The organism is Duganella sp. Root336D2 (assembly GCF_001425005.1).
In the GTDB taxonomy this organism is placed as follows: domain Bacteria; phylum Pseudomonadota; class Gammaproteobacteria; order Burkholderiales; family Burkholderiaceae_D; genus Rugamonas.
Genome location: NZ_LMDB01000033.1, coordinates 1 through 57,671, shown reverse-complemented (window position 1 = coordinate 57,671; position 57,671 = coordinate 1). Strand labels below are relative to the sequence as shown.

General features: G+C 61.5%; 45 protein-coding genes and 1 tRNA gene (1 of these 46 running past the window's edge). 29 read left to right on the top strand and 17 right to left on the bottom strand.

The window, feature by feature from the left end; translation table 11 throughout:
• Positions 1–181, top strand: the 3' end of a protein-coding gene (locus tag ASD07_RS18555) for a GtrA family protein (protein ID WP_055933760.1). 221 nt of this gene lie to the left of the window's left edge; only the last 181 of its 402 coding nucleotides appear in the window; its start codon lies off the left edge, out of view; its stop codon occupies positions 179–181.
• 63 nt (positions 182–244) lie between these two features.
• Positions 245–2,893: an AAA family ATPase gene (locus tag ASD07_RS18550; protein WP_055933758.1), complete on the top strand. Its 2,649-nt coding sequence runs from the start codon at positions 245–247 to the stop codon at positions 2,891–2,893.
• A gap of 64 nt (positions 2,894–2,957) precedes the next feature.
• Here the strand turns inward: ASD07_RS18550 and ASD07_RS18545 are convergent.
• Positions 2,958–3,042: transfer RNA gene (locus ASD07_RS18545), tRNA-Leu, on the bottom strand.
• Between the two features lie 431 nt (positions 3,043–3,473).
• On the opposite strand from ASD07_RS18545, the gene ASD07_RS18540 reads away from it, so the two are divergent.
• Positions 3,474–3,860 (top strand): hypothetical protein, encoded by a 387-nt coding sequence (locus ASD07_RS18540; protein WP_055933756.1) that lies wholly within the window; start codon positions 3,474–3,476, stop codon positions 3,858–3,860.
• 6 nt (positions 3,861–3,866) lie between these two features.
• Here ASD07_RS18540 and ASD07_RS18535 read toward each other — a convergent pair whose 3' ends face one another.
• The 9 genes from ASD07_RS18535 to hutC all read right to left on the bottom strand — a co-directional run bounded on the left by ASD07_RS18535 (position 3,867) and on the right by hutC (position 16,862).
• Entirely contained in the window at positions 3,867–5,780 is a 1,914-nt protein-coding gene (locus ASD07_RS18535; protein WP_055933754.1) for an AAA family ATPase, read from the bottom strand.
• 185 nt (positions 5,781–5,965) lie between these two features.
• Positions 5,966–6,703 (bottom strand): ABC transporter substrate-binding protein, encoded by a 738-nt coding sequence (locus tag ASD07_RS18530; RefSeq protein ID WP_229207206.1) that lies wholly within the window; start codon positions 6,701–6,703, stop codon positions 5,966–5,968.
• A 57-nt stretch (positions 6,704–6,760) separates the two neighbouring features.
• A complete protein-coding gene (locus ASD07_RS18525; protein WP_055933750.1) occupies positions 6,761–8,485 on the bottom strand; it encodes a glycosyltransferase family 39 protein in 1,725 nt (574 codons plus the stop codon).
• 90 nt (positions 8,486–8,575) lie between these two features.
• Positions 8,576–8,845: a type B 50S ribosomal protein L31 gene (locus ASD07_RS18520; protein WP_055933749.1), complete on the bottom strand. Its 270-nt coding sequence runs from the start codon at positions 8,843–8,845 to the stop codon at positions 8,576–8,578.
• A 190-nt stretch (positions 8,846–9,035) separates the two neighbouring features.
• Positions 9,036–10,298 (bottom strand): transcription termination factor Rho, encoded by a 1,263-nt coding sequence (rho, locus tag ASD07_RS18515; protein WP_028101995.1) that lies wholly within the window; start codon positions 10,296–10,298, stop codon positions 9,036–9,038.
• A 137-nt stretch (positions 10,299–10,435) separates the two neighbouring features.
• Positions 10,436–10,762, bottom strand: coding sequence for a thioredoxin TrxA (trxA, locus tag ASD07_RS18510; RefSeq protein WP_055933746.1), 327 nt, complete (start codon positions 10,760–10,762; stop codon positions 10,436–10,438).
• A 238-nt stretch (positions 10,763–11,000) separates the two neighbouring features.
• Positions 11,001–11,408 carry a response regulator gene (locus ASD07_RS18505; RefSeq protein WP_082507425.1) on the bottom strand — a complete coding sequence of 136 codons (408 nt, stop codon included), beginning with the start codon at positions 11,406–11,408 and terminating at the stop codon, positions 11,001–11,003.
• Positions 11,401–16,086, bottom strand: coding sequence for a PAS domain S-box protein (locus ASD07_RS18500; RefSeq protein ID WP_055933745.1), 4,686 nt, complete (start codon positions 16,084–16,086; stop codon positions 11,401–11,403). The genes ASD07_RS18505 and ASD07_RS18500 overlap by 8 nt, the downstream gene beginning before the upstream one ends.
• Positions 16,087–16,142: 56 nt before the next feature.
• The gene (gene hutC, locus ASD07_RS18495; protein ID WP_055933743.1) at positions 16,143–16,862 is read right to left on the bottom strand and encodes a histidine utilization repressor; all 720 of its coding nucleotides are present in this window, start codon (positions 16,860–16,862) and stop codon (positions 16,143–16,145) included.
• A 117-nt stretch (positions 16,863–16,979) separates the two neighbouring features.
• Between hutC and ada the strand changes: the two genes are divergently transcribed.
• The 3 genes from ada (at position 16,980) to ASD07_RS18480 (ending at position 19,517) form a co-directional block, all read left to right on the top strand.
• Entirely contained in the window at positions 16,980–18,059 is a 1,080-nt protein-coding gene (gene ada, locus ASD07_RS18490) for a bifunctional DNA-binding transcriptional regulator/O6-methylguanine-DNA methyltransferase Ada (RefSeq protein ID WP_055933741.1), read from the top strand.
• Entirely contained in the window at positions 18,056–18,793 is a 738-nt protein-coding gene (locus tag ASD07_RS18485; RefSeq protein ID WP_082507424.1) for a 2OG-Fe(II) oxygenase, read from the top strand. Before ada ends, ASD07_RS18485 begins: the two co-directional genes overlap by 4 nt.
• Positions 18,794–18,938: 145 nt before the next feature.
• Positions 18,939–19,517 carry a hypothetical protein gene (locus ASD07_RS18480; protein ID WP_055933738.1) on the top strand — a complete coding sequence of 193 codons (579 nt, stop codon included), beginning with the start codon at positions 18,939–18,941 and terminating at the stop codon, positions 19,515–19,517.
• Between the two features lie 98 nt (positions 19,518–19,615).
• On the opposite strand, the gene ASD07_RS18475 is transcribed toward ASD07_RS18480, so the two are convergent.
• The 3 genes from ASD07_RS18475 to ASD07_RS18465 all read right to left on the bottom strand — a co-directional run bounded on the left by ASD07_RS18475 (position 19,616) and on the right by ASD07_RS18465 (position 21,828).
• Entirely contained in the window at positions 19,616–20,254 is a 639-nt protein-coding gene (locus tag ASD07_RS18475; protein WP_055933736.1) for a glutathione S-transferase family protein, read from the bottom strand.
• A 70-nt stretch (positions 20,255–20,324) separates the two neighbouring features.
• On the bottom strand, positions 20,325–21,467 hold the full coding sequence (locus ASD07_RS18470; RefSeq protein WP_055933734.1) for a M56 family metallopeptidase: 1,143 nt from the start codon (positions 21,465–21,467) through the stop codon (positions 20,325–20,327).
• On the bottom strand, positions 21,457–21,828 hold the full coding sequence (locus ASD07_RS18465; protein ID WP_156398088.1) for a BlaI/MecI/CopY family transcriptional regulator: 372 nt from the start codon (positions 21,826–21,828) through the stop codon (positions 21,457–21,459). The genes ASD07_RS18470 and ASD07_RS18465 overlap by 11 nt, the downstream gene beginning before the upstream one ends.
• A gap of 113 nt (positions 21,829–21,941) precedes the next feature.
• Here ASD07_RS18465 and ASD07_RS18460 point away from each other — a divergent pair, with 113 nt between their 5' ends.
• From ASD07_RS18460 to ASD07_RS18425, 8 genes are all read left to right on the top strand, one after another.
• Positions 21,942–23,600: an amidohydrolase gene (locus tag ASD07_RS18460; RefSeq protein WP_055933732.1), complete on the top strand. Its 1,659-nt coding sequence runs from the start codon at positions 21,942–21,944 to the stop codon at positions 23,598–23,600.
• 126 nt (positions 23,601–23,726) lie between these two features.
• The gene (hutU, locus tag ASD07_RS18455) at positions 23,727–25,430 is read left to right on the top strand and encodes a urocanate hydratase (protein WP_055933731.1); all 1,704 of its coding nucleotides are present in this window, start codon (positions 23,727–23,729) and stop codon (positions 25,428–25,430) included.
• A 123-nt stretch (positions 25,431–25,553) separates the two neighbouring features.
• Positions 25,554–27,095 carry a histidine ammonia-lyase gene (gene hutH, locus ASD07_RS18450; protein WP_055933729.1) on the top strand — a complete coding sequence of 514 codons (1,542 nt, stop codon included), beginning with the start codon at positions 25,554–25,556 and terminating at the stop codon, positions 27,093–27,095.
• A gap of 9 nt (positions 27,096–27,104) precedes the next feature.
• Entirely contained in the window at positions 27,105–27,893 is a 789-nt protein-coding gene (hutG, locus tag ASD07_RS18445; RefSeq protein ID WP_055933728.1) for an N-formylglutamate deformylase, read from the top strand.
• Positions 27,890–29,257: a formimidoylglutamate deiminase gene (locus ASD07_RS18440; RefSeq protein WP_055933726.1), complete on the top strand. Its 1,368-nt coding sequence runs from the start codon at positions 27,890–27,892 to the stop codon at positions 29,255–29,257. The genes hutG and ASD07_RS18440 overlap by 4 nt, the downstream gene beginning before the upstream one ends.
• Positions 29,254–29,838, top strand: coding sequence for a HutD family protein (locus ASD07_RS18435; protein ID WP_055933724.1), 585 nt, complete (start codon positions 29,254–29,256; stop codon positions 29,836–29,838). The genes ASD07_RS18440 and ASD07_RS18435 overlap by 4 nt, the downstream gene beginning before the upstream one ends.
• Before the next feature lie 3 nt (positions 29,839–29,841).
• Positions 29,842–31,098, top strand: a complete 1,257-nt coding sequence (gene hutI, locus ASD07_RS18430; protein ID WP_055933722.1) for an imidazolonepropionase — start codon at positions 29,842–29,844, stop codon at positions 31,096–31,098.
• Positions 31,099–31,100: 2 nt separating this feature from the next.
• Entirely contained in the window at positions 31,101–32,660 is a 1,560-nt protein-coding gene (locus ASD07_RS18425; RefSeq protein ID WP_229207205.1) for a glycine betaine ABC transporter substrate-binding protein, read from the top strand.
• Here ASD07_RS18425 and ASD07_RS31460 read toward each other — a convergent pair.
• On the bottom strand, positions 32,614–32,772 hold the full coding sequence (locus tag ASD07_RS31460; RefSeq protein ID WP_200953821.1) for a hypothetical protein: 159 nt from the start codon (positions 32,770–32,772) through the stop codon (positions 32,614–32,616). The two genes, ASD07_RS18425 and ASD07_RS31460, sit on opposite strands and share 47 nt — an antisense overlap.
• Before the next feature lie 771 nt (positions 32,773–33,543).
• Between ASD07_RS31460 and ASD07_RS18420 the strand changes: the two genes are divergently transcribed.
• From ASD07_RS18420 to ASD07_RS18410, 4 genes are read left to right on the top strand one after another with little or no spacing between them, the layout of a single operon-like run.
• The gene (locus ASD07_RS18420; protein ID WP_055933720.1) at positions 33,544–35,571 is read left to right on the top strand and encodes a DUF6531 domain-containing protein; all 2,028 of its coding nucleotides are present in this window, start codon (positions 33,544–33,546) and stop codon (positions 35,569–35,571) included.
• Positions 35,568–36,953, top strand: a complete 1,386-nt coding sequence (locus ASD07_RS18415; protein ID WP_055933718.1) for an RHS repeat protein — start codon at positions 35,568–35,570, stop codon at positions 36,951–36,953. The genes ASD07_RS18420 and ASD07_RS18415 overlap by 4 nt, the downstream gene beginning before the upstream one ends.
• 15 nt (positions 36,954–36,968) lie before the next feature.
• Positions 36,969–38,039, top strand: a complete 1,071-nt coding sequence (locus ASD07_RS32170; protein ID WP_304439092.1) for an RHS repeat-associated core domain-containing protein — start codon at positions 36,969–36,971, stop codon at positions 38,037–38,039.
• A 9-nt stretch (positions 38,040–38,048) separates the two neighbouring features.
• Positions 38,049–38,258 (top strand): hypothetical protein, encoded by a 210-nt coding sequence (locus ASD07_RS18410; protein WP_156398087.1) that lies wholly within the window; start codon positions 38,049–38,051, stop codon positions 38,256–38,258.
• Between the two features lie 96 nt (positions 38,259–38,354).
• Here ASD07_RS18410 and ASD07_RS18405 read toward each other — a convergent pair.
• The 3 genes from ASD07_RS18405 to ASD07_RS18395 all read right to left on the bottom strand — a co-directional run bounded on the left by ASD07_RS18405 (position 38,355) and on the right by ASD07_RS18395 (position 41,265).
• Positions 38,355–39,604, bottom strand: a protein-coding gene (locus tag ASD07_RS18405; protein WP_229207204.1) for an IS3 family transposase whose coding sequence is annotated in 2 segments (ribosomal slippage) — positions 38,355–39,319 and positions 39,319–39,604 — 1,251 coding nt in all. Because the reading frame shifts where the segments join, the coding sequence is not laid out codon by codon here.
• A 204-nt stretch (positions 39,605–39,808) separates the two neighbouring features.
• Entirely contained in the window at positions 39,809–40,192 is a 384-nt protein-coding gene (locus tag ASD07_RS30995) for a hypothetical protein (protein WP_156398086.1), read from the bottom strand.
• Positions 40,193–40,305: 113 nt separating this feature from the next.
• Positions 40,306–41,265 carry an HNH endonuclease gene (locus ASD07_RS18395; RefSeq protein ID WP_082507422.1) on the bottom strand — a complete coding sequence of 320 codons (960 nt, stop codon included), beginning with the start codon at positions 41,263–41,265 and terminating at the stop codon, positions 40,306–40,308.
• Between the two features lie 208 nt (positions 41,266–41,473).
• Between ASD07_RS18395 and ASD07_RS18390 the strand changes: the two genes are divergently transcribed.
• From ASD07_RS18390 to ASD07_RS18345, 11 genes are all read left to right on the top strand, one after another.
• On the top strand, positions 41,474–42,136 hold the full coding sequence (locus ASD07_RS18390; protein WP_082507421.1) for a TetR/AcrR family transcriptional regulator: 663 nt from the start codon (positions 41,474–41,476) through the stop codon (positions 42,134–42,136).
• A gap of 597 nt (positions 42,137–42,733) precedes the next feature.
• Complete coding sequence (locus tag ASD07_RS30990) at positions 42,734–43,900, top strand: TonB C-terminal domain-containing protein (protein ID WP_162246585.1); 1,167 nt, start codon at positions 42,734–42,736, stop codon at positions 43,898–43,900.
• 96 nt (positions 43,901–43,996) lie between these two features.
• The gene (locus ASD07_RS18380) at positions 43,997–45,631 is read left to right on the top strand and encodes a hypothetical protein (RefSeq protein WP_055933706.1); all 1,635 of its coding nucleotides are present in this window, start codon (positions 43,997–43,999) and stop codon (positions 45,629–45,631) included.
• Between the two features lie 245 nt (positions 45,632–45,876).
• Positions 45,877–48,027: a type VI secretion system Vgr family protein gene (locus ASD07_RS18375; protein ID WP_055933703.1), complete on the top strand. Its 2,151-nt coding sequence runs from the start codon at positions 45,877–45,879 to the stop codon at positions 48,025–48,027.
• A 7-nt stretch (positions 48,028–48,034) separates the two neighbouring features.
• On the top strand, positions 48,035–49,492 hold the full coding sequence (locus ASD07_RS18370; protein WP_055933701.1) for a DUF2169 domain-containing protein: 1,458 nt from the start codon (positions 48,035–48,037) through the stop codon (positions 49,490–49,492).
• A gap of 30 nt (positions 49,493–49,522) precedes the next feature.
• Positions 49,523–54,598: an RHS repeat-associated core domain-containing protein gene (locus tag ASD07_RS18365; protein WP_055933698.1), complete on the top strand. Its 5,076-nt coding sequence runs from the start codon at positions 49,523–49,525 to the stop codon at positions 54,596–54,598.
• Positions 54,588–54,923: a hypothetical protein gene (locus tag ASD07_RS18360; RefSeq protein WP_156398084.1), complete on the top strand. Its 336-nt coding sequence runs from the start codon at positions 54,588–54,590 to the stop codon at positions 54,921–54,923. The genes ASD07_RS18365 and ASD07_RS18360 overlap by 11 nt, the downstream gene beginning before the upstream one ends.
• Before the next feature lie 52 nt (positions 54,924–54,975).
• Positions 54,976–55,284 (top strand): hypothetical protein, encoded by a 309-nt coding sequence (locus tag ASD07_RS18355; protein ID WP_055933694.1) that lies wholly within the window; start codon positions 54,976–54,978, stop codon positions 55,282–55,284.
• 137 nt (positions 55,285–55,421) lie between these two features.
• The gene (locus ASD07_RS30985) at positions 55,422–55,817 is read left to right on the top strand and encodes a hypothetical protein (RefSeq protein ID WP_156398083.1); all 396 of its coding nucleotides are present in this window, start codon (positions 55,422–55,424) and stop codon (positions 55,815–55,817) included.
• Between the two features lie 56 nt (positions 55,818–55,873).
• A complete protein-coding gene (locus tag ASD07_RS18350; protein WP_057246930.1) occupies positions 55,874–56,185 on the top strand; it encodes a hypothetical protein in 312 nt (103 codons plus the stop codon).
• Positions 56,186–56,500: 315 nt separating this feature from the next.
• Complete coding sequence (locus ASD07_RS18345) at positions 56,501–57,526, top strand: IS5 family transposase (RefSeq protein WP_055933691.1); 1,026 nt, start codon at positions 56,501–56,503, stop codon at positions 57,524–57,526.
• Positions 57,527–57,671: the final 145 nt, after the last annotated feature.

The following is a 57,671-nucleotide window of genomic DNA, read 5'->3' as shown; positions in this document are numbered from 1 at the left end:
CTGGCGCCATGAGTTCGCGGTCTTTGCGCTGGTCGGCGCCGCCGGGCTGGCCCTGAATGCACTGGTGATCGGCCTGCTGGTCGAGCAGGCCGGCCTGGGCTACCTGCCGGCCAAGATGGCGGCCGGCGCCAGCATCGTGCTGTTCAACTTCGGTGCCCGCAAGCTGCTGCTGTTCACCTGATACATCGGCCTTGTAATCACGCCTGCCTTTGCTTAAATGTTTAGGTGTGACCGAAAGTCGAGCATGTTGATCGAACGTGAACTGCCGTTGCAACGGTTGCGGGAAATGGCCAGGCAGGCTGCTGCGGGGCAGGGTGCGACTGCCCTGGTGATCGGCGAAGCGGGGATCGGTAAATCGTCCTTGCTGAAGGAGTTTGCGGCCGGCCTGGGCGCCGGCTACCAGGTTTTGCAAGGCGGCTGCGAAGACTTGTTCACGCCGCGCGCACTGGGGCCCTTGCGCGACATGGCGCCGCTGCTGGGCGATGGACTGGCTGCTTTGCTCGACGGTGAAGGCAGCGACCGCCTGTTCCCCAGGCTGCTGGCCTGGCTGGCCGGCGCGCGCGCCACCACGGTGCTGCTGGTGGAAGATGTGCACTGGGCCGACCAGGCCACCCTCGACCTGCTGAAATACCTGGCGCGGCGCGTGGCCGGCCTGCGCGTGCTGCTGCTGGCCAGCGTGCGCAGCGACGAGCTGGTGGCCGGCCATGCATTCTGGCGCTGGGTGGGCGACCTGCCGCCATCGAGCACGCAACGCATCGCGCTGTCGGCGCTGTCGCCGCAGGCCGTGGCGCGGCTCGCAACAGGCGCCGGACGCGACGCCGCTGAACTGTATCGCATCACCTCCGGCAATCCCTTCTTTGTCACCGAGCTGCTGGCCGCGGCCGATGCCGGCGGCAGCTTGCCGCTGTCGGTGCGCGACGCGGTCTGGACCCGGGTCGCGCGCCTCGACAGCGCCGAGCGCGGCCTGCTGGACGTGCTGAGTGTGAGCCCGGTGCCCTGCGAAGACTGGCTGCTGGCCGGCGTGCTGGGCGAAGGCGTAGTGGAAGTGTGCGACCGCTGCACGGCACGCGGCTTGCTGCAGGCCACAGCGGCCGGCCACTTCATGTTCCGCCACGAACTGGCGCGGCTGGCCGTGGCCAGCCAGCTTGCACCGGCCCGGCTGCGCGAATTGCACCAGCGCGTCTGTCAGGCGCTGAGCGAGCATGCCCCGGCGCAGCGCCCGGCCGAGCTGGCGCGCCTGGTACACCATGCCGCTGCCGCGCATGACCCGGTCCGTGTGCTGGGCCTGGCGCCGCGCGCGGCGCACGAGGCGGCGCGGCTGGGGGCGCACCGCCAGGCCGCGGCGCACCTGGCGGCAGCGCTGCGCTTTGTCGGCGCCGCGACGCCGGCGCCGGAGGCCGCCCAGCTCTACGAGGAATGGTCGTATGAAGCAGGCCTGGTGTGCATCGATGACGACGTGATCGCAGCGCGCCACAAGGCCATTGCATTGTGGCGCAGCCTGGGGCGCAGCGACAAGGTCGGCTTCAACCTGCGCTGGCTGTCGCGCCTGCACTGGTACCGCGGCGAAGCCGAGCTGGCAGGGCGCTATGGCATGCAAGCCATCGCCACGCTGGAGCAGCTGCCGCACAGCAGCGAACTGGCCATGGCCTACAGCCTGCGCTCGCAGCACGAGATGCTGCAGGACCGGCCGCAAGGCGCGATCGAATGGGGCCAGCGCGCGCTGGCGCTGGCGGCCGAACTGGGCGATGTGGAAACGCGCATCCATGCACTGAACAATGTGGGCACCGTGCGCCTGTTCGGCGGCGACCCGGCCGGCCAGGCCATGCTGGAGGAAAGCCTGGCGCTGGCGCTCAAGCACGGCTACCACGAGCATGCGGCACGCTGCTTCACCAACCTGGGCGAGTGCGCCGTGACCGCCAAGCGTTTCGCCCTGGCCGAGCGGGTGGTGAGCGACGGCATCGCGTTCGACACTGAACACGACCTGGACGCCTGGACCCACTACCTGGTCGGCTGGCAGGCGCAATTGCGCATGGCCCAGGGCCGGCTGGCGGAAGCGGAGACGATCGCGCGCGGCGTGCTGCAGCTGCCGCAGCTGACCCTGATCATGCGCCTGCCGGCCCTGACGGTGCTGGGCCGTACCTGCGCCCGGCTTGGCAAGCCCGAAGGCCTGCGCCACCTGGACCAGGCCTGGCAGGGCGCGCTGGCCACGGGCGAGCCGCAGCGCATCGTGGAAGCGAGCCTGGGCCGCATCGAGAGCGCATGGATCGCCGGCGAGCTGGAAGCCTGCCGCGCCGGCCTGGCCGCGCTGGCGCAATACGATATTGCCGGCGTCAACCTGTGGGACCGCGGCGAAATCGCGCTGTGGCAGCACCGTGCCGGCTTGCCGCCAGAGCTGGATGCGGCGGCGCTGCCGCCGCCGATTGGCGCCGAACTGCGCGGCGACGGCGCAGCTGCCAGCGACCAGTGGCGCGCGCTTGGGCTGCCGTTCGAAGCCGGCCTGGCCCTGCTGGGCGTGCAAGGCGAAGGCGCCGGGCCGGCCGCCCTGCGCGCGCTGGCGCTATTCGAGGAACTGGGGGCGCGGCCGGCTGCGGCGCTGGCGCGCAGCCTGGCCAGCCAGCTGGGCAAGGGCATCGACCTGCCCAAGCTGCGGCGCGGGCCTTACCAGGCGGCGCGCAGCCATCCCGACGGCCTGACGCGGCGCGAGGCGCAAATCCTCGACCTGTTGCTGGCCGGGCAAAGCAATGCCGACATTGCGCGCCGCCTGGTGCGCTCGCCGCGCACGGTGGAACACCATGTCTCGGCCCTGCTGGACAAACTGGGGGCGCACAACCGCTCCGAGCTCATGAGCCGGATCCAGCAAAAAATAGGTGGGGAACAGCGGGAATCTGGGTAGCCTGACGGATGCCGCGGCGCGCGCCGAAGCGTATATTGAAGGCTGGCGTTGGGGAAGAAGAGGGTGGTGCCCGAGGCCGGAATCGAACCGGCACGCCTTGCGGCGGCGGATTTTGAGTCCGCTGCGTCTACCAATTTCACCACTCGGGCCACTTAACGCGACACGCATTATTACCGATTTGCCACCGCGCGGCAACCCTGCAGCAAATATTTAAGCTATGGGGCGCGGTGTCCAAATTAAAAAAAATGAGCGCACGGGCAGCTTTCCAAGCATAACAGCCGGGCGTAGGATGACTGAGTCGAACAGACAAAGCGGCCACCACGGGGCCGCCGCAAGCGCAAGCTTGCTCCCACTGCGCCATGGCTGATGGCTGCGGCGCAGGGCACCAGGTTTGGACAGCCGGCGCAGGTGCACCCCACCCGCCCCGGCCCCGAGCGCTCCCCGGATACGGCCCAGGGCGCCTACGGACAGCGATGCCGCACTGACGGCCAAGCAAGCGAAGAAGACGACAGCAGACAATGCAGCGGCCGTGGCGCATCAAAGCGGTGCGCCACGACGCTTTATCTGAAGGAGCGACGCCATGAAAACCCTGGCAGCGAGTGCGGCAGCATTCGCCTTGTTGTTGAGTGCTTCCGCCCTGGCGGGAGACGAACTGACGGTGCGCGTACCTGCGCCCAGCAGCTATACCATGCAGCGCAGCGAATTCCGCGACTACGCCTACACCTATGACCTGGGCAACGGCAGGACCATCCGCTTCACCCAGTACCGCAAGCATTTCTTCGCCCAGCTGGGAGATGAACCGCAGACCGAGCTGTTCCCGGTCGCGCCCGGGGAGCTGGTGACGGCCGCCGGGACGCGCGTCGCCTTCAATAACGATGGCACGGAAGTCACCATCCGCAACTACGAGAAACTGTCGCTCGCCGACGCGGCCAGCGCGCGCCACATCACGGTGATCGCCTCGCGCTAGCGGGGCTTACGCGGCTTGCTGCAGGGGCGCCGCATCGAGGCGCTCCTCCAGCAGTGCGAAGATGGCATCCTTCGACAGCACATAGCGCTCCATCAGTTCCTCCTTGATGGATTCCATCACCGTGCGGTAGTCGCGCATGGCGGCCAGCGTGGTGCTGTACAACTCGTCCGCCTTGGCTTCCACCTGCAGCAGCGTATGCTCGTCGCCGGTCTCGCCGCGCAACTGGCTGTAATCGAGCTTGGAGCGCGAATACATCGACAGGCGGTTGACCATCATGTTCAGCATCTTGGTGGCTTTCTCGATATCGTTCTGGCTGCCCACCGAAATGCCGCGCGCACCGTAGAACAACTCTTCCGCCGCCACGCCGCCGTACAGCTGCATGACGTCGCGTTCCATTTCTTCCAGCGTGCGCAGCGACATGTCGTCGCCGGCCGACAGCACATAGCCCAGCGCGTTCATCTTCGACACCGCCTCGGTCGAGATCTTCAGCAGGTGCGACTTTTCCTTCACCTCGGCCAGCGGCAGGCCGGCGCGCAGGTAAGGGTCGATCTGCATGAAGAAGTGGCCCAGTTCGTGCAAGGCGATGCGCTCGCGCTGGCGCGTCTTCTCGGCCGTGGTGGCGCGGTCGGTCAGGCCGATGGTGGCGCGCTCGAAGGCGCGGAACATCAGGTCGGTATTGATCACGCACTTTTCCTGGATCGAAATCATGGAGGCGCGGTCGACCACGGTTTCCAGCAGGGCCGGGCTGAGGTTGGCGGTGATCTCGGCCACCTGGTCCAGGTCCATGGCGTTCCAGTCCACCAGGCCATCCTGCTTGCGCTTCAGGAAGGACTCGAGCAGCGCCCGGCGCTCGCCCTTGTTCGGCAGGCGGAAGTTGATCTTCACGCTGAAGCGGCGCAGCATGGCTTCATCCATCGCGCTCGAGGCATCGTCGAAATTGGAGGCGACGATCCAGATCACGCCCTGGCCTTGTTCGCTTTTCACGCCGTCCAGCAGGCCGAGCAGGGTATTCGCGGTATCGTCTTCCCATTTCTTTTCGCCGCGGCCGCGCGGCATGAACAGGGCCTGCGCCTCGTCCAGGAAGATGATGCAGTTGCCGCGTGCGCAAGCCTTCTTGTACAGCGCGTTCAGGGCTTTCGAGCCGCCGCCGACATAACCCGATTCCAGCGCCGAGCCGGAAGCCTGGATCAGCGGGTAGCCCAGGCGCTTGGCCAGGTAGCCGGCCAGCTTGGTCTTGCCGGTGCCGGCCGGGCCCGTCAGCATCACATTGAACGGCTTGTCGATATTGTGCTGCTTGTAGACTTCGCGGTTGCGGATCATGTCTTCCAGGTGCAGCACTTCCTGCTTGATGTCTTCCATGCCGATCAGGTCGTCCATCGAACCCTTGAGCTGGTCCGGCGTGATCACCGACGCGTTCATGCCCATGCCCGGCATGCCCCACTTCAGCACGAACAGCACCAGGCCCACCACGAAGATGTCGAAGGCGTGGCGTTTCAGGAAAGCTTGCACGCTGGCCCACTGGCCGCCGTCGTCCAGCAGCACGCCCTTGTGCGCGGCCAGGAAGTCTTCCTTGGCGATGGCATAAGGGATGTTATTGCGCAGCAGCACTTCACGTTCCAGGCTCTGGTGCGAGGTGCTGGGCACCACCACCACGTGCAGCGTAGCGTCGCCTTTGAACTTGTAGACATAGCGCGGCGAATCGGCCAGCGGGCGGGCGATCAGCAGGTAGTCCAGCTTGTCGCGCTGGGCCACCAGGGCGGTGATTTCACCGATATTCTGCGAACGCAGCACCGGTGCGGCATCCTGCGCCACATCGGCGCGCAGCAGCGCAAATGCCACGGCGGCAGTGGCCAGCAGCACCAGGGTGATGCGTACCAGAGGGTTCTTGAGGGCGAGCTGGAGCTTGTAGATATTGAACATAGGCCTGGAAATCGCTAGGGTTTCTAGTGGGCCTATGGCCGGTGGCATTCTGCCTCGGCTGGCCCCAGTGTTGTTGAAAATGCTGTGCGGCAACATTCCGCATATGGTGACTATAGCGCGTAAACCAAGCGCGCGTTCGCTGCGCTCCAAAAAAACTTTAGTTGCGCAACAGGAATAAATGGCATCTATTTGCTGGCTTGCCACTGTTCGTATTTCTTTTCCAACCTTGTGAACGTGCCGTCCTTGCGCATGCTGTCGAGGGCGCCATTCATGCGCTCGACCATCGCGTCCGGCACGCTCGGATTGCAGGCCAGGTAGACCTTGACGTGGTGGAAAGTCAGCACCGGCACCAGCTGCTCGGGGGCGGCATACAGGGCCAGCCCGCTGAGGTCGTTGTTGCGCACGCCGACCGCCCACAGGTCGATGCGGTCAAGCAGCAGCTTTTTCGGGTTGGAGGCATTGTCCGGCGCACCGTCCACGTCGAAGCCGCGGGCGCGCAGGAATTCGTCGCGCGCATCGCCGTTATAGGTGCCGATGCGCAGCTTGCGCGCATCGTCCAGGCTGCGCACATGGTAAGTGCGGCCGGCGCGGCCCATCAGTACCCACTGCGCTTCATCGGTCGGGCCGACCCATTTGAACTGTTTTTCCCGTTCCGGGGTGCGCGAGGTGGAGTAGACGCAGGTGTAGGGGTCGCGCTGCGCCATGGTGAAGGCGCGTTTCCAGGGCAGCACGTCAATGCTGTAGGCATAGCCGCTGCGCGCCAGCATCTCGCGGATCTTTTCGCCTTCGCGGCCGACCACCTGCGCGCCCACCTTCATGCTGGCCGGCGGCGAGTGCTCGGACGTGATGATGAGCGGCGGGGCTGCCAGCGCGGCGGCGCTGGTAGCCAGCAACATTGCCAGATACGCTACTGCTGATACCATGCCTACCTCTTTGCTATCGTCCAGTACAGGATAGCAGGGAGGCGGGCCGGCGGACAATCAGTTGGCGTGAACCGTGCGCCGCTTGAACAGGCGGAAACGCTCGCTGCGGTCGGAGGCGCGGCGCCCTTCCCATAGCGGCTCCCACTCGGCACCGGGTTGTTGCTGGTGGGCACGAGATTTGATGCTATCTTGCAACAACATGACGTCGCAGCGGCGCTGCTCGACGCCATTGAACGGCATCTTGCCAAAGTAGGCGAAGGAAGCGCGCTGGGCGGGCGTGACATTCGATTGCACGCAATCGGTGCCGGGCGGCAGCAGCGCGGCCGCTTCGCGCGCCACCGCGGCGTAGCTCTTGCTGTAGTTCACGTGCGGCAGGAACAGGGTCATCAGCAGGATCCAGATCAGGATCAGGCCGCCGGACGACAGCACCACGGCGCGCCACAGCACGGCCGGGCGGCGCGACAGGCGCCAGTGCACCAGCACGAACCAGCCGGCGGTGGCACACAGGCCGACCAGCAGCGACAGCCAGCTGACTTGCGGCGTGAAGCCCGGCAGCAGCTTGAGCACATTATGCGCCGGCTTGGCGGGCCAGCCGGTCAGCTGGGCGTAATAGAAAATCCACAGCACGGCCGCGCACAGGGTCAGCACCATCACGCTGAACCAGTCGATGGCATTGATGGCGCCGCGCTGCATGGTCAGCAGGCCGAACGCGGCCATGATGGCCAGCGGCGGCAGCAGCATCAGCAGGTGGCCCTGCTCGGGCGCCGGGTTGAGCAGCACCAGGATGGTGGCCACGGTGACGAAGGTGGTCGGCACCACGATGTGCAGCAGGTTGCTCTGGCGGCGCCAGGCCCACACGGCCCAGGCGGCAAACGGCCAGGCCGGCCAGAAGAACCAGACGCCGACGCGGAAGAAAGTACGCAAGCCATCGAAGCCGCCCACCGTCAGCTGGGCTTCGTTCCACGCCATCCAGGCGGCCAGCGGCGCCTGCCCGTAAGGGCGCGCCAGCAGGGCCGGCACCGCCCACAGCGCGCTCACGGCGGCGGCTACCGCCACGGCAAAGGCCAGGTCGCGCAGCGAACGGGCAGCCGGCATGGACAGGAAGCGGGTACAGGCAAACAGGGCGCTCACCAGGGCGGCCGGGACCACCCAGCCGCGCGTCAGGGTCAGCAGGCCCAGCGCCAGGCCGGCCAGGGCCGCATTGCGCAGCGACGCCAGCTCCATATAGCGCACGCTGCGATACAGCGTGAGCGCCAGCAGCGATACCTGCAGCGGCTCGGCCGTGGTTTCATGGCTGTGGACCAGCAAGCCCAGGCAGCCCAGGTAGATCAGCACGGCGGCATCGGCCAGGGTGCGGCCGAAATCGTTCGGTTCCGGCTGGCCGCCGAAGGCCAGGCGCAGCGGCTGCGCTTCCGGCCGGCGGCCCAGGTTGAAGGTGGCGTACCAGACCGCCATCACGCCCAGCAGGAACACGCCGAGGGTGGCCACGCGCGCACCCAGTACATCGCCGATGGCCCAGCCGAACAGCTTGATGGCCAGCGCGCCCAGCCAGAACGCCAGCGGACCCTCGCCGGTCACCGACAGGCCGGCGATGTTGGGCCACAGCCAATCCTGCCAGCTGCCGTGCGCCATGGTCCACATCACCCCGAAGCTGGCCGCATCATCGTTTTTCCACGGCTCGCGCCCAATCAGCCCCGGCAGGATGTACAGCAGGCCCAGGGCAAAAAACGCCCAGCGGGGCAGGGTACGGGTGGCGGCAGCGGGCAGACGGACTGGCTTCATCGGTCAGGGTTATTCTTTGGAAAGCTGGAGTATGACGGGTAAAAAGAAAAAAGGCAGCCGCGGCTGCCTTTTTTTTCGCTGCGACGGGGATCAGCCGTTTGCAACTGCGGTCTTGGAACCGACTTTGCCGAACTTCTGGCGGAATTTTTCCACGCGACCGGCGGTGTCGACGATCTTGTGCTGGCCGGTGAAGAACGGGTGCGATTCGGAGGAAACCTCGATCTTCACCAGTGGGTACTCTTTACCTTCGTGGGTCGCGGTGTCGCGGGTCTGGATGGTCGAGCGGGTGATGAACTTGAAGTCGCACGACAGGTCGTGGAACAGGACTTCGCGGTAATCTGGATGGATATCAGCTTTCATGCTTTTCTCTCAATGTTGGTAGCCAAACAGCACTTCGTCGGTCATTCCTGCCTCTCGACCCGATTGCCGCTCACTTGCCTGGGTTTAAATGAACCGCGGATTATAGCGCGGATTCGGGGTCAGGTCTAACAATCCAACATTTTCGCTGCGCGAAAATATCGGATTGTCGAGACCTGACCCCTCGGCAGACTTAGCCGCCGCGGCGCATCATCTCGAAGAACTCACCGTTGTTCTTGGTGGCGCGCATCTTGTCGAGGATGAACTCCATCGCTTCGATCTCGTCCATCGAGTACAGCAGCTTGCGCAGGATCCAGATCTTCTGCAACTGGTCGGCCTTGATCAGCAGTTCTTCGCGGCGGGTGCCGGACTTGTTCAGGTTGATCGACGGGTAGACGCGCTTCTCGGCCAGGCGGCGCTCCAGGTGCACCTCCATATTGCCGGTACCCTTGAATTCTTCGTAAATCACATCGTCCATGCGCGAACCGGTTTCGATCAGCGCGGTAGCGACGATGGTCAGCGAGCCGCCTTCTTCCACGTTACGCGCGGCGCCGAAGAAGCGCTTCGGACGCTGCAGCGCGTTGGCATCGACACCACCGGTCAGCACCTTGCCCGAGGCCGGGATCACGGTGTTGTAGGCGCGCGCCAGGCGGGTGATCGAGTCCAGCAGGATCACCACGTCTTTTTTCATCTCGACCAGGCGCTTGGCTTTTTCCAGCACCATCTCGGCAACCTGCACGTGGCGCGTGGCCGGTTCGTCGAAGGTCGAGGCCACCACTTCGCCGCGCACCGAACGCTGCATCTCGGTCACTTCCTCTGGACGTTCGTCGATCAGCAGCACGATCAGGGTCACGTCCGGGTGGTTGGTGGTGATGGCGTGCGCGATATGCTGCAGCATCACGGACTTGCCGGACTTCGGCGATGCCACCAGCAGGCCGCGCTGGCCTTTGCCGATCGGCGCCACCAGGTCGATGATGCGGCCGGTGATGTTCTCGGTGCCGGCCATGTCGCGCTCCAGGCGCAGCGGTACGGTCGGGTGCAGCGGCGTCAGGTTCTCAAACAGGATGCGGTGCTTGGACGCTTCCGGCGATTCGCCGTTGACCTTGTCCACCTTCACCAGGGCGAAATAACGCTCGCCATCCTTCGGGGTACGCACCTCGCCCTCGATCGAATCGCCGGTGTGCAGGTTGAAGCGGCGGATCTGCGACGGGGAAATATAAATATCGTCGGTCGACGCCATGTACGAGGCGTCTGGCGAGCGCAGGAAGCCAAAGCCGTCAGGCAGGACTTCCAGGGCGCCGTCGCCGAAAATCTGTTCGCCGGCCTTGGCGCGTTTTTTCAGGATCGCGAACATCAGTTCCTGCTTGCGCAGGCGGGCCGCATTATCGATATCGAGGCTGATGGCCATTTCCAGCAGAGCTGAAACGTGCATAGCCTTAAGTTCAGAAAGGTGCATAGCTGTTTGAGTGTCCCGTGACGGGAAAGTAAGGGTAGGGGAGGGAACTACGTGGTCTATAAGTATTAAGGGAAAGGTTTTTGGGCACTTTCCCCGCCAATCAGGCGGGCTGCGGGCGCAGCACCGCCTATATTACATCAAATATTGCTGTCGATGAAAGAGGTCAGTTGACCTTTTGCCATCGCGCCGACTTTTTGTGCGGCTGGCACGCCATTTTTGAACAGGATCAGGGTCGGGATGCCACGGATGCCGAACTTGCCTGGCACGGCCTGGTTGCTGTCCACGTCCAGCTTGGCGATGGTCAGCTTGCCGTCGTATTCCTTGGCCACTTCTTCCAGGATCGGGGCGATGCTCTTGCAAGGACCGCACCATTCGGCCCAGAAGTCCACCAGCACGGGGCGGTCGGACTTCAGCACGTCGGTGTCGAAGGATGCATCGGTAATGTGTTTGATCAGGTCGCTCATGTTTTTCCTTAATTGGTCGTTCGCCCGGGAAGATCCCTTGCTGTTATCGCCCATCTGGCGACGAACTGCGCTAATTCAATACTGGGAAGTCAAGCGGGAATCAGGGCGGGAATGGCCCAAATAATAACCGATTTTCCCGGCCCGTGTACGCTGCTTGAAAGGCGAAAGTCGGGGTCAGGTCCGGCAATCGGACATTCGCGCAACGCGAATGTCCGATTGCCGGACCTGACCCCGACTTTCATCCTGCACGGCGGGCGGCGGCTTGGGTCAGCAGCTCGCCGAGGGCGGATGGGGTGGCGGGTTTGGCCAGGGTGCCAAGCAGGGAGAGGCCGTGGGCGCGCGCCAGCGTTTCGGCGGCCTGGCGGATGCCGGCGTCCATGCCGGAGAGCAGGGCGACCGCGCCGCCGAAGTGGCTGTCGGCGGCCTTGCGCAGGAATTCGATGCCGTCCATCTCGGGCATCGAGAGGTCGCATACCAGGAGGTCGGGCCGGTATTGCGGCAACGCCAGCAGGGCCTGGCGGGCGTCGCTTTCGCTGCGGACATTGAGCTGGCCAAGGTCTTCCAGCATGTCGGCCAACATGCTCAGCATGAAGGGGTCGTCGTCGACCAGCAGGATGCGCAGCGGGGTGGTGGGGGTGTCAGTCATCGTCGGCGAAAGTTGTATTGGTCATGATGTGCTCGCTTACCGCGTGCAGCAGCGGCCACAGGCGCTCGAGCACGGCGCGCGCGGCTGCCGCATCGGCGTCCGGTGCCAGTTGTTCCATCTGCAGGCACAGCTCGGCCATGCCGAGCGCGCCGACCGCCCGCGCGCTGCTCTTGATGCGGTGGCCCAGCTCGCGCAGTTTCTGCAGCTCGCCGGCGGCCAGCGCAGCTTCCATTTCGGCCAGGCCGGCTTCGGTGGTCTGCAGGAACTTGAAGGCGAACTTGCGGATCTTTTGCGGCTGGTAGCCCAGCAGCTGGGCCAGCACCGACAGGTCGATGATGGCCGGGTCGCCGGCCAGCGTGGGGCGGAAGGCGGCGCGCCCGGCGCCGCGCGGCAGGGCGGCGTCGTTGGCGGCGGCGCCCGCTTCGCGCTCGGGCAGCCAGCTGGCGATCTTCTGGTACATCAGGGCCGGCTGGATCGGCTTGGCGATGAAATCGTCCATGCCGGCCTGCAGGCAGCGCTCGCGGTCGTCCTTGGTGGCGGTGGCGGTCATGGCCAGCACGCGGGTGGCGGCCAGCGCCGGGTCGGCGCGGATGCGGCGCGTCGCTTCCAGCCCGTCCATCAGCGGCATTTGCACGTCCATCAGCACGCAGTCGAATTCGGCCTGGTGCAGCAGGTCGAGCGCTTCGGCGCCGTTATTGGCCAGGCACACCGAGGAGCCGGCTTCCTCCAGCATTTCCAGCGCGATCTGCTGGTTGAAGGTGTTGTCTTCGACCAGCAGGATGCGCGCGTCTTTCAGGGCCTGCATGGCGGCCGTGCTGCGCGCGCTGTCGAGCAGGGCGGCGGCGGCGGCGTTGACCTCGTTGATCACGTCCGGCAGGCCGCGCGGCGAGACGCCGAGGCGGGCGGTGAACCAGAAGGTGGAGCCGGCGCCGGGCGCGCTTTGCACCCCCACTTCGCCGCCCATCAGCTGCGCCAGCTGTTTGCAGATCGCCAGGCCCAGGCCGGTGCCGCCGTATTCGCGCGTGATGGCGCTGTCGGCTTGCTGGAAGGCCTGGAACAATTTGCCCTGCTCGGCCTCGGACAGGCCGATGCCGTGGTCGCGCACTGCAAAGCGCAGCAGGCAGGCGATGTCGTCGGCCAGCAGCTGGCGCACGCTGACGTCGATGCTGCCCTGTTCGGAAAACTTGATCGCGTTGTTGACGTAGTTGATCAGGACCTGGCCCAGGCGCAGCGGGTCGCCGCGCAGCACCGGCGGCAGCGCCGGGTCGATGTCGAAGGTCAGGCGCAGGCCGCGGCTGGCCGCTTTCGGCGCCACCACCGTGGTCAGGGTCTGGATCACATGGTCGAGCGAGAAGTCGACGTCTTCGATCTCCAGCTTGCCCGCTTCGATCTTCGAGATGTCGAGGATGTCGTCGATGATGCGCAGCAGGTGCTCGCCGGCGAAACGGATCTTTTCCAGGTAGTCGCGCTGGCGCGGTGCCAGCTCGGTCTTCAGCGCCAGGTAGGCCATGCCGATCACGCCATTCATCGGGGTGCGGATTTCGTGGCTCATCTTGGCCAGGAACTGGCCCTTGGCGGCGCTGGCTTCCTCGGCCTGCTGGCGCGCCTCTTCCAGCTGCGCGGTGCGCTGCGCCACCCGTTCTTCCAGGTGTTCATTGAGTTCGCGCAGGGCGCGCTCGTTGGCCTTGCTGTCGGAGATGTCGATCGCCATGCCGATCAGGTAGGCCGGCGCGCCGTGGGCGTCGTACACCGGTTTCTTGAAGGTGCGCAGCTGGCGCGACTGGCCCAGCACCGGGTTCCAGATGGTTTCCTCGAAGTCGATCAGGGCGCGCCCGGCAAACGCTTCCAGGTCGCGCGCGCGGAAGGCGGCCGCTTCCTCCGGCGCGTGGAAGGCGTTGTAGTCGCCGTTGTTCAATTCGTCGAAGGTGTAGCCGAACTGCTGCTCGCAGGCGCGGTTCATCAGCAGCATGCGGCTGTCCTGGTCCTTGATGAACAGGCCGATCGGCATCATCTGGATGATTTCCTGCAGCCGCTGCTCGCCCTGGCGCAAGGCGTCTTCGCTGCGCTTCCTGTAGGTGATGTCGGTCAGGCTGGCCACCAGCATGCTGCCCGGGCCGTGCTCGTCGCGCAGCGGCTCGACGTTGACCGACAGCCAGCAGGTGTCGGCGCCGGCACTGGCGCCGGCGGCGACCGGCACCCCCATCACCACGTCGCGCACCGGCTGGCCGCTGGCCAGGGCCTGGGCCACCGGGTGCTCGGGCGCGGAAAAGCGGCGCCCGTCTTCGTGCACGCCGTCCCACTGGCCGGCGCCGCGCGCGGCGGCGCGCCCCAGCATGCGGCTGGCGGCGGCATTGCATTCGACGATATTGCCGGCCGCGTCGAATACCAGCAGGCCGTTGGTGACGGCGTTGAAGACGGACGCCAGGCGCTGGCTGGAGTGGCGCAGCGCCAGTTCGGCCAGGCGCCGGTCCGTGATATCGGTCACCATGGTCAGGGTGCCGGCATAGCTGCCGTTGTCGGCATTGACGGTGGTGGTGGAGAGCAGGGCCCACAGCGAAGAGCCGTCCTGGCGGTAGAAGCGCCCTTCGGCCGGCTCGGGCGGCATGGCCGGCGCGCCGCCTTGCCGGCGCTGGGCCTGCAGGGCCGGGCAGTCGGGGTCCATGAAATCGGCCATCGGGCGCCCCAGCATGTGTTCGACCTCGTAGCCGAGCATGCGCGCCATGGTGGGGTTGACGAAGCTGGTGCAGTCGGCGGCGTCGCACATCCAGATGCCTTCGGCCGCGGTCTGCACGATCAGGCGGTAGCGTTCGGACGAGGCTTGCAGCGCTTCTTCGGCCCTCTGGCGCTGGGTCATGTCGCGCAGTGACACCACCACCAGGCCCTGGCCGGCCAGCTGGATCGGCGCCAGGTGCACCATGGCCGGGAAGTGGCCGCCGTCCAGGCGGCGCGCGGTGAGCACCCGGCCCGGCATGCGCGGGCGGGCGAACAGTTCGCGCGGGCGGCCCGGGGTGTCGCGCATCACGTCCGGGATCAGCAGTTCCATCGAGGCGCCGGCCAGCTTGCCCGTTTCGGCGGCAAACACCACCTCGGCGGTGTCGTTGGCCTGGCGCACCCGCCCGCCGCGGTCGGCCACCAGCAGGGCGCCGGGCAGGGCGTCCAGCATGGCGGCCATGCGCGCCAGTTCGGCGGCGCTGCGGTCGGAGATATCGCCCAGGGTGCCCGACATGCGCAAGGGGCGGCCGGCGGCGTCGCGCGCCAGCACCATGCCGCGCGCCAGCACCCAGCTCCAGCTGCCGTCGCGGCAGGCCATGCGGAATTCCAGGGTGAACGGGGTGCGCCCCACTTCCGGCTGGTCCAGCGCGGCAATCTCGTCGGCGATGCGGGCGCGGTCGTTCGGGTGCACCAGCTGCAGCCACTGTTCGACGTTGGCCGGGCGCAGCTCGCCCGGCGCGTAGCCGAGGATTTCGCAGTAGCGCGGCGACAGGTGCAGGGCCGGGCGCTGCGGCTGCCAGTCCCAGGAGCCTTCGCCGGCGCCTTCCAGCGCGAAGCTGGCAATGCGCTCGGCGTCGCCGACCCGCACTTCGGCGCCGCGCAGGGCGCGCGACACGCGCAGCAGGCGCCACAGGGCGGCGCCGGCCAGCAGGGCCAGCACCACCCCCAGCACATAGTGCCAGGTCGGGGTGGCGGGGGCTTCGTGGTACAGGAAACCGTCCAGCTGGAAGTCGGCCGGCAGCAGGCCGGCGGCGGCATAGCTGTCGGCAATGCCCTGCCAGCGCAGCGGGTTGCTGTAGCCCAGTTCGATCAGGTGCTGCTCCAGCAGCGGCGCCACCTGGGCCGCTTCCCACAGCAGCTCTTCGCGCGGCTTGCGTTCGGGGTAGCGGGCACGGATCAGGTCGACGATCTCGTTGGGATGCTGCAGCGCGTAGCGCCAGCCTTTCAGCGTGGCTTCGCGCAGGGCGCGCGCGCGCGCCGGGTGTTCCCGCAGTTCGCTCTCGGTGGTATACAGGTTGTCGCCGTAAAAGTCGATGCCGGCACTGCGCGGCGCCAGGATCTCGTAGCGCAGGCCGGCCCGCTCCAGCGCGTAGGGGGTGGAACCGAGGTAGCCGGACATGGCGTCGATGCGGCCGGCCTGCATGTCTTCCGCGTCGCGCGCCGCGGGCACGATATTCAGTTGCGCCAGCGGCACCTTCTCATGCTGCAGGTAGACCCGCAGTTCCTCCGTGTTGGGGCCGAGCGCGACGCGCGCGCCGGGCCAGGACCGGCGTTTGCCCTGCTCGTCGAGCCGCACGGCCAGCAGCAGGGGCGAATGCTGGAACACCGAGGCCAGCACCACCACCGGGGCGCCGGCCGCACGGCGCAGCAGCAGCGCGGAATTGCCGACGCCGTACTGGGCGCTGCCGTCGAGCACGGCTTGCAGCGGCTCCTGTCCCGGCTGGGCTTCGCGCAGCGTCACCTCCAGCCCGGCGTCGCGGTAATAGCCCTTGGCCTGGGCCGCGTAATAGCCGGCAAACGCAAACTGGTGCTGCCATTTGAGCTGGACGGTGACGGCTTCGGCGGCGGCGCTGCCGGGCAGCATGGGCAGGGCGGCGATGGCCAGTACCAGCGCGCACAGGCGGCGCGCGCGGCGCTGCGCGCGGGCGGGAACAGGCGGGGCGGCTTTCTGGCTCAGTGGCGACAAGGCTTCCCTTTCTGGCCAGCGCGGGGGCGCTGGCGTGCGGTCAACTATAGCATTGCTCAGGCGGGGACGCTGCCGCCAAATTGGTAGCGATGGCCCGGATGCCACATGGTGGCCAGCGAGGCGACGCGCCCGGCCGACTGGGTCTGGCGCCGCAGCACCAGGCAGGGCTGGCGCGCATCCATCGCCAGCATCTCGGCAATCTCGCGCGGCGGCACCAGGGCTTCTATGCTGTAAGTGGCGGCCTGCAGCGGCGCCGCCCGCACCAGGTATTCGTTGGGCGTGGTATGGGTAAAGTCCTGCGCCATATAGTCCGGCGCGCAGAGCGGGTTGACCCAGCGGTCTTCCACCTGGATCGGTACCCCGTTTTCAAAGTGCACGATGACGGAATGATAAAGCTCGTGGCCGGGCGGCAAATCGAACGCTTTGCCCAGCAAGTCGCCGGCCTTGCCGCGCTCGAGCAGCTGCAGCGTGCTGCGGTGGGCGTGGCCGCGCGCCCGCACCTCGTCGGCAATGCTCTTGATTTCCAGCAGGGTGGCCTGGACTTTCTGCGGCGCGACATAGGTGCCTGCGCCCTGGCGGCGCGTCAGCACGCCCTCCGCGGTCAGCTCGCGCACGGCGCGGTTGACGGTCATGCGCGAGACGCCGAACTGCTTGACCAGCGCCTGCTCGGAAGGAATGACCTCGCCTTCCTTCCAGGCGCCGGCGGCAATCTGCGCCAGCAGGAAGTCCTTGATACGTTGAAAGATGGGGGTGTCGTGTTGTTGGTGTTCTTCCAAGCCGTCCTCCGGATGAGTGCGCCGATTGTAGCATCCGGGAATTCAATAGCAAGCGGCGGAGTGCCCCCGGCCGGCGCCCTGCCTACCATGGTGGCATACTAGCGACTGGAGCTTGCAATGAACCCGATGAAGCCTTACCTGACCGACAATGAACGCTGGGCCGCCGTGCGGGCGCGCGACAGCGCGGCCGACGGCCAGTTCTTTTATTCCGTGCGCACCACCGGCGTGTTCTGCCGCCCTTCCTGCGGCGCGCGGCCGGCCCTGCGCGAGAATGTGGCCTTCCACGCCTCCATCGCAGCGGCCGAGGCGGCCGGTTTTCGTCCCTGCAAGCGCTGCAAGCCGGACCAGCCGCCGCTGGCCGAGCGCCATGCGGCCATGGTGGCCGAGGTGTGCCGCCTGATCGATGCTGCCGAAGTGGCGCCCGACCTCGATGCGCTGGCCGCCGCCGGCGGCATGAGCCGCTTCCACTTCCATCGCGTGTTCAAGGCGCAAACCGGGCTGACGCCGAAAGCTTATGCGGCGGCGGCGCGCGCGCGGCGCATGCAGCAGGGCCTGGCCGACGAGGCCAGCGTGACCGATGCCATTTACGCCGCCGGCTTCAATTCCAGCGGACGCTTTTATGCCGCCACGCCGGGTGCGCTGGGTATGACGCCGTCGGCCTGGCGCGCCGGCGGACTGGGGGCGGTGATCCGCTTTGCTATTGCCCAATGCTCGCTGGGGGCGATCCTGGTGGCCAGCACCGAGCGCGGGATTTGCTGCATCCTGCTGGGTGACGACCCGCAGGCGCTGGCGCATGACTTGCAGGACCGCTTCCCGCAGGCCGAGTTGCGCGGGGCTGAAACCGATTACGAACAGGTGGTGGCGCGCGTGATCGCCTTCGTCGAGGCGCCGCAGATCGGACTTGAATTGCCCCTCGATGTGCGCGGCACGGCCTTCCAGCAGCGCGTCTGGCAAGCCCTGCGCGAGATTCCGGCGGGCCAGACGGTCAGCTATGCGGAACTGGCGGAGCGGGTGGGGGCGCCCAACGGCGCGCGGGCGGTGGCTGGCGCTTGCGCTGCCAATGCGATTGCGGTGGCGATTCCTTGCCACCGGGTGGTGCGCAACGACGGCTCTATCTCGGGCTATCGCTGGGGCGTGGAGCGCAAGGCGGCCTTGCTGGAACGGGAGGCGGAAGCGGCGACCGAGGCGGCGGCATGATGGGCGACCTGTTCGCGCCGCCGCTGGCTGCGGCGGCCGGCTCGCGCGCGGCGTTTGATTGGCCGCGCATTGCTTCCGACCTCGATGAATTCGGCTGTGCGCTGGTGCGCGGTGTTTTGTCGCCTGCGCAGTGCGCGGGGCTGGCAGCGGGCTATGGCCAGCCGGAACTCTATCGCAGCCGGGTCGTCATGCAGCGGCATGGTTTCGGCAAGGGCGAATACCAGTATTTTCGCTATCCCTTGCCGGATCTGGTCGCGGAATTGCGCTCGGCTATGTATCCGCCGCTGGCGTCGATCGCCAATCGCTGGTATGCGGCCATGGGGCTGGAGGCGCGCTTTCCGCCGCAGCATGCGGATTTTATCGCGCGCTGCCATGCGGCCGGGCAGGCGCGGCCGACGCCTTTGCTGCTGCAATATGGGGCGGGCGATTACAACTGCCTGCACCAGGACCTGTATGGCGAACATGTCTTCCCCCTGCAGGCGGCTTTCCTGTTGTCGCAGCCTGGACGGGATTTCCAGGGCGGCGAATTCGTGCTCACCGAGCAGCGCCCGCGCATGCAGTCGCGCGTGGAAGTCGTGCCTTTGCAGCAGGGCGATTGCGTGATCTTTCCCGTTTTCCATCGGCCGGTGGCGGGCACGCGCGGCATTTACCGCGTCACCATGCGCCATGGCGTCAGCCGCCTGCAAGGCGGCCATCGCCATACCCTTGGCGTCATTTTCCACGACGCTGATTAGGACCCGGTGGGCGAGGGGTTTTGCTTCAGGGGGCTTACAGAAACCCTCTGAAAGTTGCTCTGAAATCCTCTGAAACGCTCTGAAATCCTCTGAACTTTAAGTTCGCTGGTTTGTCCAATCTTTATGCGAACCAGAGGAGGTCATCATGAGCCGCAAACTTGTGTCGGTGCAGATTCCGAGTGCGCTATTCCTTGAGCTGGCGAGTTACCTGCAGGAATTCGGCGACGAGCGCGATCCAGCAGAGGTCGTCGAGGCAGCACTCGCCTCATGGCTGTGCGTCGCGCGGGGCCAGATGCCGGAGGCCGAAGTGCGACGCTATCAGTGGAAGCGCTTGTTCCTGCCAGAAAGCACGGAGCTCAAGATGAGCTATCGCGGCACTAATGCATTCGCCGAGGTTGTTGGCGACTCCCTTGTCTATCAGGGACAGCTAACGACGCCAAATCAATTTGTGGCCGAAGTTGCCGGTACCGCACGCAATGCGTGGGAAGTCTTGTGGTTGCGGCTGCCAGGCCAGCGCTACTGGAAGAACGCAAGGTTTATTCGGAATGAAATTCTGCGCGGGCCGTATCCAGCACCATTGCCGGAGTTCCGGGCACACGATACCACTGCTTCGCCAGCGGTCATGGCACACAGCCTGCGCAATGCATTGGTCCTGATTGAGAAGGCATCGACGCGCCGGCATGGCAAGATGGAGCGGCGCACCGATGTTCTCCCTGACGACTAAGCGTTTCAGAGCATTTCAGAGCGTTTCAGAGGATTTCAGAGCAACTTTCAGAGGGTTTGTGTGAGGCCCCCGGAGCGAACCCCCTTCCCGACTGCTGCTCAAGGCAGTTCCCCGGAGGAATATGGATCGATGGAATACGGATGATGCTCATCGAGGAAGCCCGGCTGCGCCCGCACGCGCTCGATCCAGGCGCTAACGTGAGGGAACTCGCGCAAGGGCAAGCCCGCCTCGTCTGCGCGATGCGTATAGGCAAACAGCGAAATATCGGCAATGGTGTAGGCATCGCCAGCGATAAATGGCCGCGCCGCCAGCTCCCGTTCCAGGATCTGCAGCGCGCGCAAGCCGCCCGCGCGCCGCATCTCGACCAGCGCCGCCGGCCGGCGCGCCAGCTTGCCCGTCAGGGTCCAATGCCGCAGCGAAGCGATGTTCATCACATAGTCCTGCTCAAACGACATCCACTGCTGCACTTTGGCCGCGCCAAACGCGTCGCCAGGCAAATACGGCGTGCCGGAAGCGAGATAGGTAAGGATGGCATTCGACTCCGCCAGCACGCGGCCATCATCGAGGCGCAAAGCCGGTACTGCGCCGCTGGGATTGAGCGCAAGGTAGGACGGATCCTGGCCGGCTCCTTCAAAGATGCTGATTATCTTGGTGCGGTAAGGCAGGCCGAGATGCGACAGCAGCAAGCGGACTTTGTAAGCGTTTTGGGAAGGCAGGTAATCGTAAAGCGTCAGCATGGCGGAACTCCAACAGGGAAAACCGTATTGGACCAGCAGCCGGTTCCCGCCACACCCCGGATCTTGCTCTTTAATGTACTTCGCTCACGCGCATCTTGACGATGAAATCCTTGCCCGCATCGGATACCTTGAATTTGCCGATGCCATTGTCCGCCACTTCCAGCGTGAAGTTGCTCAGGTCCTTGCCGCCGTGGCTGACATTGGCCTTGACCTGGATCGCGCTACCCGCTGGCACTACGACAAAGTTCGTGCGCCACTGGTCGGCGCCTTCGCCGATGGCCACGCCGCTCTTTTCACCTTCCTTCACCAGCAGCTGCGGGCTGCTGCCGTCCATCTCAAGAAAGACGTTGTAATGCCTGGGTGCCGCAGGTTCAGCGTGGGCCGCCAGGGTGGCCAGGCCGCAGCTCGCCGCGAGCATAGTTGCCAGCAGCTTGCCGCCCAGGCGGCGGGCGGGGGATACGGACGATTTCAATTGCATGATTCTCTCCTTCAGTGGGTGGACGGCCTGCCATTGGCAAGCCAGGGGAAGCGCCTGCGCCGCGAGCTGGGTTTTCAGCATGGCTTTGGCGTAGGTGCCCGCCTGCCCGTGCCGGCGCAGGACTGCTTCGTCGCAGGACAGCTCCTGGTCAAGCCGGAAGCGTGCTGCAGCAATATGGATCAGGGGATTGCACCAGGCCAGGCATTGCAGCAGGGCGCAGGCCGCGTTGGCGAGCAGGTCGCCGCGTTCGGCGTGGATGCGCTCATGGGACAGCACCAGGCGGCGCTCTGCGCGGTCGTAATCGCGCCGGAAGCTGTCCGGCAGCACCAGGCGGGCGCGCCAAACGCCCAGCAGCAGCGGGCCCCCTTGCCACGCGCTGGCCTGCAGCCTGCGCTGGAACGACCACTGGCGCCAGGCCAGCCAGCCGGCCATCGCGATTGCTCCCGCCAGCCAGGCAGCGAACAGCAGCGAGTCCCAGCCGCTATGCACCGCGCTGGCGGCGGCTTGAGTGACCTGCGTAGCGGCTGCCGCGACAGGCGCAGGCAGCGGCATCACGGCCAGGGTGCCGCTGGTACGCGGCGCCAGCGCTGCCAGCACACTGGCCGGCACGGCAGCCCACAACAGGTAGGCCGCACCGGCTCCGTACAGGCGGCGCATTGCCTGGCGCAGCAGCAGTACCAGCGTGCACGCGGCGCCGCTGGCCAGCAAAAGGCGCAGCAGCGCTTCACTTGCCATCTTCGAGCTCCTTGACCAGCTTTTTCAGTTCCGCGATATCGGCCTTGCTCAAGGCCTTGTGCTGGCTGAAATGCGCCACCAGCGGCGCCAGGCGGCCATTGAACATGCGGTCGAGGAAGCCCTGGCTCTCGGTGGCCAGCCAGTCCTCGCGCTCCAGCGCCGGCGCATACAGGTAGCGCCGGCCATCCTTCTGCGCGCTGACGGCGCCCTTGTTCAGCAGGCGGTTCAGCAGGGTCTTGATGGTGGCGTCCTGCCAGCCCTGGCCGGACAGCGCTTCGCAGACTTCTTCCGCTGTTTGCGGATGGCGCTCCCACAGCACTTGCATCACCTGCGCCTCGGCTTCACTGATCTGGATAGTCATGATTGATTACATGTGTAAATGATGGCGAATGATTACACGCGTAAATGAAGGTGTCAACGGGTACACTCTGCTACGTGAAAAATTCTTGCTTTCAAATTCGAAAGGACTTGCCCATGCACTTCCGCCGCACCCTGTTCGCCGCCGCCGCACTGGCGATCGCCGGCGCCGCCAACGCCGGCACCATGATCGACAACGCCAACGGCTACACGCTGAACGCCAGGGGCAGGCTGGTGCAGTTCCAGGCGCTGGCCTTCGACGACAGCGGCAAGCTGGTCGCTGTCGGCAGCGCGCGCGAGGTGGCAGCCAGGGCCAAAGGTTTCAAGCGCATCGACGTGCAGGGCAAGACCGTGCTGCCAGGCCTGATCGACGCCCACGGCCATGTGTTCGGCCTGGGCGAAGTGGCCACCAGTGCCGACTTGTACAGCCCCACCTCGCTGCAAGCCGCGCAAGCTGCGGTCGCCCAATTCGCGCAAGCCAACCTGCAGCGCAAATGGGTGATCGGCAAGGGCTGGAACCAGGAGACCTGGAAGCTGGGCCGCTTCCCGAATGTGGCCGAACTCGATGCCGTGGTGGGCGACCGTCCAGCAGCCATGGAGCGCATCGACGGCCACGCCATGTGGGTCAACAGCAAGGCGCTGGAAGCGGCCGGCATCGGCCGGGACACCAGGGATCCGGAAGGCGGCAAGATCGAACGCGACGCCAATGGCAACGCCACCGGCATCCTGGTCGATACGGCCATGGAATACGTCTACAAGGTGCTGCCGAAACCGACCGAGACCGAAGCGCGCGCCATGCTCGATGGCGCGCTCGGCATCCTGTCCAGCATGGGCCTGACCAGCGTGCACGATGCCGGCATCGACGCCGGCGCCGACCGCCTGTTCCGCGAATACGCCGACCGTGGCAAGCTGTCGACCCGCGTCTACGCCATGATCGGCGACGTCGGCGCCGACTTCGAGCAGCTGTCGAAGAATGGGCCGCTGCGGTCCTACGCCGGCGGCCATTACGCGCTGGCTGCGGTCAAGCTGTATTCCGACGGAGCGCTGGGCAGCCGCGGCGCCGCCCTGGTCCATCCCTACAGCGACGCGCCGCACACGCGCGGCCTGCTGTTCAACAGCGACGCGGCCATCCGCGCCAAGATGGAAAAGGCCATGCAGGCCGGCTACCAGGTCAATGTGCACGCGATCGGCGACGCCGGCAACAAGCAGATACTCGACAGTTTCGAGCAGCTCGGCAAGCAGTACCCGCTGGCTGCCAGGCGGCACCGCATCGAGCATGCGCAGGTGGTGCAGCTAAGCGATATCCCGCGCTTCAGGCAACTGGCCATCGTGCCGTCGATGCAGCCGACCCACGCCACTTCCGACCAGAACATGGCGGAGCAGCGTGTCGGCCTTGAGCGCATCAAAGGAGCTTACGCCTGGCATACTTTCCTGCAGCAGGGCAGCCGCATCGCCTGCGGTTCCGATTTCCCGATCGAGTCGCCCAATCCGCTGCAGGGCATCCATGCTGCCGTGACGCGGCAGGACATGCAGGATGCGCCGAGCGGCGGCTGGCACAAGGAACAGGCCATGACGCTGGTCGAAGCTTTCCGCTGCTTTACGCTGGACGCGGCCTGGGCGGCGCACCAGGAGCAGTCGGTCGGCTCGCTGGAGAAGGGCAAATGGGCCGACTTCATCATCACCGACCGCGACCTGTTCCAGGTCCCGGCCGGCGAGATTGGCAAGATCGGCGTGCTGGAAACCTGGGTCGGCGGCAGGCAGGTGTTCCGCAAATAAGGAGGCGGCGGCGCCCAGCGCCGAGCACCACGAAGCTGAACCCGATGTTCGGCAGGCTGCATAATTCAGTTGACTAACTTGTATAGACAACCTAGAGTGGCAGGATCAACCATTCAAGGAGCCGCCATGTCTTCCAGCCTTGCCAACGATCCCCGCTACGATGCCACCCGCGATATCCGCGCCCCGCGCGGCCCGGAAATGGTCTGCAAGACCTGGGGCGCCGAAGCGGCCTACCGCATGCTCCAGAACAACCTGGACAAGGAAGTAGCGGAAAATCCGAAACACCTGGTGGTGTACGGCGGCATCGGCCGCGCGGCCCGCAATTGGGAGTGCTTCGACCAGATCCTCGCCTCGCTGAAAAAACTGGAAGCCAATGAAACCCTCCTGATCCAGTCCGGCAAGCCGGTCGGCGTGTTCCAGACCCACGAAGACGCGCCGCGCGTCTTGCTGGCCAACTCCAACCTGGTGCCGAAATGGGCCAACTGGGAGCACTTCAATGAACTGGACCGCCAGGGCCTGTTCATGTACGGCCAGATGACGGCCGGTTCCTGGATCTATATCGGCACCCAGGGCATCGTGCAGGGCACCTACGAAACCTTCGCCGAGGCGGGCCGCCAGCATTTCGGCGGCGACCTGAAAGGGCGCTGGGTGCTGACCGCCGGCCTGGGCGGCATGGGCGGCGCGCAGCCGCTGGCGGCCACCTTTGCCGGCGCCGTCTCGCTGAACATCGAATGCCAGCAGTCGTCGATCGATTTCCGCCTGCGCACCCGCTACCTGGACAAGCAGGCCGCCAGCATCGATGAAGCGCTGGACATGATCAAGCTGCACACGGCCAATGGCGATGCCATTTCGATCGGCCTGCTGGGCAATGCGGCCGACGTGCTGCCGGAACTGGTGCGCCGCGCCAAGGCCGGCGGCCTGGTGCCAGACCTGGTGACCGACCAGACCTCGGCGCACGACCTGGTCAACGGCTACCTGCCGCAGGGCTGGAGCGTGGAGCAGTGGAAAACGGCCCAGGCCGACGCCGCGCAGCACGCGCGCCTGGTCGATGCCGCCGCCGCTTCCTGCGCCGTGCACGTGCAGGCCATGCTGGACTTCCAGGCCCTGGGCGCCAAGGTGGTCGATTACGGCAACAATATCCGCCAGGTGGCGCTGGACAAGGGCGTCAAGAACGCCTTCGACTTCCCGGGCTTCGTGCCGGCCTATATCCGCCCGCAGTTCTGCGAAGGGCGCGGTCCGTTCCGCTGGGTGGCCCTGTCCGGCGACCCGGAAGACATCTACAAGACCGACGCCAAGATCAAGGAACTATTCCCGCACCACGCCAACGTGCACCGCTGGCTGGACATGGCGCGCGAGCGCATCGCCTTCCAGGGCCTGCCGGCGCGCATCTGCTGGCTGGGCCTGGGCGAGCGCCACATCGCCGGCCTGGCCTTCAATGAAATGGTCAGGAACGGCGAGCTGAAGGCGCCGATCGTGATCGGCCGCGACCACCTGGATACCGGCTCGGTCGCATCGCCCAACCGCGAAACCGAAGGCATGCGCGACGGCACCGATGCGGTGTCCGACTGGCCGCTCCTGAACGCCATGCTGAACACCGCCGGCGGCGCGACCTGGGTCTCGCTGCACCATGGCGGCGGCGTGGGCATGGGTTACTCGCAGCACTCCGGCGTGGTGATTGTGGCCGACGGCACCGAAGCCGCCGCCAAGCGCCTGGGCCGCGTGCTGGTCAACGACTGCGGTTCGGGCGTGATGCGCCACGCCGACGCCGGCTACGAGGCCGCCATCGAATGCGCCAAGCGTAATAAACTGAATCTGCCAATGATCAAGTAAAACCGGTAAACCTGGGTCCGACCCAAGGGTCGGACCCGACCCGCGACCGCCGCCGACCGGGTCTGACCCTTGGGCCAGACCCTGCCTTACCGGTTTAAAAGCAAACGAACACGAGACACAAAAATGACCCAACTCACCCTCACCCCCGGCAAACTGACCCTGGCCGACCTGCGCGCCGTGTGGAGCACCCACACCCCGATCGCCCTGGCCAAGGAAGCCTACACCGCCATCGAGGCATCCTGCAAAGCCGTGCAGGACATCGTCGCCAAGGGCGACGCCGCCTACGGCATCAACACCGGTTTCGGCCTGCTGGCCAAGACCCGCATCCCGGACGACAAGCTGGAACAGCTGCAGCGCAACCTGATCCTGTCGCACTCGGTGGGCACCGGCGAGCTGATGTCCGACGAAGTCGTGCGCCTCCTGATGCTGACCAAGATCAGCAGCCTGTCGCGCGGCTTCTCCGGCATCCGCCCGATCGTGATCGATACCCTGGTCGCCCTGTACAACAAGGGCATCATGCCCGCCATCCCGGCCAAGGGTTCGGTTGGCGCCTCCGGCGACCTGGCCCCGCTGTCGCACATGACCCTGGCCATCCTGGGCGTGGGCGACGTGCGCGTGAAAGGCGAACTGGTACAGGCAGCCGACGCGCTGAAAGCCGCCGGCATCGCCCCGGTGGTGCTGGCCGCCAAGGAAGGCCTGGCCCTGATCAACGGCACCCAGGCTTCCACCGCCCTGTGCCTGCACGGCCTGTTCATGGCCGAACGCCTGCTGGAAGCCGGCATGGTGACCGGCTCCATGTCGCTGGACGCCGCCAAAGGCTCCGATTCCCCGTTCGACGCCCGCATCCACGAGGTGCGCGGCCAGCCAGGCCAGATCGCCGCCGCTGGCATCTACCGCGAACTGGTGAGCGGCAGCGCGATCCGCGCTTCGCACCTGGTAGGCGACGAGCGCGTGCAGGACCCGTACTGCCTGCGCTGCCAGCCGCAAGTGATGGGCGCCTGCTGGGACATCATCGCCAACGCCGGCCGCACCTTGCTGATCGAAGCCAATGCCGTCACCGACAACCCGCTGATTTTCCAGAACGACGACGGCCCGGTGGTGGTCTCGGGCGGCAACTTCCACGCCGAACCGGTGGCCTTCGCCGCCGACACGCTGGCGCTGGCCATTGCAGAAATCGGCTCGATTTCCGAGCGCCGCATCTCGCTGCTGATCGATGCCACCCTGTCCGGCCTGCCGCCATTCCTGGTGCGCGACCCGGGCGTGAATTCCGGCTTCATGATCGCCCACGTCACCGCCGCCGCACTGGCGTCGGAAAACAAATCGATCGCGCATCCGGCGTCCGTGGACACCATCCCGACTTCCGCCAACCAGGAAGACCACGTGTCGATGGCCACCTACGGCGCGCGCCGCCTGCACGACATGGCGCAAAATACGGCTGTTATCCTCGGCATCGAACTGCTGGCCGCGGCGCAGGGCATCGACTTCCACCGTCCGCTGAAAACCTCGGCGCAACTGGAACATGTACACGCCCTGCTGCGTTCCAAGGTACCATTCTTCGACGCCGACCGCTTCTTCGCGCCGGACATCGAGGCAGCCAGGCAGATGGTGGTGAACGGCGACCTGAGCGCCACTTGCAAGAGCCTGTTCAGCGCCCTGCATCCGTAAGGAGGTTTCATGGATTACCGCTTCCAAGCAGGCAGTATTCCCTTGCTGGTGTCGATGCCCCATGTGGGCACCGACATCCCCGGCGATATCGCTGCTGCGATGACGCCGGCGGCGACCGAAAAGGCCGATACCGACTGGCACCTGGTGCAGCTGTACGACTTCCTGGGCGCGCTGGGCGCGTCCACGCTGTCGGCACGCTGGTCGCGCTATGTGATCGACCTGAATCGTCCGCCTGAAAACACCAACCTGTATCCCGGCCAGGATACCACCGGCCTGTGTCCGGTCGATACCTTCCACCGCGAGCCGCTGTACCTGGAAGGCAAGCAGCCTTCGCAGGCCGAGGTCGAGCGCCGCCTGGCGGATTACTGGCAGCCTTACCATACCCAGTTGCGCGCGGAGCTTGACCGCCTGCTGTCGATCCACGGCAAAGTGGTGCTGTGGGATGCCCACTCCATCGCCTCTGTCGTGCCGCGCTTCTTCGAAGGCAAGCTGCCCGACCTGAACTTCGGCACCGCCGACGGCGCCAGCTGCGACCAGGCCATGACCGACGCTATCGCCGGCGTTGCGCGCAGCGACGAGCGCTTCACCGTGGCCGTCAACGGCCGCTTCAAAGGCGGCCATATCACGCGTTTCTACGGCAAGCCGGAGCAGGGCGTGCACGCGATCCAGCTGGAAATGTGCCAATCCACCTATATGGACGAAGCGGCGCCGTTCGGCTACCGCGCCGACCGGGCCGCCGAAGTCCAGCCGCTGCTGCGCCAGCTGGTGCAAACCGCCGCAGAATGGGTGCGCAAATGAAAGCCCTGTTCGCGCACCACGCACTGCTGGCCGACGGCTGGCGCAAGAACGTCCTGCTGCAATGGGATGATCGCGGCAACTTCACCGCCGTGCAGGCCGATGCCGTGGCGGCGCCGGGCATCCCGAGTGCACGCCTGGTCATGCCGGGCATGGTCAACCTGCACTCGCACGCCTTCCAGCGCGCGCTGGGCGGTCTGACCGAAATCGCCGGCGATTCGAAGGACAGCTTCTGGACCTGGCGCGACCTGATGTACCGCTTCGCGCGCAATATCACGCCGGAACAGATGGAGGCCATCGCGGCCCAGTTGTACTCCGAGTGCCTGCGCCACGGCTACACCTCGATGTGCGAATTCCACTACGTGCAGCGCGCGCCGGACGGCAGCATGTATCCGCATGCGTCGGAAACGGCGCAGCGCGTGATCTCCGCCGCGCGCCAGGCCGGCATCGGCATCACCATGCTGCCGGTGCTGTATTCCTACGCAGGCTTCGGCGAACAGCCTTTGAAGCCGGAGCAGGCGCGCTTCCGCACCGATGCGCGCGACGTGCTGAAGATCATTGGCGAGCTGGAACCGCTGCGCGACGCGCAGGTGGAAGTCGGCGTGGCGCCGCATTCGCTGCGCGCCGCCTCGGTGGCGCAGATCCGCGAAGTGCTGGACCATTTGCCGAAGGCCCGTCCGGTGCACATCCACATCGCCGAGCAGCAGGGCGAGGTGCAGCAATCACTGGACTTCTCCGGCAAGCGCCCGGTGCAATACCTTTACGAAAACCTGCCGGTCGATGCGCGCTGGTGCCTGGTGCATGCCACCCACCTGACGCCGGACGAAGTCACTGCCATCGCGCAAAGCGGCGCCGTGGCGGGCCTGTGCCCGACCACGGAAGCCAACCTGGGCGACGGCCTGTTCCCGCTTGAGAGCTTCGTGGAGCAGGGCGGACGTTTCGGCGTCGGCAGCGACAGCCATGTATCGCAAAGCGCGGTGGAAGAACTGCGCTGGCTCGAATACGGCCAGCGCCTGGTGCAGCAGCGCCGCAACATTGCGGTTTCCGGAAGCGAGCGCCGCGTCGGCGACTTCCTGTGGCAAGCTGCCCTGCAGGGCGGAGCGCAGGCGGCCGGACGCCCGGTCGGAGCTCTGGCAGCTGGCAAGCGTGCCGACCTGATAGTGTTGGACGACGACCACCCGAATCTCGACGGAATCGACGCCGCCGATGTATTGGGATGCTTCGTTTTCAGCGGAAATGATAATCTAGTCAGGGATGTGATGGTCGGCGGCCACTGGGTGGTGCGCGGCCAGGAGCACGTGGCGCAACCGGCCATCACCACGCGCTTCAAAAAGACGCTGGCCGAACTGCGCGAGCTACGAGCATGACTCAAATCATCCAGTATGCAAGCCTGCACTCCACGCCTTGGAAGAACGGCGGCGGCAGCACCACGGAACTGTGCGTGATGCCGCCTGGCGCCGGCTTCGACGAGTTCGAATGGCGCCTGTCGCTGGCCACCATCGCGCAAAGCGGCCCGTTCTCCGTCTTTCCCGGCATCGACCGCACCCTGACCCTGGTCGAGGGCGGCGGCGTGGTGCTGGACGTGGGCAACGAGCGGCGCGTAGCGCTGAGCGAACGCGAGCCGGTCATCGCCTTCCCGGGCGAGAATGCCGTCACTGCCACGGTGGAAGGCGCGCCGACCACCGATTTCAACGTCATGACGCGGCGCTCCATCTGCAATCACCAGCTGGAACGGCGCACAATCCGCGACTTTTCCACGCTGGAACGGCGCAGCCCGACCACGGTAGTGTTCCTGGCCGAAGGCGAGAGCCTGAACCTGGCCAGCGCCAGTGAGCGCATCTCGCTGGTGCGCTATGATGCGGTGGTGCTGGACAAGGATGACGTGTGGACGCTGGAAGCGGGCCACGCCACCGTGTTCATTGTCGATATTTTCCCGAACGAAGAGTAAAACATGGCAGTAGAGTGGGACCTGTTGATCACCAACGTGCACCTGGCCACCATGATGGGCGAGGGCTATGGCGAAATCCGCGACGCCGCCATCGCGGTCGATAACGGCCGCATCGCCTGGATCGGCCGCCGCGAAGATGCCGCAGCAGCGGGCAGCGCGGAGCTGGAGCACGACGCCGGCGGCTGCTGGCTGACCCCCGGCCTGATCGACTGCCACACCCACATCGTCCACGCCGGCAACCGCAGCGACGAATTCGAAGCGCGGCTGAATGGCGCCACCTACGAGGAAATTGCCCGTGCCGGCGGCGGCATCATGTCCACCGTGCGCGCCACCCGCGCTGCTTCCGACGAAGAGCTGCTGCGCCAGTCGCTGCCGCGTATCGCCGCGCTGCTGGCCGAAGGCGTGACCACGCTGGAAATCAAGTCCGGCTACGGCCTGGACCTCGCTTCGGAATCCAAGATGCTGCGCGTGGCGCGCCGCGTCGAGCAGGTTGTGCCGGTAACGGTGCGCACCACCTTCCTCGGCGCCCATGCGCTGCCGCCCGAATTCAAGGACCGCCCCGACGACTACGTCGACGCGGTGATCGGCATGATCCCCACGCTGGTTGCCGACGGTCTGGCCGACGCGGTGGATGCCTTCTGCGAGCGCATTGGCTTTACCGCCGCGCAAACTGAACGCATCTTCGCCGCCGCGCGCGAGCATGGCTTGCCGGTCAAACTGCACGCCGAACAATTGTCCGACCAGGGCGGTGCGGCACTGGTGGCGCGCTACGGTGGCCTGTCTGCCGACCATTTGGAACACCTGTCCGCCGAAGGCATCGCTGCCATGGATGCTGCCGGCACCGTGGCCGTACTCCTGCCTGGCGCCTACTACTTCCTGCGCGACACCACGCCGCCGCCGGTAGCAGCCCTGCGCGCTGCCGGCGTGCCGATGGCAGTCGCCACCGACAACAATCCCGGCACGTCGCCGATGACCTCCCTGCTGCTGGCGATGAATATGGTGTGCACGCTGTGGCGCCTGACGCCGCTGGAAGCGCTGGCCGGCTGCACCATCAATGCCGCACGCGCATTGGGGCTGGATGGCGAGGTAGGCACGCTGGAAGTCGGCAAGCGCGCCGACTTCGCGCTGTGGCAGATCGCCCGCCCGGCGGACTTGTCGTACGCCTTCGGATTCAATCCCTGCGTCGCCGTGGTCAATCGCGGCGTCTGGCGCGACCCTGTGGTCGGCATTCCCGCAGTCGCCCCCGCCGCAGGCGCCTGAACTTGCTGCGCCGCGCCGCCACTGTCTTCCTGGCCCTGGCGGCCACCTTGTTTGCCTCCGCTGCCAGCGCCGACGACACGCTGCGCATCGGCTCCAAGCGCTTCACCGAGTCCTATATCCTCGGTGAACTGCTGGCACAAACCGCCGCGCCGCACGCCCGGGTCGAGCACAAGCAAGGCCTTGGCAACACTGCCATCGTTCTGGCAGCGCTGAAGTCCGGCAGCATCGACGTTTATCCCGAATACACGGGCACCATCAGCCAGGAAATCCTCAAGCACACGCAACCCGCCACGCTGGAGCAGATGCAGCGCGAACTGGCCGCGCAAGGCTTGGGCATTGCCGTCCCGCTGGGCTTCAACAACACCTACGCGCTGGCAGTACGCGGCGCAGCCGGCGACCCGCGCAAACTGAGCGAGCTGGCCGCACAGCGCGAAATGCGCTACGGCTTGTCGCACGAATTCATCGGCCGCGCCGACGGCTGGCCAGGACTGGCAAAGCAATACGCCATCGGCGCTACACCGCGCGGCCTCGATCACGGAATCGCTTACGAAGCCTTGGCGCAGAAGCAGGTCGACGTCATCGACATCTACTCCACCGACGCCAAGATCAGCCAGTACGGCCTGCGCGTGCTGGAAGACGACCGCGCCTATTTTCCGCGCTACGACGCCGTCCTGTTATACCGACTCGACGCCGCGCAGCGCTTCCCGGCCGCCTGGCAAGCATTGCGCGCGCTTGAAGGCCGCATCATTGCCGCCGACATGATCGCCATGAATGCCGCCGCCGAACTGCGCGGCCAGCCTTTCAGCGCTATCGCCCGCGACTGGCTCGCGCGCCATTCCGCTTCAGCCATGGCGCCCGCCAGCCAATCCGCCGCTACCGAGCCCACCGCAGCCGTCCTCTCCCGTGCCTCGACGTTCTGGCAACGGCTTTTTGCGGATGACTTCTGGCCGCTAACCCGCCAGCACATCCTGCTGGTCGCGCTGTCCGTCGCAATGGCGAGCGCCCTCGGCATCCCACTCGGCATCCTCGCTGCCTACCGTCCGAAGCTGCGCGAACCAGTCATGGCCGCAGCAGGTATCCTGCAAACCATCCCTTCGCTAGCCCTGTTGGCCATGCTGATTCCGCTGCTTGGCACGATCGGCACCATGCCAGCCCTGTGTGCGCTGTTTGTCTACGCGCTGCTGCCGATTGTCCGCAATACCTGTACTGGCATCAGCGGCGTCCCACAAGGCCTGAAGCAGGCCGCGGAAGCACTGGGCCTGCGCACCACGCAACGCCTGAAAGAAATCGAACTCCCGCTGGCCGCCCCAGTCATCCTGGCCGGGGTGAAAACCGCAGCCGTGATGAGCGTCGGCACCGCCACTATCGCCGCCTTCATCGGCGCCGGCGGCTACGGCGAACGCATCACCACCGGCCTGGCCCTGAACGACAACACCCTGATGCTGGCTGGCGCACTGCCGGCAGCCGTCCTGGCCCTGCTCACGCAGGGCCTGTTCGAATGGATGGAAAGGGGATTTAAAGCATCAGCAGCCGCGCGCGCACCTGCTCGGCTTCGTGCGTAAGGACCTGTTCAGCCAACGCATCATTGGCCCGCTGCGCTGCCAACACTTGCAATTCCCGCGTATAGCGGTTCAGCAAAAAGCGCAGATAAGCCCGATAAACAGCTTTGAACATCTTCAGTCTCCACCGAGCGCGAGACTCTCCATTCTGCGAGTTTCCCCTGAGAATGTATTGAGCTAGATCAAATGTAAGCCAGGTAAGAATTTGTAAGGGACAGGGCAACGCCGGGGCAGGGCGACTATATTGAAACCGTCGATTCATCTCCCCTCCCAACTGACACCTGGGTTTCAGTATCCCTCGCCCGACCACACACGAGCCGCGAGGGATTTTTTTTGCTCGTCACCAAATGCTGGCTCGTCGGGATCGCTGCGCGCATACCATCTTTTGTTACACGTCTCGGTGAGTATTTGATAGAAATATTCACAACTGAACATGTTACCCTTCTGCATCTTTTGTTATTGCTTCTGGGGAAGTGTTCATGATTACTCGATGGATAATTGCTTCGCTTGCCGGCTTCCTGCTAAGTGCGAACGCCTATGCCGATTTCGCTCCCGTCACTCCTGACGGGGACACTGTAACGTGGTATGGCAATTATGTGACTGGCGAGGCGCTCTTCGCTGCATGTAACAGCCTTGCATCAGACTTGGCCAAGATCCAGTGAGAATTTGCGGCTCCACGCCACCCTCAGCCCCAACCACCTACGCTACTGGTTATCATTCCCGAGTGGGAAGCAAAGGAAGTCCAAGTTCCGTCTACTTCAATGCCTCAGCCTGCGGCACTGATGGACAGTTCACGTACATAGTGGAGCACCATTGGTGTGAGTACGTTAGGCCGGTCAGCGAACCAGTGCCATCTTCTCCAAAGGGGAATGGTCCGACATGTCCAATGTGTGGCAACCCGATTGCGCCGGGTACCGGTAATAAGGTGCAGATCGAGACAGACTTTGCTCCTGCAAACCCCGGGTTCAAGCTCGAACTGACCCGTACATACAACGGTGGGCAGCTCTCCGGTGACGTGAACGCAAAAGGTGTGTTTGGCAGTCGTTGGACTTCTGCACTCGATCGCAAAGTCTGGCTGCGCAACAGCACGAAGCCGATGGCGTGCTACACGCGCTCCGACGGCATCACTTTCTGCACCTTCCCGCAAGCTGACGCAAGTGGACAGTCGGCAGTGGTGACCCGCCCCGATGGAAAGCTCCACATCTTCAATCGCGCCGGCAGCCAATGGGTTGGAGATGCCGATGTCAACGAGCGCCTTAGCGCCCAGTACGCAACCGACGGTGTTACGCCGATTAGGTGGAATTACACCACAGTGAACCAGGATGTCGAGCTATACGATGCAAATGGCCGTTTGCTGTCCATCACGTCCGCCATTGGAGCATGGCAGCGCTACACCTACAGTACCGGCGGCAGCAACGACACCGCAATTTCGCGTGTGCCCGAAGATGCGCCTGTCTGCTCGAATGTGCAAACAGGGCCGGCAATTCCTGCAGGGCTCCCCGTCTGCGTCACCGACAACTGGGGACGCCAAATGCAATTCGAATACGACGAAAAACAGCGAGTCTCCAAAGTCATCGACCCTTCTGGCCAAGCGTACTTTTATGAGTACGACGGCGTCACCGGCGGCTGCCCTTCCAATACCAAACATCCCGAGACGTGCCGGGCAGGGAATTTGACAGCAGTCACATACCCGGGGAACCAGACAAGAAAATATCATTACAACGAGAAGAGCCTGATCAACGGCGGGAATAATTGCTATAACGCGACTGCCTTTGCCGAAGGTTACGGCCACCTGCCCAATGCCCTGACCGGCATCACGGATGAAAATGGCGCGCGCTATGCTACCTGGAACTGGAACTGCTACAACCAAGCCACCTCATCCGAACACGCGGGTGGCGTAGAAAAGGTAACTCTCGCGTACACCGGTTTTGCTGCAGACGGCACCAAGACCGTCACTGCGACATCGTATGTAGGCACCGCCGCGGCGCCGCAACCCATCACCCGGAAATACCGCTTCAAGCTCTCGCTTGGCGTAGCAATGAACGATGCCATCGACCAGCCATGCGAAGGCTGCCAAGACATGAAGGAGCGAACCTACGACGCCAACAACAACGTATCGACCAGCAAGGACTGGCAAGGGAACAATAAAACCTTCACCTACGACCTGACTCGCAACCTGGAAACCAGCCGGGTTGAAGGCCACGGAACCGCGCTTGCCCGCACCATCACCACCGAATGGCACCCGACCATGCGCTTGCGCGCCAAGGTCGCAGAGCCGCTGCGCATCACCAGCTACACCTATGACGCCAACGGCAACATGCTGTCAGAGTCGGTGCAGGCCACGAAGGATGCCAATGGAGCAAGTGGCTTCTCCGCTATTCCAGACGGTACGCGCAAAACCTGGAACTTCACCTATAACAATGCTGGCCAACTGCTCACCAAGACAGGGCCGGGAGTCAATACGACGCTCACCTACGACAACCAGGGCAACCTGGAAACAACGACCAATGCGGCCGGCCACGTCACGCGCTATGGCAATTACGATGTGAACGGACGCGTTGGCCAGATTACCGATCCAAACGGTATGGTGACCAGCTTCTCTTATGGCCCACGTGGCTGGCTGGACTCGGTATCAGCCGGCGGCGAACTCACAAGCTACACCTATGACGGTGTGGGCAACCTGAAAATCGCCACCATGCCGGATGGCACCACCACGACCTACAGTTACGACGACGCCCACCGATTGACCTCCATTGCTGACAGCCAGGGCAACAAGATCAGCTACACCCTCGACCTTTCCGGCAATCGAATTAGCGAAGACAGCAACGACGCGAACGGCCAACTGACCCGCAGGATCAGCCGCGTGTTTGATACGTTGAACCGTTTGAAGCAAGTAACCGGAGCAATGCAATGATCAGCGCCACAATTTTCTCCATTGCCGCCGCTTTGTGCTGCGCCGCCAGCGCCCAGGTCCAGAACACCACGACCAGTTACGACTACAACACCGCCGGCTTGCTCACCAAGGTCACGGACCCGCTGAACCGCATCACGACGCATGACTATGATGTGTTTGGCCGGCGTATCGCATCGACCGATCCGCGCGCGGGCATCACTGCATTTGGCTATGACGGGCTTGACCGCGTTGTCAAGGTGACCGATGCCCGCAATCTGGCCACGGTCTACACCATTGACGGCCTGGGCAATTTGATCCAGACCAGCAGTCCCGATACCGGCAACACCGTCAACACCTACGACGATGCCGGCAATATCAAAACGCGCACCGATGCAAAGAACCAGACTACAACGTACCAGTACGATGTGCTGAACCGCGTCACCTCCGCCAGCTTCAGCGACGGCACGGGCGTTAGCTATGTCTACGACCAGGGCGCCTATGCGCTGGGCAGACTAAGCCAAGTGACGGATGTCAGCGGAAGCATCCAATACGGCTATGACCAACATGGACGGACGGTTAGCGAGACCCGCACCATCGGCGGCCAGGCTTACAGCACCGCCTACCGCTACGACCAGTATGGCCGCCTTTCCGGTCTCACGTACCCGAGTGGCCGCAGCGTCGACTATGTGCGCGACGACATGGGCCGCATTAAGGAAATCCGCAGTACCAGGAATGGAGCGCCGCAGCTGCTGGTTGGCCAGGTAACTTATCAGGCCTTCGGCCCGCTGCAATCTCTCGTGTTCGGCAACGGCCAGACTTACTCACGCAGCTATGACATCAATGGCCGCATGACGAGCTACACGCTCAATGGCCAGGTGCAAACCTTGGCCTATGACGCGGCGAGCCGTATCACCGGAGTGGCTGACGGCGGCAACGCGGCCAACAATCGCACGTACGGCTACGATGAACTTGACCGTCTCACCAGCGAACAGCGTGCCCAGCGTAGCCTCGTCTACAGCTACGACGCCGTCGGCAACCACACACAATACGCGAATGGCGCTGCCTCAACCGCCTACACCTACGGCACCACCAGCAACCGCTTGACGCAGCTCACTGGCAGCCAGAACGCCAGCATCGCCACCGACGCCAACGGCAGCATCACCAACAACGGCAGCGCCACCTTCAACTATGACGCACGTGGCCGCATGGTGTCGGCTAACACCGCCATCGGTCTGGTGAGCTACAAGATCAACGCCCTCGGCCAACGCGTGCAGAAAGTTACGCCGATATCGACCACGGTTTACCACTACGACGGAAGCGGCAAGCTGATCGCCGAAAGCACCGATGGCGCGCTGACCGAATACGTCTACCTGGGCGACATGCCGGTTGCGGTACTGAAATAAGACATGGAGAAATACGTGTTCAAGAAAATCTTCTCGGCAGCATGGATGGCGCTGCTGCTCGTCTGCTGCCAACTGGCTGCCGCCGCACCCACCGTCAATGTCACGGCAAGCCCAAGCAACCCAACTGCGCCAGCAGCAGTAACACTCGCTGTCACCGCGACTTCGGATGGGAATCCGGTGATGGCCACGCAAGTGGAGTACTTCAACGGCGCCACTTCGCTGGGTGTGAGCCTTCAGTCGCCATTCTCGCTGACGCTAAACGAGCTCGCCGCAGGCACCTATCAGGTAATCGCAAAGGTCACCACAACCGATCCTGCCAACCCTGTTCTGCAATCGGCGCCGCTGGTAGTCACCGTCGGTAATGCGTCAGGCGCTGCGACAGCCTACTTCATCCACACAGACCAGCTAAATACGCCGCGTGCAATCACCAATGGCAGCGGCAACCTGGTGTGGCAGTGGGACAGCGATCCGTATGGTAAGGATGCAGCCAACGCTCAGCCAGCCGGGCAACTGAATTTCACATTCAATCAACGTTTCCCTGGGCAGCAATTTGACCGCGAAAGCAATCTGCATTACAACTATTTCAGGGACTATGACCCTGCACTGGGACGATACGTTGAAAGTGATCCGATTGGGTTGAAAGGCGGTGTCAACACATACGCCTATGTTGGCGGAAATCCAACAAGTAGAACCGACCCAAGCGGGCTCGCTTGGAACTGTATCTCAAACGGGTTTGTAACTACCTGCACGAATACGCCGCCGCCGGGGATGGTTGATCCAGAAATTCCGCCGCCTCAGCCAGCTGCACCTTCGACAAATGACGTTAGTCCATCGGCATGCCAATATTTCCCCACAGCGTGTGCAGTTGCTGGAATTAGCGAATTCGTGACGGATGCAATTGCCGGCGTATGCATGAAAGGTGACAGAGAACGAAAACGATGTGAAAAGGTGAAGGACACTTGCATTAAGCAGTGTAGTGTTGAGACGCTACCGACCAAAGACTATGGTATGGCCTTTGCGGTTTGTCTAAATAGGTGCATGGAAGCCAATGGTTGTAAAGCAGCCTCAGCAGGCGGGAAAAGGTAAAGGATGAATATGAAAACAGAAATCGCTCAGGAAATTAGTACGCAAATGACCGGCATCCTTGCCCAGCTAAATTCATCGATTGAATTCGCGATGGAAAACTGCACTGATAGTGAGTTTCACGCATTTCGTATGGGTGTAGGACGTGTGATGGGCGCCCTGGTTCTCGACGTATTGAATAAAGTGGACCCATCAGTCAAGACACTTTGCCGCTTAGTTTAAGCTGTGCCCATTTCCAATTCCACAGCTGCATGGCGCTGCCCCGTAATTCCTGCATTTTAAAGTGGACCCATCAGTCAAGACACTTTGCCGCTTAGTTTAAGCTGTGCCCATTTCCAATTCCACAGCTGCATGGCGCTGCCCCGTAATTCCTGCATTTTTCTGCTCGCCGTCATCGTCGCCAAATTTATCGACGATCAGTGCGCCGCCGCCGATCCCCGACCTGTAGACGCGATCCGGCGTTTCATAACGGAGTGCCTGATGCGGGCGCTCCGCGTTGTAGAACGCAAAATACTGCGCCAAGCCGACCATCAGCTCCGCCATGTTGGCATACCCTTTCAAGTACACGTCCTCATACTTCACGTTGCGCCACAGGCGCTCCACGAAGATGTTGTCCAGTGCCCGCCCGCGGCCGTCCATGCTGATCGCTACGCCTTCGCGTTTCAGCACACCAGTAAAGGCCGTGCTGGTAAATTGCGAGCCCTGGTCGCTGTTAAACACTTCCGGCCTGCCATGGTGGCGCAGTGCATCCTCCAGGCAGTCCACGCAGAACGACGCGTCCATGCTATTGCTGATGCGCCAGGACAGCACCTTGCGGCTGTACCAGTCAATCACGGCAACCAGGTAGGCGAAGCCCCGCGCCAGCCTGATATACGTCAGGTCTGTACTCCACACCTGGTTTGGCTGCGTGACCGCCACGCCGCGCAGCAGATACGGGTAGACCTTGTGCTCTGGGTGCGGCTTGCTCGTCGCCGGCCCCGGCGCCATGCCTGCCAAACCCATCCCGCGCATCAGGCGCTGTATCCGCTTGCGATTGACGCAGTAACCGCGCCCTCGTAGGAACACCACCATGCGCCGGCTGCCATAGAACGGCCGGTTCGTGTACTCCTCGTCGATCAAGCTGCGCAGCTGGCTATCCTCTTCGGTCAGACATTGCTCACGCGCTGCAGCTTCCATCCGTCGATAGACCGAAGAGCGCGCAATGCTTGCCAGCTCGCACTGCATCGTCAGCGGCATATCGTCGTCCCGCTCGATCCATCGTGCTCGTTCCGCCGGACTCATTCCCCTAGCTTTTTTTTAAGCCAATCCACCTGCATCTTCAGCTTGCCGATCTCGCTATACAGCTTGTCCTCGGGGCTGCTTTCATCGACCGGTTTGGGGCCGCGCTTAACGTCGAACAGGGCACCGGCATTCTCCAGGATCTCTTTCTTCCACTGACCGACAAGCACCGGATGCACACCGTACTCTTGCGCGATTTCCGTGACCGTCTTCACCCCGCGCACAGCCTCCAAAGCCACCTTGGCCTTGAATTCCGCCGTATGCACCCTGCGTTTTTTGCCTTCACTCATTTGCTATCATCCTTTCGCGGACGACAGCTTAAACCACCGTCTCAATTTCGGGGGCCACTATAGAATCCGTTATATGAGTCCAATCCAGAAGTCAGGCCGCCGAACTTTGAATAGCGGATTGTGACGCCGCCGTATGCACCCTGCGTTTTTTGCCTTCACTCATTTGCTATCATCCTTTCGCGGACGACAGCTTAAACCACCGTCTCAATTTCGGGGGCCACTATACTCTTTTCCATGCACACCATAGACCTGTTCAAAATTGAATCCACAGCACTTGCAGGCGTAGCCGTGATACGCCACGCAAAGCCTTCTTGCAGTTGCACTCCGCTCATACGCGTTGACGGCGATCTGTTTTACCGCGCCTTCGATTAGTCCTTCAGCTGCTTCAATCTCTCCGATCGCAAGACCATATTCAGTTGACGCATGACGGTATCGTCCGTGCGCTACCCGAATGAATTTTGACTCGCGCTTTGCCTCGGCGAACCCTTCTGCCTGCGGGCAAAAGTCTTCAATTTTTCGTTGAATAGTTTGGCGGAATGATCGTTCGTGCCGATAGTTTGGGGGAATCATGCCGTCGCAAAAACTCATAAGCACCTGCTCCTGAATCGCTTTCGCAGTTGCCTCGCCACCCAACTGAAGCAGGACAGTCTCGATGTCACAATATTGACTACGTATCCCATTTTTTCTCTGCTGAAGTTCAATTACACCAAAAAGACGTTCTTCCTGTGGTAGTCGAGATACGGTAGTTGTTCGTCCCTGAAAGCTGCATGCTCCTTGCTAACTGCTGTCTCGAGCCCAAGCCGAACGATATCGCTCGAATCAATATGAGCGGAGACAATTACTCTCCCATCATTCCAAAAACTGATGAGGCCTTTGTCAAATAGCAGGTCTACATTAGGGGATAGTAGGAGTCCATTATTACCGTCGAGGCGCTCAAAGCCATCTGCGCAAGACCGCCATGGCTTTATGTGGCTGGCTATCAATAGCCGCGGAGATGAGATCCCAGTGAGCCGACAACTCATCTCATGACGCATTACATTTTCTCGGAACGCACCTTGGCCACGACGTGCATTGATCTGCCGCAGCTTCTCAGTGCTCGAAAGAGCAATGTCCCTACTAATCTTCTCCTGCACTTCCTCGTCGGTAAGTTCCATTTGCAGTCCGCTATAGACAGCAAAACTACCTGGTCCGAACAATTCATCCAAGCTGACTTGACCGATACCTAACAGCGTCAAGAATAGCTGTTCATCAATTTCAGCAAGATAAACAGCCTGATTCCCATTTCCGGTGGTTAGACTCAACGGGGAATACTTGGCTGGAAGCAAATCCCGAATTCTATTGAAATGGGATTTAGGATGGAGTCCTTCGCCGAAAGGTCTCCAAAGAATGGGGAGCATCCAGCCCTCGTTATCCCAGGCATCGCCCGCAGGGCCAAACTCATCTGGCTTGATTCGAGAGAACGCGAAGTCGCAGACTTGACCAACATACTTAATGTAGGTGCCAGCATAGGACAGGACATAGTCCCCGGGCTCAGCACGGCGCATGTTGGAATAGAACAGATTCGATGAACCGTCGCGCTTCAATTTTGGCGACCATAGATATCCCCCACGGATTTCCTCCCGTGACGTCTGTTTATGGTTTACCCACCAGTAGCGTGCCATTATTCCCTAATGGTATCTTTCAGCACGATATTAATTTCCAAACCTTCAGTTGGTCAACATAAGATAATTCTTAGTAGTCGCAAGTCATTGCGGAATCCGACATTTCTAAATGCGCGAGCCTCGCAATGCAGCTCCGCATTGCCGTTGATCTGCGTGATCACTGCGTGGTAGTCTCAGCCGCGAACGCGCCCAATTAGAAATGAATCGAATGAACAAATCGAGCAGCGTAGAACAGCGAAAAATCCGCGAATCCGAACAGCGCCGCAAAGACATCATCAAAGCCGTCCGAGCTTTGATCAAGACTGGCGGTGCACGCGAGATCACTTTGCGCAAAGTCGCGGAGAAGGCGGGCTTTTCAACCACCGTCGTCTACAATCTGTTCCAGAACAAGGCCACGCTGATCACCCAGGCGATGGACGGCGACCTGCTCGACCTGGTCAAAGCCATGCGTAACGCCACTGAGGTGGGGCTATCGCCGCTGGAGAACATCCGGCGCACGGGCCAAGCCTACGTAACCTTCGGCATGCGCCACCCTGACCAATACGCGTTGGTCTTCATGGAGCGCCGGCCGCATGCACCGGTAGCTAGCTCGCGCGTTGAGCACGGCAACCAGGCGCAGGACCCCTATGCCTTTGCCTGCCAGCTCTTTGTCGACCTGGCCACCACTGGCCAGATTCCTGTGGAGCAGGCAGAGGCCATGGCCCAGATCTTCTGGGAAGGCTTGCACGGCATGGTGTCGCTGCGCCTGGTGTTCGGCGATGGGGAAGAATGGTTTGAGCATGACGAGTTCAATCGCCACCTCGAAGCCTTGATTGACGTGCTATTGAACGGAATGCTGCATCGCTTCAACAAACCGCCTGCACAGGCTTAAGCGCTGCAGGAGCCAACGGCGCTGTTGCAAATTCAGCGTTTCAGTTGCCGATTGGTCAATAGTCTGCTGCCTTTGTGATAGTCTGTTCCGATGTCCTCAGCAATCACTATCGGCCGGTCCTATAGTCTCCAGCGCGAGCCCTGGCGATTAAGCAGTGCCGTGGTGATTTCCGCCATCATCCACGCGGGACTGTTAAGCATTACCTTGGGGGGACAAACCTTCGGCCTCCCTGCCCTGAAATTTCCTTGGCAGGAACGACGCCTGGGTGCCAACGATTTGCAAGTACTGTTGCTGCCTCCACCGCCCTCTTCCCCTGCACCAGTGGCGCTAACGCCAGCACCACTCGCAGCTTTAAAAGAGAACGCTAACCCCGTCTTGGCACCAGTGGAGCGGCCTTCAGTCGCAAGTCCGGTGGCTTCAATGACCTCGCCCCCACCCGCTATCGGAAACAGCGAGGCACCTGCCGTCCTCATTCCGCCCCCAGCACCTGCGCACGCTCCAACCTCAATGCCGGTAACACCGGCTGGCAAGCTGCCGGATATACCGTCTCCACCCGCCCCTGCCGCCGCACCCACAAATGCTCCTGCCAACGCCACGGTGCGCAATATCCCCATTCAGGAACGCGAGGCACTCGTACCGGATAACGCTAGCGACCCTGCGCCAAAGGTTCTTGAGAAAGAGGCTCGTGAACGTACGCATGAATTGGCTAAGCTTGAACAAGAAAAGCAAGCGGCGGAACGCCTGCGTCAAGCCGAATTGATGGCAGACGCCCAGAGAGAAGCTGCGCGAAAAGAACAGCAACTGCAAGAGGCCGCGCGCCAGGAGCAGGAACGCGATGAAGCCGCACGCAAGGAAATCATCCGACAGGAACAAACCAGGCAAGCGCAGCTCGAAGCTGCCCGCCAGGAACAACTTCGCCAAGAGGCCATTCGCGTCGAGCAAGCAGCCAGGAACGAAGTTGCGCGACAAGAGGCTGAGCGCCAGGCGTTAGCCCGCCAGGAAGAAGTTCGCCGCGAACAGGCGAAACTGGAAGAGAAGGCACGCGAGGAGGCTGCCCGTCAGGCGCAGGAACGAGCCGAAGTCGCGCGCCTCGATGCCGCACGCAAGGCGGAAGCCCAGCGGGCAGAACAGGCAAAGCAAGCGCAGCTTGAGGAGGCACGCCAGGCACAACAACTGGAAGCGGCGCGCCAGGAGGCCATTAAACAAGAGGCTGGGCGACAAGAAGCCGCAAAGCAGGAGGCCGCGCGCCTTGAACAATCGAAACGCGAGCAGGCGCAACTGGAGAAAGCGAAGCAGGAAGCTGAACGGGAAGAGCGCCTGCGCGCAATCGGCAGGCAACTCAACGAAGAGGCGGCCCAGCGCGACGCGGCGTTGAAGAACCCTTCACGCTCACTGCTCCCTACGGTTAGCGGCATGCGCCGCGGCTGGCTTTTTGGTCGCGTCGATCCAAATGCAGACCTTGTTCAATATGCAGATGCGATAAGCAAGAAGTTCGAACTGAATATGGCATTCGACATGGTTCGCGAAGCAGCAAAACAGCGGCACGTTCCGCCCATGGTCACGTTGGCGATTCGCGCTGACGGGTCGGTAGAGAAAGTCACTTTCGTCGTTTCCAGCGGGGTGCCGGCGATCGACGAGGCAATTCGAAACGTGGTGGCCAGGCATGCTCCTTATGGTGCATTCCCTCCCAACCTGGCACGCCAGTATGACGTGATCGAGATTCGACGTACCTGGATATTTGATACCGCCATTCGCCTTCAGTGAAACCCCAACCCTCGGGGTCAGTTAAGATCTGGTGATCTTTTAGCCACGTAGCACTTTATTTTGAAGAACCCGCCCGCCGGGCCCCAGTGAGACACAATGATTCAAGAATGGATTCAAAAACTTTTGGCCCGGAAGCCGGCTTCTTCATCGCTTGCGGACGTATTCGTCAAACCGTGGGCAGCAGACCGGGTATCGATCTTCAGCTTCCTGGCAGCGTTTCCAACTAGTTCACAGGAAGGGCTACCTGAAGCCGCGTATGAGCTTCCGGACGACGATATCGTCAACAGCCGGTCCGGTAGCAAGCTGCGCTGGGCAGCCGGCGCACTGGACGGGGCGTTCGGGCACCATACGAGCGATAGTGCATCCGCCGATGTGGTGGCGATTCACGATGTCTTGTTGTCGGCGGCGAGAAGCCCGACCGCAGACAATCTGAAGACGCTCTACGACATGCTGGCGGCCGACAACGCCTTAAGAACTGTCGATCCGCTGCTGCAAAACATCCGCGGCACAGCGAACGTGCCGGTTGACCGACTGCGCGCCCTGGCTCGATGGCTGGCCACCGAAAGCCCGGATCGCGGCGCCGTGAAATTCGGCATTGCCTTACTGGGGCTGTTTGCACCTGCTGAAGATACAGACCTCCTGGTAACACTCGGTTTGCACGAAGAGTTCACGCTCTATAGCGTTGTGGCATTAGGCAGCACCTTGAGCGCGGATGAAGTTGAAACGGCATGGTGGCAGATCGCACAGCGTGTGCATGGCTGGGGCCGAATTCATATTGTCGAACGACTCGCCAATACCCAGCGTGCCGACATTCGTTCGTGGCTGCTCCGGGAAGGCTACAAAAATTCTGTGATGTACGAGTACCTTGCCTATAGCTGCGCTACAGGCGGGAATCTGCTCGGTGCACTTGAGTCAGAAAATATCGACGACGCGTTACTAACAGGAGCCGGCGAGATTATCGAGGCACTGATTAACGGCGGCCCTGCCGAGGACATCAGTTATTACGACGATGGCTACAAGGCGGTACCTTTGTACGTTCGTACAGCTGCAAAAGCAGAAACCGGGAACTTGAAGGTTCTTGTGGCCATCTCACGCATCCTCGACTTCGTAGACAACGAAGACACCGAATGGGCGCCTCTTGAATCAATGGGATGGTCTGCGGATGTGCGTACACAACTGGCTACTGCATGCCGGGCTTTTCTCGCCGCGAAATACTGGCCAAAAGCTGTTGAAGATGCATGGTCTACGAATGACGACCAGATATTCTGGACGGCGGCCAGGGCCGGCGAAATTCTCGGCCTCGATGTATGGGAAAAGCGATTTGAGCGACAGAATGCCAAACTTTCCGAACAATGGTACTACCTGATGCGTACAGATGATCCCGCCCGCATTCAAGCCGTGATCGACCTTCTCCTCACCCAGTTCGACCTGGCTACAATCGCAACCGGGCCAGCGGAAGAAATGGGGCTCGGTCCAGGCAACGAAAAGTACTCGGCAATCGGCGCAGTACTTCAGGATATCGGGCGTTTTCCTGGAACAGGATGGCCGCTGGTCCAAGCTGGTTTGCGTAGTCCGGTCATTCGAAACCGCAATATGGCAATACGTGCCCTGAAAGGATGGGGCGTGGCAAATTGGCCAGATGGCACGCGCCAGATCTTGCAGCGCGCTTTCGATGATGAGCCTTATCCGGACACGAAGGAAGCGTTGGCAGAAGTACTCGCGCTCAAATAATCTCGAGCCCAGCACATCAAATGGGCATGTTGGCCGGGATCCTCCTCTCGAGGACGCCTTTGACTATGTGCGTGTATGTCAGATAGCGCCCTCCCCGCCCGCCAATTCAGTTACTTGCATATTACAAGCAAGTCGCCACGAAACAATCTGTGAATTTTGCTGCAATGTTATTCAAGTAGTATGCGGGCTCGATTCAACCTTGAGTTTCACGCAGCACGATTGAAACATCATTTGCAGGTACCTGAATGAACATGATTTCCGACGCCTTCCAGGCGTTCAGTGACTCGCGCCAAACCAACCGCCTGCTGCGATTGCGTTTTCCTAACGAGGACGGCCCCCAAGCCAAATTACTAGCCAACAGCCTGGATGCTGAAGAATGCCTCTCGCGCGACTTCAGGTTCACCATTGAAGTCATTACCAACGATCCCGACATCGCGCTGAAAGACGTGCTGGGCAAGATGGTGACCGTGGAGCTGGTACGCGAAGATCGCAGCCTGCGCTACTTCAATGGCTATGTCTTTGAATTCCAGCGCCGCCGTGCCGATGGCGGCTATGTTTATTATGAGATGGTGCTGCGGCCTTGGCTGGCCTACCTGGGCCTGCGGCGCGATAACTATCTCTTTCATGGCAAATCGCTCTCGCAGCAAAGCGAAGACATTCTGGGCGACTATGCGCTGCGTGATGTCGAATTCCGAACTTCGGGCAAGGATCCGGAGTTCACGGATGCCTGCCAGTTCAACGAAAGCGATTACAACTACCTGCACAGGCGCTGGGAGCAGGCTGGCTGGTTCTATTGGTATGAGCATCGGGCGAACGGGCATACACTGGTAATCTCGGACGACTCCACAAAAGCATCGCCAATTGACGGTGCAAGTGCCGACATTCCATTCCAGAAGGAAGCTGGAGCCAAGGAAGACGACGCGCTGGGAAGCTGGACGCCGGTGCGCAACATGGCGCCGAGCAGTTTCGCTTTGGCCGGTTTTGATTTCAAAAAACCGCACCCGGTACTTGCCAGCCTGCCTAGCGTCAATCAACAAGGTAAAGTCCTCAAAACGGAAGTATATGAATACGCTGGCACCTATGGTTTCAAGGACCAGGGCGATGCCGATGACATCACGCGCCTGCGTCTTGAAGAGATCGAAGCCAAGGCCAAGTATTTTGAAGGTACCGGCAATGACCGTAGCGCACAGCCTGGCCGCTGCTTCGAGCTGACTGGCCACTTCGACGATGCTGGTGGCAGTGCAGACGACAGGACGTTCCTGATCCTGGAAGCCTGTCATAATGCCAGCAACAATTATCAAGCCGGCCGCGACTCCACATCGCGTTACAAAAATACCATCCGCTGCATCCGCAAGAAAATCCCTTGGCGACCGGGCAGGAATTTCAATAGCGAGCAAACCAAAGTCTATGGTTTGCAGACCGCGTTGGTAGTAGGCCCACCGGGCGAGGAGATCTACACGGACGAATATGGCCGCGTGCGAATCCAGTTCCATTGGGACCGCATCGGTGCTTATGACGAAAAGAGCTCGGCCTGGGTACGTGTCGCTACAGCTTGGGCGGGGCCGAACTTTGGCATGACCTCCATTCCTCGTATCGGTACGGAAGTGATCGTGCAATTCCTTGATGGGAATCCGGATCGTCCACTGATTACTGGCATGGTGCCCAATGCGAAATCGATGCCGCCATGGGAACTCCCCGCCAATAAAACGCAGAGCGGCATCCTGTCCCGGTCCACGCCGGGCGGCGTCTATGACAATGCGAATGCAATCCGATTCGAAGATAAGAAGGGCAATGAGCAGCTTTGGCTGCACGCCGAAAAGGACCAGCTCACCGAGGTCGAACACGATGAGGATAAATGGGTCGGCAACGACCGGCGCAAGACGGTTGACCGCGACGAAACCACCGAGGTAAAGCGCGACCGCAAGGAAACCGTTGGCCACGACGAAACCATCACCGTGCACAACAACCGCACAGAACGGGTGGACCATGACGAAACCATCAGCATTGGCGACAATCGTTCGGAAGACGTCGGCAAGGATGAAAACGTCAAGATTGGCGGCAGCCGCCACGTCACCGTCGGCAAGGTGAAAACTGAAACCGTAGCCTTGGCAAAGATGCTGACCATCGGCGGAGCCTATCAGACTACCGTTGGCGCAGCCATGAACACCACGGTAGCGCTGATGCAGGCGGAGCAGGTGGGCCTTTCCAAGTCTGTCACTGCCGGGCAAAAGATTACCTTCACTGCCGGGGAAGAATTCCGCATCGAAGTGGGCGAAAGCACGTTCTACATGAACAAGGATGGCCGCATCGAGATAACCGGCAAGGAAATCATCATCCGCGCGTCGAAAAAGATTGAGCTGCACGGTGACGACGTAGATACCAATCCGAAGGCATGAGAATACTTTGATCCCATCTATTCCCAGCCTGCGGTTCGATAACCGTACAGAGTTGGACGCGCTGCATTTCGATACCATTGACCAGAATGGCGTGGCTTTTCACGTCATCGTCGCCAAGACCGGCTATCGCATTGTGCCGGGCGAAACCAACGCCATGGCCAAACTGGTCCCGACAGAAGAGCCGTTGCCGCTGTACGACCAGGACCACCACCATGACGACGACCTGGAAAAGAGCGTACGAGTGGAAAGCGACCTGGCTCCGTACAAGCCAGCCTGCGATGTGGTGGTGATTGGCGAAGCCCATCCGCCGGCCAATGCGAAGGTATCGCATTTCAATGTCGGCCTGCGCGCAAACTATCCAGATGCACCGGCACCGATACCGGAACGGCCGCGCCCGCTCAATCCCATGCAAGCCCTGTCGACCGCTGCGTTCGAGGAATGGCAGCAGCAAGTGGCTATTGCGGAACGCACCCGCATCCCCGGCAAGGTACTCATCGATAAAACGCTGAACGTCACTGGAAAACGCTATTTGCGCCGCCGCGCCGCACCTTTGAGATGGCTGGGTGGCTTGGCCCGGGCTGTGTCATTGGGTGCGCTCCAGCCGACTCCGTGGTGCCTGACGTCTGCGGAACCGGCAACCGCCGTCCCACTGCGATATGAGTCGGCCTTGGGTGGGGAATGCCGCATTGAGCGTTCCAGCGGGTTGACGAACCGGATCCCGAAAAAGCACCGATTGAAGGATGAGCAGACCGCCAACTACCCAACGCCGCCGGGCGCCCCCGACGCGCACGACAGCAGCCAGCAAAACCCTGTGGGCTGTGGTTTCAGCAGGAACTGGTATCTGGACGCGACCCGGACGTTCGAAATGCTTGCTCCGCGCATCGAGCCCCCGTCAAAGCCGTTCAGCGCAGACATGTTCTGGAATATCGCCAAAGGCCAATCCGATTTGGCGACGGCAGGTATGGGGTTTGTGGGGCGTGGCTGGCTGCCGCGCCGGCAGTTGGTGGGCACGGTTGAAGAGAAGACCGAATGGCAGGAAGGCGAGATTCCGCTTCTGCCTAAGGATTTCGATTTCCGCTATTGGAATGGCGCCCCCGATGACCAGCAGTGCCAACATCTATTCGGCGGCGAGCAGTTCAGGCTGACCAACTTGTCGCATCCATCGTCCAACGTTGCGCAGCTTGACACAGACGGCAACCGGCAACTGGCGTTCGCGCTGCCGCAACATTCCCTGTTTGCCATGGCCGCCACGGAAGCGGGTGAGGTTGCAGTCTGGCCGCTGGCGATCGATACGGTCATCATCAATATGGAATCAGAGCAGGTCGAACTCGTATGGCGACTTGCCATCGTGGCTGATGGCGATTTCGCGGACGTTCGACTGATGCAGGCCACGGAACCCGATCAATTGACGCGCCTGAAAGACTGGCAGGCAGCCCAGTCCCAGCCTGCGCCGCTCGCCGCCTGATACACCGCATAACTCGCAATACGAATCGCCATGGCTCACGAAACAGTCACCAAATCCAAACGCTTCTACTGCGTCAGCCTCAGCCCGGACCTCTGCAAGACGCCGGTAGGCAGCAGCGTTGCCATCCTTCCTTACAACATCAAGGGAGAATTCAAGAACGCAGCCGACGTCTCAAGAAACGTCAAGACCCAGGGCGAGCAAGTCCTGCTTCACAATAAGAGCTTCATCCCGAGCATTACTGGCGATGAACGAGGCACGCTGGGCGGCATCAAGAGCCAGACCTACCTCAAGCGTGCGCAGCCGCTGGAGTTCAGTTCGACCAAGGGGTCGAATGGCGCCCAGACGGTACAGGAATCGCGCCTGATCTACATGAACGACAAGAATACGATAGGGCGTATTCACGAGCGACAGGTACAAGCGCCACGGCCGCGGCTGAAGATTCTCGGCGTGGAGTTGCCGACGTTGAAAGAGGCGGCACAGGAATACAAGGACAAGTACTCCGAACCGATGCACGATTTTGGCGGCAAAGCGATGGATACCGGCGGCAAGATCGGCATGGGCAGCGCTGCGCTTGGCGGCGCAGGGCTTGCGGTTGGCGCTACCGGTGTCGGTTTGCCGGCGGCTGCAGTGATGGAGACCGGCGCTGCAGCTGGTGCCACAGTTGGTGGCGCCGTGGCCGGTACTGGCTTAGCGGTCGACACCTCCGCCACTGCGATGGATAAGGCGGCTGACTACATCCTGAGTGGCAAATCGCCCGACATCATGGGCACCCTCGGGGGAATGGCCACCAATGCGGCGGAGAACCTGGTCCTGAAAAAGATTCCTGGTGCAAGCAGCCTCTTAAAGCGCCTCTTCAAGAAGAAGGAAGTGCCAGGTAAAACGCCTCCCCAACCCAAGAAGCCCCCCGCAGACAGCAAGGGCGGAGGCGATAAGGACGGCAAGGACGGCGGCAAAACGAAGAAGCCGAAGAAAGAAAAAGCAGACAAGCCATCGGACTGCTGCCCGAAAAATGGCGCGCCAGGGGGCAAGTCAGTTAAGAGCAAGCACCCTGTGCACTTTGGCACCGGCGAAGAAATTCTCTCGCAAACGGACTTCGTTTTAGCGGGAGCCGCCTCGTTCGCATGGGTGCGAAGCTACCGCTCCGGTTCTGAAACCGAGGACTGGGGTCTTCTTGGCGCTCGTTGGGCCACGCCTTTTACAACCTCGATATCTGTCTGCGAACAGGGCATCGTTTATCACGATGCCAGTGGCCGCGCATTGCGCTTGCCAACCTTGGCAGCGGGCAAGCAGCACGACAACCGCGCAGAAGGATTTTTGCTAAGCCGCGACAATGACAGCCAGTTTACGCTGCGCTGGCGTGATGGCAGCAATGACATTTTCCTCATCGGACCGGACAGCTGGCTGCCTCACGGGTATCAGGGCGTCAACGCCATGCTTGCACCGCGCCTGGCAGTGCGTGCGCAACGCTTCTACCTTGTTCGAAGCGCTAGTCGCGACGGAAAAGGACTGCATATTGAGCGGCACCACAATGCCAAGCCAGGCGAAGTGTTGCTACGTTTGCGCACTGATGACGATGTCACGATTGAGGCTATTCGCGACGCTTACCTGCCTGCCGAACTGGGGCCGAATACTCCTGAAACAGTTCCCCGTATTGGCCGCATTGAGCAAGTGCGCGCCGACGGGAGCCGGGAATGCCTTGCGCAGTATCGATACGAAGCAGACATCATTGGTGAAGAAAGCGCGGTTGATCCGATGCCGCTTCGCTGTGATCTGGTACAGCAGACTGGGGCCGCTGACGCATCGCGCACCTACGCTTACCGGCACCATCTCTTAACGCAATACACAAGCTACACCGGTTTCACACATGGCTTGGAATGGGTCAGCCTCGCCTTCCTGCGCGAGCGCTGGGCTGGAAACACGCTGGCCGATGCCGAATTGGCGCAGCGTCATCCGATCACATTGAACAACAGCTACCAGGCGCGTGCGGTGCGCACAACCACGGCTGACGGTAACGACGAAGTCAGCATCGCCTACATCGACAGCGATACCACTCGCGTTACCGAAGCGGATGGTGGTGTGCTGGAATATCGCTTCAATGCCGACTGGCTGCCGACTGAGGTCCGCCGCATCGCCCCTGACGGCAGCAGCCGCTCTTTGGGGCGGCGCGAGTGGGACAGTGATGGCATGCTGCTGGCTGACATCGACGCTGAGCATCAGGCTACTCGCTATACCTATGATGCTTCCGGAAATCTGACATCGGTCACGGACGTGCTACATCATGTCACCCGCATCGAATACGATGGCGCCAACGCGCCAGTAGCCGTTACCGACGCTCTCGGCCACACTACACGCACAGATTACGATGACACCGGACGCATCGTCAAACGCACCGATGCTTTGGGCCATAGCACCTGCTATGCATATGATTCCCAAGGCCGCTTGGCAGTCCTGACGGATGCCAGAGGAGGCGCCAAGCATCTGAGCTACGACAATGCGGGGCGACTGGCTTCGTACACAGATTGCTCAGGCTACATTAGCCGCTACAGCTACGACAAATACAGCCGCCTGGCCGAGTTCATTGACGCCACAGGCAACACAAGCCGCTATGCATACAATGCAGGCGGCCAGGTTACCGCCATTACCCGGCCGGACCACACAACAGAAAAATTTGAGTACGACCGTGACGGAAATCTGCTCGTCCACATCGATGGCAAAGGCCAGACCACGCGATATGGTTACAACGGCCATGGTTTGCTCAATGAACGCATTGACGCCAACGGGCAAATGCTGCGTTACGCCTACGATAAGGCATTACGCCTGGTTGAACTGGTCAACAGCAATGGTGAATCGTACCGTTTTACCTATGACGTAGAAAGCCGCATGGTCAGCGAAACGGGGTTTGATGGCAAGACAACCACCTACGTTTATGACAAAGCGGGACAATTGATCGCCAGCGCCTGCAACGGCAGGCAAACAGAATTCGCCCGTGATGCACTGGGACAGTTGCTGGCAAAGAGTTGCGCCGATGGCGGTGTGCGTTACGCTTACGACGCGCTCGGCCGCCTGACTGCTATAGCATCGTCGCATGCCGAGCACCGGTTCCAATACGACCCTCTGGGCCAAGTGGTCGACGAACGGATGGCCTACGCCCGCCAGGCGTCACAACTGCCGAACGAAGTGCAGGAATTCGCTGCTGCCTTCACTTTGACGCACGCCTATGACGAGTTAGGAAACCGAATCCAGACCACCCTTCCCAACGGTCGCAAGATTGACACGCAGCGTTACGGCTCGGGCCACTGGCACGGTACGCTTTGGCAGGGTAAATCGCTGGTAGACCTGGAGCGCGATCATTTGCACCGGGAGACCACGCGCCAGCTGGGCGGCGAAAAAGAACGGTTGACCGAACGCCGTGGTTACGATCCGCAATCGCGCCTGAGTTCTTTTACGCTGAACAAAGGAACACAGCGCCTGCGCGAGCGCCGATATGAATATGACGCAGCCAGCAACCTGACCTTCATCGAAGACCATTTCCGCGGCAGCATCCGCTACACCTACGATCCGCTTGGGCAGTTGCTCTCGGCCGTACAGCCGGACTTGAGCGAAACCTTCATATTCGATCCCGCCGGCAATCTGCTCGACGCGGAAGGAGGCGGTAAGCCCGCGTCGATCGAGACCCGCAAAATTGTGCGTGAGCTGGATGAGCAGCCTTCTGCAAGCGTCGTGCCGGCAAGGATCGCAAAGGTCACCCACAACTTGCTGCTGCAGTATATGGGCCATGACTATGAATACGACGCGCACGGAAATACTATTCGCAAGCGTTCACGCGTGGCTGCGGGGGCAAACGATGAAGGCGTTCTTGAATTCTCTTACGATACTGAAAACCGGCTGACTACTGCCATCCGCACTTTCGCAAACTCAAGGCAGGTAGCACGCTACAGCTATGATGCGTTTGGGCGGCGCATCGCCAAGCAGGTCTCAGAAGAACGTTGGGAGGCAGGGAATGACGCGCCGCCCGCTGGTGTTACCGATACGGGCGCTCGTACGTTCTTCGTCTGGGATGGTGACACGCTGTTGCAGGAAGTGCGACCGGATAGAACGATCACCTATCTTTACGAACCAGACAGTTTCGTGCCACTCGCCCGAATTGAATCGCGTGAAGGGGCGGCCTGTTATAAGCCGGATGCTAGCCATTTATGCCTCGTGGAGGAATGGGCGCTGCCCGGCATCAAAAATGATCCGGCTGCACATATCCAGGTGTGGCATGCGCAGCAGGAATTCGACAAAGCGCAAGCCCATCGGGCAGACTGGCTCCACCGGCTCGAACAGGCCGACGGCGGATCCAGCACGGACCACATTCTTTACTACCAGTGTGATCACCTTGGCACTCCACTTGAGTTGATCGATGGCCACGGCAAGATTTTCTGGTCGGCGCGCTACCGCGCCTGGGGCGGCGTTCTGCTCTACGGAGCGACAGGGGTCGTGCAGGCGCTGCGGTTCCAAGGACAGTACTATGACGAAGAGACCGGACTTCATTACAACCGGCATCGCTATTACGACCCCGTTACAGGGCGGTTCCTGTCGCAAGACCCCATCGGACTCCGCGGCGGCGAAAACCCCTACATGTATGGGCCAAACCCTACGAGGTGGACCGATCCTAATGGGCTGAAGCGGACCCCGTACAGTGGAAATTGTGCCGACGAAGCGGCGCGTGGCGCACTGGATGCAGCTAATGCCAAAGCGATTAGAAAGAACAAAGAGTATGGTGGGCTGATTTATGAGAAGGGTGGTAAATATTTTGCAACAATTCCGGTTGCCGGCACCGATCGTACTTATAAGCCAATTTTTGCTCTACCACAGGTTCCGAATGGCGCGACAGTCGTTGGGGATTATCATACCCACGGCGACTATTCTATCGAGGGAAAAAATGGAAACGTTATTAGAACAAGTGATCCATTGCGAGATAGTTTTAACAGCGACGAATTTTCGCGCAGAGATAAGGAAATTCATATGGTGGCATCTTTAAAAAATAAGTGCCACAGATCCTATCTCGGCACCCCAAGTGGAAAATATAAAGTGTTACAAGGAGGTGTCGAACGTGATTTTTAATAAACATATCTTACCTGAGCTTGATAGTTTTCATCCACGGGATTTCAATTTGCCAGGCTCGGCTATCATGGCAATGAGCATTGCTTACGACGAGTTCATGATTTTCTCGAAGGGCGAATGGTCGCTTGATAATTACCAGATTTGCATTAGCTATACGGACGATATGGATTATATGTCCATTGCTTTTCTGCCCGACCCCGCTTATGAGATAAATGGGATACCGTTTGAAGTGGCTAGCCGGGGAATGTATAAAAATGGCCGTGGCGTTGAATATATTTATTCTTTGATGGATTTTTCATTGGTCAAAAAAATCCTTATCCGATAAGCCAACTCATTGACCGCATGGAAAGTGGGTTTCTAATATCAATGGTGGAGCAATGACAAATTTTAGTAAAGAAAAGCTTAGCACAATGACGGATTACCCCGGCGACATACTTCTCCGCGGTAAGGCACTAAAAATTATCAGCCTTGCTTGCAAAAAATATTTGGAAGATCAAGGGGATAAGGATTCACTAAAGTACTATGAGATCAACGTTAAAATCGACGATTCGCGCAATGTGGTTGAGGTTTACTTTCTTCTGACGAAAGGCGATGAGATTATCCTAAAAAAGAAGGATATTAATGAGATAATTAAGTATATTTTTGATTCTGATACCTACAGGCTGATTGATGTTGCGGCGATATGATTGTCATATATTGATATTATTCCGAGTAAGACCAGGCTCTGAAACATTGAGAGCGGACAACTAAACGTGAGTTGCCTGCCGGCGTGCCAAAGTGGTCCTGGGCGTGACGATACGTCTCGGATGGCCACACGTTGTTGGTGCAACCAGCTAAAATAATCACCTTTTTAAAAAAAGAATTTTTCAAGGAGGTGCTGAGCGTGTCTTCGTATAATGATAAATTGTTCGGTTTGGAAAATCTTTACCAGCGAAGCTTTAGCTTTTCTGGTGAGATCGTTAAGGCAGCGAATCTAGCTTACGAAGAGTTTATGCTTTTATCAAAAGGCGAATGGCCCTTAGATAACTATTCAGTATGCTTCAGCGTTACGGATGATTATCGATATACTTCCTTTTCTCTTATCCCAGATCCCGCTTATGAAATAGGTGGAATACCATTTGAAGTACCTTATCGCGGAATGTACAAGAACGGGCGTGGCGTGGTTTACATCTATGGCTTGGTGGACTATTCGCTGGTCAACACAACTTATATGCGATGAGAGTTACCATTGAGAATATCCGATGAAAATCAGAAGGAATTTTGTGGCGAATGGCAATGAATAGTAAAAACGAATGGGATGGACTGAAGTCGAATTTCCCAGGCAATGCTTTGTATAGAGGGAAAATATTGAAGTTTATAAGCATTGCGTATGAGAAATATCTTGAGCATGGGGGCGACGAGGCTTCGCTAAAGTATTACGACGTAGTTGTGGAAATAGATGAAGCTGGTAAATTTGTCGAAATATTGTTTGCCCTGAAAATTGTCGACCAGGCCATAAAGCCAACGATTGATCTCATGGACATTATTGGCTTCACATTTGACTTTGGCGACGGAAGGTTGATTGATGTCGCAACAGAACGGCGATAGCTCATCCTCATTTCTTCGGGCTGAAATTTGGCCGGCTTCGACCCGCTGCGTTGGTTGAGTCATTCAACGGGCACCGCGAGTCATCAAGAGACGCCATGACCAGCAAAACTATCGCCCTTCGCCAGTTTGATGGCACCGCCAACCTGATGAAGGGCACCTCGAAAAACCTCGCCATTGATGGCATGATCTTGGCTTCTTCGATCTGAGCCGAATTCGATGATCAAAACCAGTCTGTTTGCCGACCAGGAGNGGGCACCTCGAAAAACCTCGCCATTGATGGCATGATCTTGGCTTCTTCGATCTGAGCCGAATTCGATGATCAAAACCAGTCTGTTTGCCGACCAGGAGCGTGAAGCGAAGCTGAACAAGCTTGGCGACGCGTTGCAGGTGCTGGAGCAGCATGTGGACTTCAAGGCGTTGGCCGCTGAAGTTGACCGTGCTGCGCCGCGCCCATGCCGCGAACGCGGCGGCCGTCCGCCGTTCCCGACCGAGTTGATGGTGCGGGTTCTGCTGATCCAGCAATTGTTCAACCTCTCTGACGAGCAGATGGAATTCCAACTGCTTGACCGCCTGAGCTACCAGCGATTTGTCGGCTTGCGAAGCAGCAGCCAGATCCCGGACCGCACCACGATATGGACCTTTAAGGAACGACTGATCGCGGCCGGCGCCAGCGAAAGCATTTTCGATGCGGTCAATCGCCAACTGGCCAAGCACGGCTTCATCGCGCGTGGCGGACAGATGATCGACGCCAGTTTTGTGCAAGTTCCCAAGCAATCGATGGACAAGGAGGAAAAGGCCATCGTGGCGCAAGATGCGATGCCCGCCGACTGGAAGCCGGCCAAGCGGCGCCAGAAAGACATTGACGCGCGCTGGACCAAGAAGCATGGCAAGTCCTATTTCGGTTACAAGCTCTCGGCCAACGCCGACAAGCGCTACAAGCTGATCCGAAAAATCAAGATCAGCACCGCCAGCGAGCATGACACCCTGCATTTTGAAGAGGTGCTCGATCCGGCCAACACCAGCCGCGACGTCTATGCCGACAAGGGCTATGTCGATGGCGGGCGCGAAGCCCATCTGCGCGGCCAGGGCTGGCGCATGCATATTCAGCGCAAAGGCCACAAGGGCAAGCCGCTGTCGGAAGCGCAAGAACGACGTAACCGGCGGATCGCTTCGCCGCGCGCTCGCGTCGAACATGTGTTCGCCGGACTGGCGCAAATGGGCGGCAAGGTCATGCGCTCGATCGGTCTGGCGCGCGCCACGCTGCATCTGAACTGGAAGGTCGCCGCCTATAACTTGCAGCGCCTTTCCTACCTGAAGGAGGCCCGTATCGAGGCGTTTTGACGCCCGAAGTCCGTCCGGACTGCCGAAATGGCCGGTTCGGACGACAAAAATGGTCGTCAGGATGGTCTGGAAGATACCGCCGCCAAGTTAGCGGGCAAATTCTCGCTTACTCCAGTGACTGAATTTCCGGTAATTCGAGGCGCCC

Excerpts from the sequence above, each read along its gene's own strand:
- ASD07_RS18550 (WP_055933758.1), top strand. The coding sequence starts at position 245 with ATGTTGATCGAACGTGAACTGCCGTTGCAACGGTTGCGGGAAATGGCC.
- ASD07_RS18540 (WP_055933756.1), top strand. The coding sequence starts at position 3,474 with ATGAAAACCCTGGCAGCGAGTGCGGCAGCATTCGCCTTGTTGTTGAGT.
- ASD07_RS18535 (WP_055933754.1), bottom strand. The coding sequence starts at position 5,780 with ATGTTCAATATCTACAAGCTCCAGCTCGCCCTCAAGAACCCTCTGGTA.
- ASD07_RS18530 (WP_229207206.1), bottom strand. The coding sequence starts at position 6,703 with ATGGTATCAGCAGTAGCGTATCTGGCAATGTTGCTGGCTACCAGCGCC.
- ASD07_RS18525 (WP_055933750.1), bottom strand. The coding sequence starts at position 8,485 with ATGAAGCCAGTCCGTCTGCCCGCTGCCGCCACCCGTACCCTGCCCCGC.
- ASD07_RS18520 (WP_055933749.1), bottom strand. The coding sequence starts at position 8,845 with ATGAAAGCTGATATCCATCCAGATTACCGCGAAGTCCTGTTCCACGAC.
- rho (WP_028101995.1), bottom strand. The coding sequence starts at position 10,298 with ATGCACCTTTCTGAACTTAAGGCTATGCACGTTTCAGCTCTGCTGGAA.
- trxA (WP_055933746.1), bottom strand. The coding sequence starts at position 10,762 with ATGAGCGACCTGATCAAACACATTACCGATGCATCCTTCGACACCGAC.
- ASD07_RS18505 (WP_082507425.1), bottom strand. The coding sequence starts at position 11,408 with ATGACTGACACCCCCACCACCCCGCTGCGCATCCTGCTGGTCGACGAC.
- ada (WP_055933741.1), top strand. The coding sequence starts at position 16,980 with ATGAACCCGATGAAGCCTTACCTGACCGACAATGAACGCTGGGCCGCC.
- ASD07_RS18485 (WP_082507424.1), top strand. The coding sequence starts at position 18,056 with ATGATGGGCGACCTGTTCGCGCCGCCGCTGGCTGCGGCGGCCGGCTCG.
- ASD07_RS18480 (WP_055933738.1), top strand. The coding sequence starts at position 18,939 with ATGAGCCGCAAACTTGTGTCGGTGCAGATTCCGAGTGCGCTATTCCTT.
- ASD07_RS18475 (WP_055933736.1), bottom strand. The coding sequence starts at position 20,254 with ATGCTGACGCTTTACGATTACCTGCCTTCCCAAAACGCTTACAAAGTC.
- ASD07_RS18470 (WP_055933734.1), bottom strand. The coding sequence starts at position 21,467 with ATGGCAAGTGAAGCGCTGCTGCGCCTTTTGCTGGCCAGCGGCGCCGCG.
- ASD07_RS18465 (WP_156398088.1), bottom strand. The coding sequence starts at position 21,828 with ATGACTATCCAGATCAGTGAAGCCGAGGCGCAGGTGATGCAAGTGCTG.
- ASD07_RS18460 (WP_055933732.1), top strand. The coding sequence starts at position 21,942 with ATGCACTTCCGCCGCACCCTGTTCGCCGCCGCCGCACTGGCGATCGCC.
- hutU (WP_055933731.1), top strand. The coding sequence starts at position 23,727 with ATGTCTTCCAGCCTTGCCAACGATCCCCGCTACGATGCCACCCGCGAT.
- hutH (WP_055933729.1), top strand. The coding sequence starts at position 25,554 with ATGACCCAACTCACCCTCACCCCCGGCAAACTGACCCTGGCCGACCTG.
- hutG (WP_055933728.1), top strand. The coding sequence starts at position 27,105 with ATGGATTACCGCTTCCAAGCAGGCAGTATTCCCTTGCTGGTGTCGATG.
- ASD07_RS18440 (WP_055933726.1), top strand. The coding sequence starts at position 27,890 with ATGAAAGCCCTGTTCGCGCACCACGCACTGCTGGCCGACGGCTGGCGC.
- ASD07_RS18435 (WP_055933724.1), top strand. The coding sequence starts at position 29,254 with ATGACTCAAATCATCCAGTATGCAAGCCTGCACTCCACGCCTTGGAAG.
- hutI (WP_055933722.1), top strand. The coding sequence starts at position 29,842 with ATGGCAGTAGAGTGGGACCTGTTGATCACCAACGTGCACCTGGCCACC.
- ASD07_RS31460 (WP_200953821.1), bottom strand. The coding sequence starts at position 32,772 with ATGTTCAAAGCTGTTTATCGGGCTTATCTGCGCTTTTTGCTGAACCGC.
- ASD07_RS18420 (WP_055933720.1), top strand. The coding sequence starts at position 33,544 with ATGTGTGGCAACCCGATTGCGCCGGGTACCGGTAATAAGGTGCAGATC.
- ASD07_RS18415 (WP_055933718.1), top strand. The coding sequence starts at position 35,568 with ATGATCAGCGCCACAATTTTCTCCATTGCCGCCGCTTTGTGCTGCGCC.
- ASD07_RS18410 (WP_156398087.1), top strand. The coding sequence starts at position 38,049 with ATGAAAACAGAAATCGCTCAGGAAATTAGTACGCAAATGACCGGCATC.
- ASD07_RS30995 (WP_156398086.1), bottom strand. The coding sequence starts at position 40,192 with ATGAGTTTTTGCGACGGCATGATTCCCCCAAACTATCGGCACGAACGA.
- ASD07_RS18395 (WP_082507422.1), bottom strand. The coding sequence starts at position 41,265 with ATGGCACGCTACTGGTGGGTAAACCATAAACAGACGTCACGGGAGGAA.
- ASD07_RS18390 (WP_082507421.1), top strand. The coding sequence starts at position 41,474 with ATGAACAAATCGAGCAGCGTAGAACAGCGAAAAATCCGCGAATCCGAA.
- ASD07_RS18380 (WP_055933706.1), top strand. The coding sequence starts at position 43,997 with ATGATTCAAGAATGGATTCAAAAACTTTTGGCCCGGAAGCCGGCTTCT.
- ASD07_RS18375 (WP_055933703.1), top strand. The coding sequence starts at position 45,877 with ATGAACATGATTTCCGACGCCTTCCAGGCGTTCAGTGACTCGCGCCAA.
- ASD07_RS18365 (WP_055933698.1), top strand. The coding sequence starts at position 49,523 with ATGGCTCACGAAACAGTCACCAAATCCAAACGCTTCTACTGCGTCAGC.
- ASD07_RS18355 (WP_055933694.1), top strand. The coding sequence starts at position 54,976 with ATGACAAATTTTAGTAAAGAAAAGCTTAGCACAATGACGGATTACCCC.
- ASD07_RS18350 (WP_057246930.1), top strand. The coding sequence starts at position 55,874 with ATGAATAGTAAAAACGAATGGGATGGACTGAAGTCGAATTTCCCAGGC.
- ASD07_RS18345 (WP_055933691.1), top strand. The coding sequence starts at position 56,501 with ATGATCAAAACCAGTCTGTTTGCCGACCAGGAGCGTGAAGCGAAGCTG.